52 protein-coding genes (1 of these 52 running past the window's edge) are annotated in these 56,435 nt (G+C 61.8%); 40 read left to right on the forward strand and 12 right to left on the reverse strand.

Annotated features, from left to right (window positions below):
• Positions 1–109: 109 nt before the first annotated feature.
• Together ACXJKE_RS22410 and ACXJKE_RS22415 are read right to left on the reverse strand one after the other, a co-directional pair.
• Positions 110–1,795 carry an AMP-binding protein gene (locus ACXJKE_RS22410; RefSeq protein ID WP_457282797.1) on the reverse strand — a complete coding sequence of 562 codons (1,686 nt, stop codon included), beginning with the start codon at positions 1,793–1,795 and terminating at the stop codon, positions 110–112.
• A 75-nt stretch (positions 1,796–1,870) separates the two neighbouring features.
• Complete coding sequence (locus tag ACXJKE_RS22415; protein ID WP_457282798.1) at positions 1,871–2,611, reverse strand: FFLEELY motif protein; 741 nt, start codon at positions 2,609–2,611, stop codon at positions 1,871–1,873.
• A gap of 67 nt (positions 2,612–2,678) precedes the next feature.
• Between ACXJKE_RS22415 and ACXJKE_RS22420 the strand changes: the two genes are divergently transcribed.
• The 5 genes from ACXJKE_RS22420 (at position 2,679) to ACXJKE_RS22440 (ending at position 7,306) form a co-directional block, all read left to right on the forward strand.
• Complete coding sequence (locus tag ACXJKE_RS22420; protein ID WP_457282799.1) at positions 2,679–3,185, forward strand: hypothetical protein; 507 nt, start codon at positions 2,679–2,681, stop codon at positions 3,183–3,185.
• 16 nt (positions 3,186–3,201) lie between these two features.
• Positions 3,202–4,827 carry a GMC family oxidoreductase N-terminal domain-containing protein gene (locus ACXJKE_RS22425; RefSeq protein WP_457282800.1) on the forward strand — a complete coding sequence of 542 codons (1,626 nt, stop codon included), beginning with the start codon at positions 3,202–3,204 and terminating at the stop codon, positions 4,825–4,827.
• Positions 4,828–4,861: 34 nt separating this feature from the next.
• Positions 4,862–5,770, forward strand: a complete 909-nt coding sequence (locus ACXJKE_RS22430) for an esterase/lipase family protein (protein WP_457282801.1) — start codon at positions 4,862–4,864, stop codon at positions 5,768–5,770.
• Between the two features lie 108 nt (positions 5,771–5,878).
• The gene (locus ACXJKE_RS22435; RefSeq protein ID WP_457282802.1) at positions 5,879–6,598 is read left to right on the forward strand and encodes a helix-turn-helix transcriptional regulator; all 720 of its coding nucleotides are present in this window, start codon (positions 5,879–5,881) and stop codon (positions 6,596–6,598) included.
• A gap of 45 nt (positions 6,599–6,643) precedes the next feature.
• On the forward strand, positions 6,644–7,306 hold the full coding sequence (locus tag ACXJKE_RS22440; RefSeq protein ID WP_457282803.1) for a Crp/Fnr family transcriptional regulator: 663 nt from the start codon (positions 6,644–6,646) through the stop codon (positions 7,304–7,306).
• A 15-nt stretch (positions 7,307–7,321) separates the two neighbouring features.
• On the opposite strand, the gene ACXJKE_RS22445 is transcribed toward ACXJKE_RS22440, so the two are convergent.
• The 6 genes from ACXJKE_RS22445 to hppD form a co-directional block, all read right to left on the reverse strand.
• A complete protein-coding gene (locus ACXJKE_RS22445; protein ID WP_457282804.1) occupies positions 7,322–9,292 on the reverse strand; it encodes a hypothetical protein in 1,971 nt (656 codons plus the stop codon).
• Positions 9,293–9,299: 7 nt separating this feature from the next.
• Positions 9,300–10,421, reverse strand: a complete 1,122-nt coding sequence (locus ACXJKE_RS22450; RefSeq protein WP_457282805.1) for a phosphatase PAP2 family protein — start codon at positions 10,419–10,421, stop codon at positions 9,300–9,302.
• Between the two features lie 24 nt (positions 10,422–10,445).
• Complete coding sequence (locus ACXJKE_RS22455; protein ID WP_457282806.1) at positions 10,446–12,215, reverse strand: tetratricopeptide repeat protein; 1,770 nt, start codon at positions 12,213–12,215, stop codon at positions 10,446–10,448.
• A 428-nt stretch (positions 12,216–12,643) separates the two neighbouring features.
• A complete protein-coding gene (gene phhA, locus ACXJKE_RS22460; protein WP_457282807.1) occupies positions 12,644–13,558 on the reverse strand; it encodes a phenylalanine 4-monooxygenase in 915 nt (304 codons plus the stop codon).
• On the reverse strand, positions 13,546–14,361 hold the full coding sequence (locus ACXJKE_RS22465) for a transporter substrate-binding domain-containing protein (RefSeq protein ID WP_457282808.1): 816 nt from the start codon (positions 14,359–14,361) through the stop codon (positions 13,546–13,548). Before ACXJKE_RS22465 ends, phhA begins: the two co-directional genes overlap by 13 nt.
• Positions 14,362–14,395: 34 nt before the next feature.
• On the reverse strand, positions 14,396–15,547 hold the full coding sequence (hppD, locus tag ACXJKE_RS22470) for a 4-hydroxyphenylpyruvate dioxygenase (protein ID WP_457282809.1): 1,152 nt from the start codon (positions 15,545–15,547) through the stop codon (positions 14,396–14,398).
• A 117-nt stretch (positions 15,548–15,664) separates the two neighbouring features.
• On the opposite strand from hppD, the gene ACXJKE_RS22475 reads away from it, so the two are divergent.
• From ACXJKE_RS22475 to lnt, 4 genes are all read left to right on the forward strand, one after another.
• Entirely contained in the window at positions 15,665–16,138 is a 474-nt protein-coding gene (locus ACXJKE_RS22475) for an Lrp/AsnC family transcriptional regulator (protein ID WP_457282810.1), read from the forward strand.
• A 262-nt stretch (positions 16,139–16,400) separates the two neighbouring features.
• A complete protein-coding gene (locus tag ACXJKE_RS22480) occupies positions 16,401–17,138 on the forward strand; it encodes a GNAT family N-acetyltransferase (RefSeq protein ID WP_457282811.1) in 738 nt (245 codons plus the stop codon).
• 335 nt (positions 17,139–17,473) lie between these two features.
• Positions 17,474–18,256: an HlyC/CorC family transporter gene (locus tag ACXJKE_RS22485; protein WP_254806495.1), complete on the forward strand. Its 783-nt coding sequence runs from the start codon at positions 17,474–17,476 to the stop codon at positions 18,254–18,256.
• A 55-nt stretch (positions 18,257–18,311) separates the two neighbouring features.
• Positions 18,312–19,922: an apolipoprotein N-acyltransferase gene (lnt, locus tag ACXJKE_RS22490; RefSeq protein WP_457282812.1), complete on the forward strand. Its 1,611-nt coding sequence runs from the start codon at positions 18,312–18,314 to the stop codon at positions 19,920–19,922.
• A 223-nt stretch (positions 19,923–20,145) separates the two neighbouring features.
• On the opposite strand, the gene ACXJKE_RS22495 is transcribed toward lnt, so the two are convergent.
• Positions 20,146–21,054 carry a LysR family transcriptional regulator gene (locus tag ACXJKE_RS22495; protein WP_457282813.1) on the reverse strand — a complete coding sequence of 303 codons (909 nt, stop codon included), beginning with the start codon at positions 21,052–21,054 and terminating at the stop codon, positions 20,146–20,148.
• 265 nt (positions 21,055–21,319) lie between these two features.
• Between ACXJKE_RS22495 and ACXJKE_RS22500 the strand changes: the two genes are divergently transcribed.
• Entirely contained in the window at positions 21,320–22,375 is a 1,056-nt protein-coding gene (locus tag ACXJKE_RS22500; protein ID WP_457282876.1) for an asparaginase, read from the forward strand.
• An 85-nt stretch (positions 22,376–22,460) separates the two neighbouring features.
• Here the strand turns inward: ACXJKE_RS22500 and ACXJKE_RS22505 are convergent, their stop codons facing one another.
• Complete coding sequence (locus tag ACXJKE_RS22505; RefSeq protein ID WP_457282814.1) at positions 22,461–23,234, reverse strand: SDR family oxidoreductase; 774 nt, start codon at positions 23,232–23,234, stop codon at positions 22,461–22,463.
• A 146-nt stretch (positions 23,235–23,380) separates the two neighbouring features.
• On the opposite strand from ACXJKE_RS22505, the gene ACXJKE_RS22510 reads away from it, so the two are divergent.
• The 12 genes from ACXJKE_RS22510 to ACXJKE_RS22565 all read left to right on the forward strand — a co-directional run bounded on the left by ACXJKE_RS22510 (position 23,381) and on the right by ACXJKE_RS22565 (position 37,069).
• Positions 23,381–24,361 (forward strand): LysR family transcriptional regulator, encoded by a 981-nt coding sequence (locus tag ACXJKE_RS22510; RefSeq protein ID WP_457282877.1) that lies wholly within the window; start codon positions 23,381–23,383, stop codon positions 24,359–24,361.
• Between the two features lie 82 nt (positions 24,362–24,443).
• Positions 24,444–25,364 (forward strand): glycine--tRNA ligase subunit alpha, encoded by a 921-nt coding sequence (gene glyQ / locus ACXJKE_RS22515; protein WP_457282815.1) that lies wholly within the window; start codon positions 24,444–24,446, stop codon positions 25,362–25,364.
• The gene (locus tag ACXJKE_RS22520; protein WP_457282816.1) at positions 25,364–25,663 is read left to right on the forward strand and encodes an antibiotic biosynthesis monooxygenase family protein; all 300 of its coding nucleotides are present in this window, start codon (positions 25,364–25,366) and stop codon (positions 25,661–25,663) included. Before glyQ ends, ACXJKE_RS22520 begins: the two co-directional genes overlap by 1 nt.
• 11 nt (positions 25,664–25,674) lie before the next feature.
• Entirely contained in the window at positions 25,675–26,208 is a 534-nt protein-coding gene (locus ACXJKE_RS22525; RefSeq protein ID WP_457282817.1) for a metal-dependent hydrolase, read from the forward strand.
• On the forward strand, positions 26,205–28,310 hold the full coding sequence (glyS, locus tag ACXJKE_RS22530; RefSeq protein ID WP_457282818.1) for a glycine--tRNA ligase subunit beta: 2,106 nt from the start codon (positions 26,205–26,207) through the stop codon (positions 28,308–28,310). The genes ACXJKE_RS22525 and glyS overlap by 4 nt, the downstream gene beginning before the upstream one ends.
• Before the next feature lie 5 nt (positions 28,311–28,315).
• A complete protein-coding gene (locus ACXJKE_RS22535; RefSeq protein ID WP_457282819.1) occupies positions 28,316–28,768 on the forward strand; it encodes a hypothetical protein in 453 nt (150 codons plus the stop codon).
• A gap of 53 nt (positions 28,769–28,821) precedes the next feature.
• Positions 28,822–29,394 (forward strand): D-glycero-beta-D-manno-heptose 1,7-bisphosphate 7-phosphatase, encoded by a 573-nt coding sequence (gmhB, locus tag ACXJKE_RS22540; protein WP_457282820.1) that lies wholly within the window; start codon positions 28,822–28,824, stop codon positions 29,392–29,394.
• A gap of 118 nt (positions 29,395–29,512) precedes the next feature.
• Complete coding sequence (locus ACXJKE_RS22545; protein WP_457282821.1) at positions 29,513–30,292, forward strand: lysophospholipid acyltransferase family protein; 780 nt, start codon at positions 29,513–29,515, stop codon at positions 30,290–30,292.
• A 36-nt stretch (positions 30,293–30,328) separates the two neighbouring features.
• Positions 30,329–31,354 carry a M48 family metallopeptidase gene (locus ACXJKE_RS22550; RefSeq protein ID WP_457282822.1) on the forward strand — a complete coding sequence of 342 codons (1,026 nt, stop codon included), beginning with the start codon at positions 30,329–30,331 and terminating at the stop codon, positions 31,352–31,354.
• Between the two features lie 148 nt (positions 31,355–31,502).
• Positions 31,503–31,943, forward strand: a complete 441-nt coding sequence (locus ACXJKE_RS22555) for a response regulator (RefSeq protein WP_348049366.1) — start codon at positions 31,503–31,505, stop codon at positions 31,941–31,943.
• Between the two features lie 61 nt (positions 31,944–32,004).
• A complete protein-coding gene (locus tag ACXJKE_RS22560) occupies positions 32,005–36,309 on the forward strand; it encodes a PAS domain S-box protein (RefSeq protein ID WP_457282823.1) in 4,305 nt (1,434 codons plus the stop codon).
• 115 nt (positions 36,310–36,424) lie between these two features.
• The gene (locus ACXJKE_RS22565) at positions 36,425–37,069 is read left to right on the forward strand and encodes a response regulator (RefSeq protein ID WP_457282824.1); all 645 of its coding nucleotides are present in this window, start codon (positions 36,425–36,427) and stop codon (positions 37,067–37,069) included.
• Between the two features lie 232 nt (positions 37,070–37,301).
• Here the strand turns inward: ACXJKE_RS22565 and ACXJKE_RS22570 are convergent, their stop codons facing one another.
• A complete protein-coding gene (locus ACXJKE_RS22570) occupies positions 37,302–38,399 on the reverse strand; it encodes an MBL fold metallo-hydrolase (protein ID WP_457282825.1) in 1,098 nt (365 codons plus the stop codon).
• Between the two features lie 126 nt (positions 38,400–38,525).
• Between ACXJKE_RS22570 and ACXJKE_RS22575 the strand changes: the two genes are divergently transcribed.
• From ACXJKE_RS22575 to ACXJKE_RS22660, 18 genes are all read left to right on the forward strand, one after another.
• Complete coding sequence (locus ACXJKE_RS22575) at positions 38,526–38,930, forward strand: MerR family transcriptional regulator (protein WP_457282826.1); 405 nt, start codon at positions 38,526–38,528, stop codon at positions 38,928–38,930.
• A 26-nt stretch (positions 38,931–38,956) separates the two neighbouring features.
• A complete protein-coding gene (locus tag ACXJKE_RS22580) occupies positions 38,957–40,150 on the forward strand; it encodes a serine hydrolase domain-containing protein (RefSeq protein WP_457282827.1) in 1,194 nt (397 codons plus the stop codon).
• A 59-nt stretch (positions 40,151–40,209) separates the two neighbouring features.
• Positions 40,210–40,653 carry a PaaI family thioesterase gene (locus ACXJKE_RS22585; RefSeq protein ID WP_457282828.1) on the forward strand — a complete coding sequence of 148 codons (444 nt, stop codon included), beginning with the start codon at positions 40,210–40,212 and terminating at the stop codon, positions 40,651–40,653.
• A gap of 34 nt (positions 40,654–40,687) precedes the next feature.
• Positions 40,688–41,869, forward strand: coding sequence for an isovaleryl-CoA dehydrogenase (locus ACXJKE_RS22590; RefSeq protein ID WP_457282829.1), 1,182 nt, complete (start codon positions 40,688–40,690; stop codon positions 41,867–41,869).
• 11 nt (positions 41,870–41,880) lie between these two features.
• Positions 41,881–42,693: a hypothetical protein gene (locus tag ACXJKE_RS22595; protein WP_457282830.1), complete on the forward strand. Its 813-nt coding sequence runs from the start codon at positions 41,881–41,883 to the stop codon at positions 42,691–42,693.
• A 51-nt stretch (positions 42,694–42,744) separates the two neighbouring features.
• Positions 42,745–43,437: a carbonate dehydratase gene (gene can, locus ACXJKE_RS22600; protein WP_457282831.1), complete on the forward strand. Its 693-nt coding sequence runs from the start codon at positions 42,745–42,747 to the stop codon at positions 43,435–43,437.
• Between the two features lie 17 nt (positions 43,438–43,454).
• Positions 43,455–45,332, forward strand: coding sequence for a bifunctional isocitrate dehydrogenase kinase/phosphatase (aceK, locus tag ACXJKE_RS22605; RefSeq protein WP_457282832.1), 1,878 nt, complete (start codon positions 43,455–43,457; stop codon positions 45,330–45,332).
• A 69-nt stretch (positions 45,333–45,401) separates the two neighbouring features.
• Positions 45,402–46,991 carry a serine hydrolase gene (locus ACXJKE_RS22610; protein ID WP_457282833.1) on the forward strand — a complete coding sequence of 530 codons (1,590 nt, stop codon included), beginning with the start codon at positions 45,402–45,404 and terminating at the stop codon, positions 46,989–46,991.
• A gap of 58 nt (positions 46,992–47,049) precedes the next feature.
• On the forward strand, positions 47,050–48,231 hold the full coding sequence (locus ACXJKE_RS22615; protein WP_457282834.1) for an acetyl-CoA C-acyltransferase: 1,182 nt from the start codon (positions 47,050–47,052) through the stop codon (positions 48,229–48,231).
• The gene (locus ACXJKE_RS22620; protein WP_457282835.1) at positions 48,228–49,313 is read left to right on the forward strand and encodes a DUF695 domain-containing protein; all 1,086 of its coding nucleotides are present in this window, start codon (positions 48,228–48,230) and stop codon (positions 49,311–49,313) included. The genes ACXJKE_RS22615 and ACXJKE_RS22620 overlap by 4 nt, the downstream gene beginning before the upstream one ends.
• A 34-nt stretch (positions 49,314–49,347) precedes the next feature.
• Positions 49,348–50,025, forward strand: a complete 678-nt coding sequence (locus ACXJKE_RS22625) for an SDR family oxidoreductase (protein ID WP_457282836.1) — start codon at positions 49,348–49,350, stop codon at positions 50,023–50,025.
• 26 nt (positions 50,026–50,051) lie between these two features.
• Positions 50,052–51,182: an acyl-CoA dehydrogenase family protein gene (locus ACXJKE_RS22630; protein WP_457282837.1), complete on the forward strand. Its 1,131-nt coding sequence runs from the start codon at positions 50,052–50,054 to the stop codon at positions 51,180–51,182.
• A gap of 10 nt (positions 51,183–51,192) precedes the next feature.
• The gene (locus ACXJKE_RS22635) at positions 51,193–51,621 is read left to right on the forward strand and encodes a rhodanese-like domain-containing protein (protein ID WP_457282838.1); all 429 of its coding nucleotides are present in this window, start codon (positions 51,193–51,195) and stop codon (positions 51,619–51,621) included.
• Positions 51,622–51,631: 10 nt separating this feature from the next.
• Positions 51,632–52,048, forward strand: coding sequence for a YchJ family protein (locus ACXJKE_RS22640; RefSeq protein ID WP_457282839.1), 417 nt, complete (start codon positions 51,632–51,634; stop codon positions 52,046–52,048).
• Positions 52,049–52,134: 86 nt separating this feature from the next.
• Complete coding sequence (locus ACXJKE_RS22645; RefSeq protein ID WP_457282840.1) at positions 52,135–53,916, forward strand: sensor domain-containing diguanylate cyclase; 1,782 nt, start codon at positions 52,135–52,137, stop codon at positions 53,914–53,916.
• Positions 53,917–54,002: 86 nt separating this feature from the next.
• Positions 54,003–54,299: a hypothetical protein gene (locus ACXJKE_RS22650; RefSeq protein WP_457282841.1), complete on the forward strand. Its 297-nt coding sequence runs from the start codon at positions 54,003–54,005 to the stop codon at positions 54,297–54,299.
• A gap of 49 nt (positions 54,300–54,348) precedes the next feature.
• Entirely contained in the window at positions 54,349–55,209 is an 861-nt protein-coding gene (locus ACXJKE_RS22655; protein ID WP_457282842.1) for a metallophosphoesterase, read from the forward strand.
• 16 nt (positions 55,210–55,225) lie between these two features.
• Positions 55,226–55,888 (forward strand): HAD family hydrolase, encoded by a 663-nt coding sequence (locus tag ACXJKE_RS22660; RefSeq protein ID WP_457282843.1) that lies wholly within the window; start codon positions 55,226–55,228, stop codon positions 55,886–55,888.
• Between the two features lie 43 nt (positions 55,889–55,931).
• On the opposite strand, the gene ACXJKE_RS22665 is transcribed toward ACXJKE_RS22660, so the two are convergent.
• Positions 55,932–56,435, reverse strand: partial view of a hypothetical protein gene (locus ACXJKE_RS22665; RefSeq protein WP_457282844.1) — the 3' portion only. 441 nt of this gene lie beyond the right edge of the window; the window shows 504 of its 945 coding nt (coding positions 442–945); its start codon lies off the right edge, out of view; the stop codon is at positions 55,932–55,934.

Here is a 56,435-nt window from a genome sequence, read left to right on the forward strand (position 1 = left end):
GGTGAGGTGAAAAGAATATTGTTTGCAGAGAGCCAGCCGCGCTCAAAAACCTGCATTCCCGGGGGTAAATCAGGCTTGGCCATCAGAAGCTACCGAGCCCTGCAGCGCTTCAGGTCGCGGTTCGCAGTTCACGCCTGAGGATTTTTCCAACGTTGGTTTTGGGCAAGTCATCGCGAAATTCAATATATTTGGGTCGTTTGTATCCGGTAAGGTGCTGTTTGCAATAGGCGCTCACATCGTCTTCGGTCAGTGTAGGGTCATTTTTCACCACAAAAACCTTGATAGCTTCGCCCTGTTTTTCGTCGGCAATGCCAATGGCTGCGCACTCAACAACGCCTGGGCACAGGGAAATGACGTTCTCAAGTTCATTGGGGAACACATTGAATCCCGAAACGATGATCATGTCCTTCTTGCGATCGATGATTTTGGTGTAGCCGCGCTCGTCCATGATGCCAATATCACCGGTGCGCATGAAGCCATCGGAGGTGAACGCCTTTTTGTTCTCTTCAGGCTGCTGGTAATAGCCCGTCATGACTTGCGGACCTTTGATACAGATCTCGCCGGATTCGCCAAGTGCGAGCGATAGGCCATCGTCATCCTTGATGGCGATTTCGATGCTGGGCAACGGCAGGCCGATGGTGCCGGTGAACTCCTTGTTCATCACCGGATTGTTGGTGCCGATGGCGCAAGTCTCGCTCATGCCCCAGCCTTCAATCATGGGGCAACCTGTGACCTGCAACCAGTGTTTCGCCGTACCTTCGGACGCGGCCATGCCACCCGCCTGCGAAACACAAAGGGCCGAGAAATCTACCGTCTTGAACTGAGGGTGCTGAAGCAGCGCATTAAAAAGCGTGTTGACGGCCGGCAACATGTGAAACGGACGCTTCTTGAGCACCTCGATGAATTTACCGAAGTCACGCGGATTCGGAATGAGTGTTAGATGAGCTCCCCAACGAATCGAAAGCAGGCATAGCGTCAACGCGAAGATGTGATACAGCGGCAACGCTGCGATATTGTTTGTCTTGCTGACATCGCCTATCCGCTCTAGAGCCGGCGTGAACCATTCTTCGGCCTGCAGAATGGCCGCAACGATATTGCGATGCGTGAGCACGGCGCCTTTTGACAATCCGGTTGTCCCGCCGGTGTATTGCAAAAAGGCGATTGAATCCAGTGTGGTCTGCGCAGGCCTGAGGGGCAGGCGGCTACCTTCTGCGATCGTGCGATTGAAGGCTGTCACGATGCGCCCGTTTGCAAGCGGCAATTTGTAGGCGGGCACCAGCTTGGCCAGGTGGCGGACTGCGAAGGTGATCCATTGGCCATACCAGAAGCCCAGCAAATCACCCATGGACGCCATGACGACGTTCTTCACTGGTGTGCGCTCAATCACTTCGGCCAGTGTCGCAGCGAAGTTCTCCAGAATGACGATGGTAGTGGCCCCGGAGTCGCATAACTGGTGCTCCAGTTCACGGGCGGTGTACAGCGGATTGACGTTGACGCAGGTATAGCCTGCCCGCAGGATGGCCGCCATGGTGACTGCAAACTGCGGAACATTTGGCAGCATAATCGCAACCCGCGCCCCGCTCTCAAGACCCAGGCTTTGCAGCCAGGCGCCTAAAGCCGACGACAGTTCATCGAGCTGTCCGTACGTCATCCAGCGATCCATGCAAACCGAAAAAGGTTTGGCCGCGTTTTTCTTGAACGAGTCTTCCAGCAGATGATTCAACGAGCGGAACTGCTCGGTGTCGATCTCGTGTGAAACGCCTGCGGGATAACTGTTGAGCCAATGCTTGTTCATACACACTCCTTGCGGCCCATTGTGAAAGCCGTGCTGTGGAATCCGTATGGGGCTTGTCCTAATGCCGACGTGACATTACGGCCCCGCGGCCAGCAAATGGCCCAATCTGGTCTCGCAGGTGACAGCTTCGTCAGTGAACAGGGTATGAATCCAGGCCGTCTCGCGGTCCTTGATCAAGCGCAGGAACTCGTCGGCTCCACGCATGTTGGCAAAGGCGTCAAAGCCGGTTTCCAGAAAGTGCTGCAGGGAGTTCAACCCCGCCGCGGCAGCCGGCCCTCTCATCATCTTGAGCAGCGTGCGAAGGCCGAATGTCCGCGTCAGGCGGTTGAGTTCGTCCCCAAGGTGCAGGACAACTTCAAGTTGCCGGGTGCGTGCGGCTACATCCCCGACCCGTCGCCAGCACCGGATGTATCTCCCGCAATCGCTGCTTTCCGGGATGGCTGCAGAGTCCGCCAGCCATTCCCGCGCCATCAGGTCGTCGAGTTTTTCCGTCAACGCGTGCACTTCCGCCAGCGCGGCAGCCGTGCTGACAACAGGTTGCGGGAAGAGTTTGGCGATGGTGCTTGCGATACGCGCAAACTGCTGGTCGCGTTCGGCGTAGTCTTTGTCGCTGTACAGCTCCTGCAGGAAGAAGGTGGCGGCAGTTTTATAGCGCGGGCTGTGCAGCAGGTCCGAGTAAGTGGCCTGAAAACGGCGCGCCTGAAACCGCTTGACCTCCGCGCTCGCCCTGGCCAGCGGTGGGTCTGCCGCGTGCTGCTGCCGAAGCTGCGCAACGGTTTGCAGTGCGTGATGAATTTGTTGTGCGGATGCGTCCATACAAACCCGGAGTTTATCTAGGTACGGCCCCCTATAGAAACCTAAATGCGCATGAGAAACTTCCCGGATGCAAAGAAGAACGCTTCTCAAGCTCGGTGCCGCGTCAGCGGCCGTGCTGGTTGTCGCTGGCGGCGCTGCTGCTTTGCTGCAGCCTGGCCTGACCAGTGGGGTCTTGACTCACTCGGGACGTGAAGTCTTTTCCGCTGTAGGCCGCGCTGTTCTGGATACCACTTTGCCCGCAGACGCCGGCCCGCGCGAGATTGCGCTGCAAGGCTTGCTCAGCCGGGTCGATATCCTGGTGCAATCCCTTCCGCCTCATGCGCAAGGCGAGTTGTCACAACTGCTGGCGTTGCTGGCTAGTGCTGCCGGTCGGCACGCGCTGGCCCGCTTGAGCCGGCCTTGGCCCGAAGCCTCTGTTGCGGAGATCCAGCAGGCGCTTCAGGATATGCGTCTGTCAAGCCTCGCGCTGCGCCAGCAGGCTTATGCCGCCCTACACGACATCACGGCCGGCGCGTATTTTTCCGAACCGTCCAGCTGGGCGATGTTGGGCTATCCCGGCCCCGTCAAAATCTGAAGACACCGAAAGCAGCATGAGTCAATTGAAAGACCCGATCCGCGAAGGCATTGCGCGCGGCTGGAAAGTCATGGGTGGCGCGCTCGGCCCGGTGCCTGAAAAAATCACCTGTGACGTCGCCATCATAGGCAGCGGCGCAGGCGCCGGAGTCACGGCCGAGCTGCTGGCCAAGGCCGGCTTGCAGGTGGTGATCATTGAAGAAGGCCCGCTTAGAAGCAGCTCGGATTTCAACCAGAAAGAGTCAGAGGCCTATCCTTCGCTCTACCAGGAAAGCGCCGCCCGCAAAACAGCAGACAAAGCCATCAACATCCTGCAGGGGCGCTGCGTGGGTGGCTCCACCACGGTGAACTGGACCAGCTCTTTCCGTACACCCGCTTCCACGCTTCAATTCTGGCAGGACAGGTTTGGCCTGGGTGGCTACACCGTGGGAGCGCTTGCACCGTATTTTGCGCAGGCCGAGCAGCGGCTGAACATCACCCCCTGGCTGGTCCCGCCGAATGAGAACAACGACCTGTTGCGCAGAGGCGCCGCCAAACTGGGCATTCCCGCTTCGGCCATCTCCCGCAACGTCAAGGGTTGCTGGAACCTGGGCTCGTGCGGGTTGGGTTGCCCCACCAATGCCAAGCAGTCCATGCTGGTCACCACCATTCCTGCCGCGCTCGACCGTGGAGCGCAACTGCTCACTGAAACCCGCGCAGAAAGCCTTGAGCTGGCCAATGGCCGGGTCACCGCGCTGATATGCCGGGGTGTAGGGCCAAATGGGGCTTCAGCCCAATCAGAACTTGCGCAATCAGCTATCAAAATAAGAGCAAAACACTATGTGCTGGCTGGCGGTGCCATCAACTCGCCGGCTGTCCTGTTGCGCTCTGGAGCGCCTGATCCGCATAGTGTGCTGGGTGCCCGGACATTCCTGCACCCGGTCGTGATGTCGTCCAGTGTGTTTGACCAGAAGGTGGAGGCCTGGAACGGTGCGCCGCAAACCATTTACTCCGATCATTTCCTGGAAACCCAGGCGATTGACGGGCCGATTGGCTACAAGCTGGAAGCGCCGCCCCTGCACCCGATCATCTTTGCGTCGACCGTCCCTGGCTTCGGCCAGGGTCAGCACGACCTGCTCAAGTCTTTTCCCTACAACCACACGCTGCTGGCCTTGCTCCGTGACGGCTTTCATGACGAGTCGCCAGGCGGCCAGGTGAAGCTGCGCAGCGACAACTCCGCCGTGCTGGACTATCCGCTGACGGACTACGTCATGGAGGGCGGGCGCAGGGCTCTGCTGTCGATGATGGAAATCCAGTTTGCAGCGGGTGCCAAACAGGTTTTGCCGCTGCACGAAATGGCCAGGCCTTATACCTCTTGGGCTGAGGCGCGAACTGCGGTCAGTGCCTTGCCCATGAAGCCGATGCTCACGCGGGTTGTGAGCGCCCATGTCATGGGCGGCTGCAGTCTTGCGGGCGCTGAACGACAGGGCGTTACCCGGCCCGACGGTGTGCACTGGCAACTCGAAAATCTTTCGATTCACGATGGGTCGCTTTTCCCCACCAGCATTGGCGCCAACCCGCAACTGTCCATCTACGGCGCCGTGAATCGCCTGGCGCAAGGCCTCGCCAAAAAACTGTCGGGCAAGGATGTCACACTGGCCTGAGATACTGCGGGTTTGATCTCGCGCCGACCCATTCATGCTGGCTCAACTGCAAAGATTCATCACCCTGACCTTGGTCGCCGCGGCTTTCGGCTGGCTGTTCTGGTTCCGCAGCAGCTCTCCCGCGCTGGCCGTCACCGGCTTCCTGCTGATTGCACTGGGGTACACCGGTTTCCTCGCGCTTGAGTTTTTACTCCTTCGGTACATCAACAAGGCAGATCCGGCGCCCCAGCCCACCTGGACAGAACTTCTGCGCGCATGGCTGGGTGAGACATTGACGGCTCCCCGCGTGTTCTGCTGGCGCCAGCCCTTTCGCTCCAATGCGGTCCCGGACAGGGTCCTGCCGGCCGAGACAGCCCGAGGTCGCCGCGGCGTGGTGTTTGTGCATGGGTTCTTCTGCAATCGTGGCCTGTGGACCCCCTGGCTCAAGCGGGTTCGAGGCAGTGGACGCGCCTTTGTCGCTGTCAATCTCGAACCCCTGTTCGGCTCCATAGACGGCTACGCCCCCCAAATTGACGACGCAGTGGTGCGGGTCACCCAAGCCACAGGCCTTGCCCCCTTGCTGGTATGCCACAGCATGGGTGGGTTGGCCGCCAGGGCCTGGCTCAAGCGTATGAAGGCCGAAGCCCGGGTACATCATGTCGTCACCATCGGCACACCGCACCGCGGAACCTGGCTGGCCCGGTTCGGGCATGGCCACAATGGGCGCCAGATGCGCCTCCTGTCCGACTGGCAGGCCCAGCTGGACCATGAGATGCCCGCCCATCGGCATACGCTGTTTACCTGCTGGTACTCCAACTGCGACAACATCGTGTTTCCGACCTCCACGGCCACCTTGCCTGGCGCCGACAATCGCCTGGTTCGCGGCGCGGCCCATGTGCAGATGGCATTTTTGCCGGGCGTCATGAACGCTACCCTGGCCATGCTGGACAGTGATCCGGCTTGAACCGGCGTAATCGACGCTTGCCGTCAGCCCTTAAGCCTTCCCAGTCCGCAATCGGCGTTATCGATGTGAATTTCTCACAAAAAAGACCCGGCATATTCACTATCTACATTGAGCTGGGCTTTTTATGCTCATCTATTTGTAGGATGGAGCAAGCCCTTGACACTCTATGCAATGCCCAATACCAGCCTGTTGGAGGCTGTCCGACCGCTGCCGCCCCTGCTGGAACCCGAGTCTGATTCCACGCCTGCGCTGCTGGCCCTGCTGGTTGATGAGCTGGCGCACGGGGTGTTCGTTGTCAGCGCCCAAGGGCGGATTTTGCACGCGAATCAAATCGCGCGGCGCGAACTTGAGCGCTCTGTTGTTTTGGGGGTGGACAGGGGAGAGTTGAAGGTCCTCATGCAGGCAGATGCCAAGGCCTTCCAGATTGCCATGGGCAAAGCAGTTGCCGGAAAACGCAGCCTGATCAGGCTGGTGGCCGACGGCGTGGACTTTACCCTGGCTGTGGTGCCACTGCATCGCAATGCGGGCAGTCCCTGTGAGCGCATTGCCCTCTTTTTGTCTCGAGTGGGCGTGAGCGAGTCGGGTGTTTTTGGCTCCTTTGCCCGCAGTCACGGTCTCACGCATACGGAGGAGCAGGTGCTGGTTTTCCTGTGCCGCTGCTTGAGCACGCCGGAAATCGCCCTCCAGATGAAAGTTGCGGTTTCCACTGTGCGCAGCCATGTGCGCAGCCTTTGCGCCAAGACCGCATCCAGCGGCGTTCGTGAACTGGTCAATCGCGTGGCGATCTTGCCGCCTATTGCCCCCCTGCCACTCGGACAAATCCACTGATAGATGCCCCGTACGTCCCGGCGACGTGCTAGATTACGGGTGATCATGAGTTCACCACCACCTTCCGATGAGGGGCTGTATGCCCATTTGATTCCCGAATTGCGCACGCTCGCCCTGCGAGGCGTGGTGCGAACTTACCCCAAAAAAGCCGTTGTCATCAACGAAGGGGAAATCGGCGACAACCTGTTTGTTCTGCTCAAGGGCAGTGTCAAGGTGTTCGCCATGGACGAAAGCGGCCGGGAAATCACCTACGGCAGGATTCATTCGGGCGACTATTTTGGGGAAATGTCGCTGGACGGCGGACCCCGTTCGGCTTCAGTTATTACCCTTGAGCCTTGCACCTGTGCGGTGCTCAGTCGTACCGATGTGAGCGAACACTTGGGTGATGAGCCAGGATTTGCCATCAATCTCGTGGTTCAGGTGATTCGCAGGGCGCGTGCTGCTACAGAAGCGGCGCGCAACATGGCGCTGCTCGATGTGTACGGACGGCTGATTGCCGTGCTTGAAGGACATAGCGATGCGGTGGAGCGCGACCCTACCAATGAGGCTGTCACTCTTGAATCAATCACCCATCAGGAGATTGCCAGCCGCGTCGGCGCCTCCCGCGAAATGGTCAGCCGCCTTTTAAAGGACCTGGAAAAAGGCGGTTACATCGAAATGGGCACCAAACGCATCACGCTGCTCAAAAAGCTGCCGAGCCGTTGGTGAGTCCTTGCCGAGAGCCTAGAGTTCGTTAAAAATCCTGCGAGCCTCTTGCGGCGACGCATCGCTCGTACCCTGCAAGCGCACCACGGCACTGCTACGCGTCCCTGCGGCGCTGACGCCCACCATGGCCGGGTTTTCGTCGCTGGAGGCGGCTGCATCCGGGATTTTGACGACGCCGGGTCGCTGCGGCCGCGCAGCATCGGGGTCTGGTTTTTGCGGGGAATAGTGCGCCCACTTCGACCCCGTGATACGTGTGCCGCCGACCGACACAGTTTTACTGCCCGTGGCAATGCTGTTGAAGCTGCCGCTGCGCCGGATCAGGCTTGGATTGTTGGGGTGATCGACAAAGGATCCGGGGTTGCCGCTGGTGTCGTACCACTCGTCCTCAAAGTACGATTGGCGCGCTCCGGTATGGGTGCCGATGACCACATCGTCTCGCTCCACGTAGGCATCCACCGTGACCGATTTTGTGGCGGTGTTCGTCAGCTTGATTTGCCATACTCCGCTGGGCGCGGTGACGTCTTTCTTCTCGAAGCTGAAGGTGGGTGACACCGCCAGCAGGGCGCAGGTGCCACGCCGGCCAGTGGCCACCGTCTTTGGATAAATCAGCGCGCAAAGGGGCTGCTTGTCGCTGTTGGCCCACATTCGGGACTGGCCAAACTTCAATGCCGGCAAGGCAGCTTGCCCTGGCGGCGTAATTTCAATCTCCAGGCCTTCGCGGTTCTCTTCAATCCAGAGCTCCACAAAGCTTTGCGTTGTATCGTCGGGCAGTGCGCACCAATGCAGCGTGGCGGACTTGTTTTTCGCCAGCGTTGTATTGGCATGCATGCGCAGTTGGTAGCTATTGCCAGCAGCCAGAACAATCTGCAGGCGGCCATGAAGGAGGGTGATCAGCTGGTCCATGGCTGCCTCAAGCAGCGACGTGCCGTCATGCGGCCCGGCCAGCGTGCCAAAACTCACGTTCACCGTCACCTTGGCCGTGGGGGTGCAGCGAGAGAGGATGTACATAAACCCGTCCAGCACATGCACATTCATTGAGCCGCCCGAGGTGTCTTGCACGGTGTCGTAGTCGAGTTGCACTGCAACCAGCGGCGCGCGGCTGGCATCGTCGTTGGCCAGCGCCCAGCTAGGCGGCGCGTCATACGCAGGCGGCAAGTTGGCCACCTGGGCCAGCAGCTTGCGCGGCCCCACTGCCAGATCCATGACATGTGAGCCGTGACTGATCGACGTGTCCAGCGCGTGAAAAAAGCGCTCGGTCTTGGGCTGTTTCTGGCCCAGGGTAGAAAGCCCCAGTGCGACATACACCGCGCTTTCATCCACCAAGCCGTTATAGACATTGGCCTGCATGGCTGCATTGATGTCGGCGGCGGTTAGTTCGTGCCCATAGCCCAACCCGGTGGGTGTGCGGCCTTTGCCCCGTGCGTCTTGCCGCCAGAAGTAGCGGGTACGGGCCTTGCCCTGATGGAGAAAATTCGCCTGAGCCAATGCCAGGCTATCGTCAATCAGTCCGAACACCTTGCCCGAAAGCAGGCGCTCAGCACTGGCTTCAGCTTGGTACGCCGCGCCGCGCGAATGTGGAGGTGGATTGGTGTGCGAGCTCCCCGCCGAATCGTCAGCGTATTCAGCTGCAGGCAGCCCCAGCTCAAGCCTTAGGACCAGCGGGTGAAGGCTGCCACCCGGCTGAATTGCCTTGAAAAACGCAGGCCTGACCCGCGCGGTGCAAAACCTCAGGCCAGCCGGCGCGACCGTGCCGACATACACAGGTGGCACATGGAGCCACTTGGGGGAGGCAGCGGCAATAAGCTGGGACACCGTGGTACCCCGCGTCAGCTCAATAGCAATGGGCAACCACTTGGGCTGTGTATCGCCATAGCCGGCAAAGCTATCGGTTTCGGCCCAAACCAGGTAAGGGTCAAAACCATTGGTGGCATTGGGCAACGCCCAGTCAATGCCGGTAAATTCGCCCTTGGGCAATTTGCTCCAGTTCATGGCCGACCTATTTGAGAGGCAGCCATTCGGCTGCAGCTTTGGCCCACATAAAAGCAAGTATTGGTGATTTTTGTATCGCTTGCCTGGTGGTCTTGTATCGATAGTAGCCACTGAGGTTGTCTGTCATGGAGACGCGCATGTCAAAGTCGACGGGCTCGCCCTTTTTCCCCTGGAATTTCCGTCCATCGAAGCCCCATACAGCCGAACTTTTGGCGCCTTGGCAACGTGCGATAAAAAATTCTGCGAGAGCAGTTCCGAGCAAACGGCCAGCGGCGCTGTCTACGGGATAGTGAACGCCTGCCACTGTTCGGTTGACCGCTATACGGGCTGCGAGCCGTTCCAATTGTTCTTTGTATTTGTGGCCTGACGGCAGTAGCGTGAGTAACACCGTGATAATTAGGAAGGCTTCAGTCGCATGCCCGCTTGGCCAACTAGCGTGCCCAGGCGTAGGAATCATGGGTTGTATTTGTGGCGAAAGCTCAATAGGGCGTGGACAAGCGAAAGCATGCTTGAGGCGCATTTCTACGTCAATTGCCAAGGCAAGCATTAGCGTCACGAGCTCCATCGTCCATTTGTGCCGGTGATCGGTTAGTCCTACGACTGAGCCCCAGAAGGGAGTTAAGCTGGACATTTGCGCCAGAATTTCCACCCCTCTGTCCTCCCGCAGTTGGGCGTAATTTTCAACCAATTGAAGTTGTTGCCGGAAGACTGCCACGTCGGGCCTGACGAAGGTGGCAAGCTTCATGTTGGATAGCGGCTTTTTCGTCAGGTCTACAAATTCGACGGCGATTTCTTTTGCAGACTGATTGACCTGAAAGTGCAAACCCGACAACAGTTCCAAGCCGCAAACCTGCAATCTGGGCATCACATCCCACTGGACGAGGCGCTCTGGTTTGTCCAGCGGCACTGGAAGGTCAATCGGGAATACGGCACCCTTGAATGGGCCGACCAGTGCTGCCCGACTCCTGATGAGGGCGTCCGAAAGCAGGGGGTTGGAGCCCGTGCCACCCGTACCACCGGTCCCGCCCGTACCTCCGGTCCCGCCAGTACCACCTGTGCCGCCTGTGCCTCCGGTTCCGCCAGTACCACCTGTGCCGCCGGTACCGCCAAGCAAACTAAAAATACTCATAAAAAACTCCCTGAAGTAGTGTTGTTAATATGGCAGGCCAGCTTTTTGAAGGGCTGCGGACCAAGTTTTCCCTATCTCATACTGACTGCTTGGGCTGCGTGCTAAATAGCTGCGCACTGTTAAAGCTGGTTCTAATCTCAGCAGCTCGGCCACGGTCTTTTCTGCTTGGTCAAGCTGCCCTAAGTTCACTTGGGCAACTGCCAAGGTTCGCAGGCTGGACGTATGCGTGCGGTTGGCTCGAAGCGATAGAGTGATTAGCTCTAGAGCCTTGGCGTACTGACCCGCTGAATTGGCGGCGGTGGCCGCCAGGGAGAAGTAAAAATACCGAAGTGGATCAAGCGGTGAAAGCTTTAGGGCTCTTTCGGTCCCCACTACGGCCATATCTCCTTCTCCTTTAAACGCGTGCATCGTCCCTTTGAGCAGCCACGCTAGCGAATCATTAGGATTGATGCCAAGCGCCTGTTCGTAGCGTTGGGAGCCTGCGTCTAGCTGTCGTAGAAGGTTCGTGTATATGAATCCTTCTACGGTGAGGGCGAAAGCACAATCCGGCTCACTATCCATTGCCTGCTTGGTGCAATCCAACGCGAGTTGAGCCTCTTTGGCAGAGTCTGTGGACCACCCCTGTTGCACGCGAAGTACATGCCACTTGGCTAACCACGCGTGCGGCATTGGATGCCGACGGCTACGGTCAATCAGATGCTCCAGCATCTGCCGGGCTCGCTCGAAATCTGAGGGGGAGTTTCTGTGCATGAGTGCGACAGCACCGAGTAACAGCGTATATCCTTCAAGATTGGGTAAAGATTGCCTTCGTGCCTTCTCAAGTTGTTGAGACATGACTGACGAGCTAATGGCAGAAACCAGTCGTGCGATCAGTTCATCGTCTGCCGCAAATAAGCCGTGTACTTGACCCTTCAGACTGTCCGCCCAGAGAATGTGGCCTGTCTTTGCTTCGATCAATTCAACGAACAACGCCAGCTGTGTTCCGGCGCTGCGGCACGTGCCAGACAAGATATACGTAGCGCCCAAGTGGGTCCGTATGTCTTCCATTGCCTCCGGACGTTCCCGGAACACAGTGGTCGAAAGACGCGAGATCACATGAAGTTCGGAGGTGCGGGACAAAGCGGCAATCACTTCGTCGGCCAAGGCCTCGCCAAGAAGTTCATGTCCCGGTTCGCTGCTGCGCATCGCGAAGGGGATCACCGCGATAGTTGGTCGCAAATTCAACTGGACTGCGGTACCAGATGATATTACCGGTGCATTGCCTGGCGGCCCGATCCGGTACGCCCTGATCGGCTCTTTGACGTGTTTGAGGTGGCATTCGCCCAAGTCTTCAACATCTGCGTCCAGCACGGACGAGACTTGATCACGCAGATCGGACGTCACGACTATCTCACCGGGACCCGCCAACGTACAGACGCGCGCTGTCAAATTCACGTCTGTGCCGTAAATGTCATGCTGGTCGGTCACAAAGCTCGCCAAATGGCCGCCCATGCGCAGATGCATCTGTTGCTCTGGGCGGAAGGCCGCATTGGCCCCTTGGCAGAAGTGCTGAATAGCGAAGGCTGCTTTGACAGACCCTTGGGCGCCGGCAAATTCCAGCATTAAACCGTCCCCCAGGCTTTTGACGATGCGCCCGCCATGCAGCGGCAGAATCTGCTGCTCAATCTGCTGTACCAGTTCTTGCCACCGCCGCACAAAACCATCTTGATCCTGCTCCATGATTCTGACGGACTCCACCACATCCATAACCAGCAGCACCTTCGTGCTTCGGTTCATGTGTGCTGGTAATTCCATCAGGGAGTGCATCGTAAGCGGTGTAACAATTTTTTACCTCCTCATTTTGTAGGAGGAAGTGCGTGTAATAAACACCTGATGTGCTACGGGCACCTCTGTTGCCTCGCAGTGTTGTATCAGTGTTGAATTGTCGCTCATTCAGAGGAGTGAGCATCAATCAATAGTTCACATAAACCTCGCGTTGTGCGATTAAGGGCCGGCAGGACGGATGCCGCAAGGCGGCGCGGCATTGTTGGTCCTTCGCGTGCGAAAACGCCTCGCAGCGACACGACAGGATGCAAGCTGCCGCTGCGCGCTCATGCCGGTCAGGTCTGATTTTCTCGGTAGCCGCACATCATGGAAACCACCAGTGATCATTTTTGATCAGGTGATCAGGGATTGTGTCAGGCGGCTTACTCAGAGAGAGGTGCGGATAGTACCGTGCCAGCTCAAGCAGGGCTAAGGGCCTTTTGCTGTGCTGCATGTTGCGCCAGCGTCTTGTAAAACGGCGTGAAATCCGGCTCCGTCAGCCGTAGCAGCGCATCAAAACTGTCGATCACAAAATACTGCTGCTGGAAGCTGTCGATCTTGTAGGTCGACGACATACAGCGCAGCAGGTCGGCATTGTCCCGCAGTGAAATGCGCCTGGGCTCTGCAGATTCCACGCTCCAGGCCAGTTCGCCGGGGCTGCTCAAAATGCCGGCGCCGTATGCGCGGACTTCATCGTTGCCTTCTTTGTCGCGCATCAGGCCAAACTCGATGGTGTACCAGTACAGGCGCGACAGCATCTCGACCGCGCCGGGAATCGGCTGCGCGCCATGCTCCAGCGTATGTGCTTTCAACGCGCCCTTGCCGTAGGCCTGGATGTGGTCGGCGTAGCTCGGGTCGAACAGCAGCGGCACGTGGCCGAACAAATCATGAAAGATGTCAGGCTCGACGATGTAGTCGAACTCCGCCGGCGTGCGTATCCAGTCCGTCACCGGAAACTTGCGATTGGCCAGCAGCGTGAAAAACGGCACCTCGGGGATCAGCCCCGGCACGCCCACCAGCTGCCAGCCGGTGGCCTTGAAGAGCCGCTCGTTCACGTCTTCAAAACGCGGGATGGCATCACTTGCGCCCAGGCTGGGCAGGGCCTTGATAAAGGCGCTGCAGGCCCGGCCAGGCAGCAATGCCGACTGCCGCGCGTAAAGGCGCCGGTAAGTCTCGTGATCTTCTGCGGTGTAGGCCGCGTAGTTTTGCGGGCAGGTGTAGTCCGCATTGACCTGGCCGCCACGTGCGTAGTCGCCCCGCGGCGGGCGGTCAGACTGGCCGTAGACCGCCGGGGGTGGCGTGTTGCTGTCCGTGTTGCTCTCTACTTCAGCCATTGGCTCTCCACGCGCTGGTAGTCACCGCTGGCTTTGGCCAGGTGCAGCCACTGGTCCACGTAGGCCTTGAACGTCACGTCACCGCGTGGCAGCAGGTAAGCCATTTCGCCGTACTGCAGCGGCTTGTCGGGGTTGATCGCGCACAGGCCCGGCTTCAGCCTCTGCTGGGTGATCGCCTCGGCCGATTCGGTGACGAAGACATCGGCGCGGTTGGCCAGGATTTCGTCAAAGATCGTCAAGTTCTCGGGGTTGAGCCGCATCTGCGCCTGCTTGAAGTTGGCGCGGGCAAAACGCTCATTGCTGCCGCCCGGATTGAAGATCACCCGCGTGGTGGGCTTGTCGATGTCGGCCACGCTTTGGTACCTGGCCACGTCGGCGCAGCGCGCAATTGGCGTCTTGCCGTTGACCATGTAGGGCGTGCTGAAGAAGGCGCGCTTTTGCCGCTCGGTAGTCACCGAGATGCCGCCAACAGCCATGTCGCATTTGCCGCCTACCATGTCGGGCATCAAATTGGACCAGCTGGTCTTGACCCACTCGGGCTTGACGCCCAGGCTGGCCGTGAGCGAAGCCATCAGGTCCACGTCGATACCTTCAAACGTGCCGTCGGGCTTCTGGAAGCTGAAGGGTTTGTAGTCGCCCGGCGTGCAGATGCGCAGCACGCCGGCTTTTTGCACGCTGTCCAGGCTGGAGGCCGGAACCACGCTGACCGCCGTCTGGGCAGATGCCCCCGTCACCGCAAACAATGCGGCGGTGGCGACACCCAATGCGGCCAGGCGATGGGGCAGTTGCGGGCAAAGTGACATGGCAATCTCCGTGAGGTTGGGGGATGGAAAAACTTTATTGTGCGCTTGCCTTGGCGCCCGACAAAACCCCGCGGCGCATCTGGTCCAGCTCGATGCTTTCAAACAGCGCCTTGAAATTGCCTTCGCCGAAACCGTCGTCGCCCTTGCGCTGGATGAACTCGAAGAAGATCGGGCCGAGCTGGTTTTCGCTGAAGATCTGCAGCAGCAGCGCGCCTTTCTTGCCGTCCACCAGGATCTTGCGCTTCTTCAAATCCGCCACGTTTTCACCGTGGCCGGGAATGCGCTTGTCGACCAGTTCGTAGTAGGTGTCGATGGTGTCCAGCAGCTTCACGCCGCTGGTGCGCAGCGCATCCACGGTTGCGAACAGGTCGTTGCTGCCCATGGCGATGTGCTGGATGCCTTCGCCCTGATAGCGGTCCAGGTACTCCTGGATCTGGCCGGCCTTTTCGTTGCCCTCTTCGTTGATCGGGATGCGGATCTTGCCGCAGGGACTGGTCATGGCCTTGCTCTTCACGCCGGTGACCTGGCCTTCGATGTCGAAGTAGCGGATTTCGCGGAAATTGAAGAGCCGCTCGTAAAAGCCGGCCCATTCGTCCATGCGGCCGCGGTGCACGTTGTGCGTCAGGTGGTCGATATACGTCAGGCCGTGGCCGGCGGGGTTCAGCGCGTCACCCTGCACGCCGGGCAAGGCTTCAAAGTCCACGTCGTAAAAGCCGATGTTGCCGATGTCGCCGGGTTGCGCGCCGTTCTTGCCGCGCCATTTGTCGATGAAGTAGATGATCGAATCGCCAATACCCTTGATGGCCGGAATGTTCAGCTCACCAGGCGCCGATGTGTGGGCATACCCCCAAGCGCCCAGTGAGATTGCGCGTTCATAGGCGGCCTTGGCGTCCTGCACGCGAAAAGCGATGGCGCAGACGCTGGGGCCGTGCTGGCGCGCAAAGCGCTGGGCAAACGAGTCGGGCTCAGCATTCAGGATGAAGTTGATGCCGCCCTGGCGGTACAGCGTGACATTCTTGTGGCGGTGTTTGGCAATCGGCGTGAAGCCCATGCGCTCGAACAATGCCCCCATGGCGACAGGGTCGGGTGCCGCATATTCAATGAACTCAAAACCGTCGGTGCCCATGGGGTTGTCCCAAGCCGCGCCCTGTTCAAAGTTCAGGGCGGTGTCGTCGCGTGCATTCATGCGTGTCTCCAGATAGGTGTGCGTATAAAGTAACTTTAGCGGCGCTGGCGGTCAGTTTTACTGCGAAATGGGGCGTTTGCATTGCTATTGGCGCAGTAAAGCTGCAAAATAATCCGAATGGAAGCACTTGACAAGCTTGATCGGCAAATTTTGCGCAGCCTGCAGGCCGATGGTCGCGCTACCTTCGACCTGCTCGCCGAGCAGGTGGGGCTTTCACCCAGTGCGGTTTTGCGGCGCGTGAAGCGGCTTGAAGAAAGCGGCGTGATCGACCGCTATGTGGCGCTCGTCAAACCTGAAGCTGTCGGGCTGGGGCTCACGGCTTACATCAACGTACGGCTGGAAAAGCACACCGAAAGCCACAAACGCAACCCCATGGACCTGTTCCGGGCCAGCGTGCAGACCTGGCCTGAAGTGGCCGAGTGCGCAGCGCTGACTGGTGAGATGGACTACCTGCTGCGCGTGCTGGTGCAGGACATGGCGCATTACAGCCGCTTCATCATGGACACCCTGCTCAAACATCCCAGCGTGCAGGATTGCAAAACGAGTTTTGTGCTGGACCGGGTCAAGGCGACGACGGCCGTTCCTTTGTGAGCTGAACCGGGGCGAAGCCGGGGAACCGGCATTTCCATGTGCGTGACTTGCCCGGATGCGCGTATAAAGTGTTGTTGTATCGCAACAATCCACGCGCCGGAGCGACTGGAAGTGTCAGTTTGCTATATTTTTAATAGCTGCCTGCGCCCGTATTTATTGGGAAAAATCCACATAAAGGTGTTTTTTTGAAGCGGCCCTCTATTGACGCTGGTTCAGAAGCCCCTAGACTGTTGATTCTAGGGAAAACCCTTATATTGAGATCATGGTTACACCCAGCACCCTTTTAAGAGCATCCTATAACGCAGGCAAGGAATTCTTCCGGCCTCCCGTGGAAGAGCGCGCCTCCGCGGCACCTCCAGCGCGTCACGTCCAGCCCGTCATGGTTCCCATCCGCTCGATCGGCCCCAGCCACGGGGAACGCATCGCCACCCATTTGCTGGCACTGAGCCCCCACGACCGTTACCTGCGCTTTGGCTATTCGGCCAACGATGAGCAGATTCACCGCTATGTAGACGGGCTCAACTTCGAGCGCGACGAGATTTTCGGCATCTACAACCGCAAGCTGGAACTGATCGCCATGGCCCACCTGGCGCATACCACCGACCCCAACCTCAAGAGCTGCGCCGAGTTCGGCGTGTCTGTATTGGCCCAGGCGCGTGGCCGCGGCTACGGCTCGCGCCTGTTTGACCGCGCGGTCATGCACGCCCGCAACAACGGTGTCGACATGATGTTCATCCACGCGCTGAGCGAAAACACCGCCATGCTCAACATCGCACGCAAGGCCGGCGCCACGATCGAACGCGACGGCTCTGAAAGCGAGGCCTACCTGAAGCTGCCGCCGGCCGACCTGGACTCGCGCATGACCGAAATGGTCGAAGAACAGATCGCCCAGACCGACTACCGCCTCAAGGTTCAGGCCAAGCAGTTCTGGGACCTGCTGGCGATGGTCCAGGAAGTGCGGCAGGGCGTGCGGGATGGTCGGGACCGCATGCCGATGTGATGGCTTCGGTTTGGGGGGGGGGCTCGTGAGGCCGGTGCAACAACCGGCTTCTTGCTATTAATTCGATAGCTGCTTGCGCTCATTCCCATTGGTTGTGCGCCAAAAATCATCCACGCCGCCGCCGCGTGGCCCTGAATGGACACAAACCCAAACAAGAAATACAAAAAGCCAACCGCTTCGGCACGCGACGGCAAATTACGCCTGCGCACCGTCAAGGATTTCAGCTATCCTTAGCCCCTTCACAACTACCGACCGCCCATCACGTGTCCGACGTTCCCCCCAGTCGGTCTTCCAGGCCAGAAGACAAACGCGGCTTTTTGCAGAAGCTCGCTGAAATGCTCCACCCAGGCCCCGACTCGAAGGACGAGTTGATCGAGACCCTGGTGGAAGCCCAGGACAATGACGTCATCGGAGCCCAGAGCCGCGAGATGCTCGAGGGGGTCATCCGCATGGCCGACATGACGGCGGGCGATGTCATGGTGGCAGCCCCGCGCATGGACGTGATCAACATCGACGCGCCGTTCGACGAACTGCTGCACCTGGTGATCGACACCGCCCACTCGCGCTTTCCCGTCTACGAAGGCGAAAAGGAAAACATCCTCGGCATCCTGATGGCCAAGGATCTGCTCAAGCTGCAGCGCGCGCCCGAACTCAACATCAAGGCCCTGCTCCGGCCCGCCGTCTTTGTGCCGGAAAGCAAGGGGCTGAACGACCTGCTGCGTGAATTCCGCGGCAACCGCAACCACCTGGCCATCGTCATTGACGAATTCGGCCGTGTGGCAGGTCTCATCACCATTGAAGACGTGCTCGAGCAGATCGTCGGCGAGATCGAGGACGAATTCGACATCGCCGAAGACGAGGGCGACATCTTCGGCCTCAGCGACCACACCTACCGCGTCAGCGGCGACACCTCCATCGAGCGTGTCAACGAAGCTTTTGGTGTGACGCTGCCCGAAACCGACTTCGATACGATCGGGGGGCTGGTGGCGCATGAGATGGGCCATGTTCCCAAGCGCGGCGAGCATTACGCGCTGGCAGGCCTGCAGTTCACCGTACTGCACACCAAAGGTGGGGCCGTGCGCTGGTTCAAGGTGTCGCCGGTCAGCGCCGGCGTCTGACAACGAATTCAAGAAAAAGGGCGGGCTGACTATGGGACGGGATTCGATTCAAAGCATGATGTCCCATCTCCCGACCTTGCCTGCGCTGCTTGAGCACGCACGCAACCCGCCGCCGCGCAAAGGCATTTCCCCGTTCCAGGTTGCTATTATTTTGATAGCTGGTTGCACCCATGCAGCAAGCATGGCCTGGCCTTTTGATTTTGGTTTTGCACAGGGCCAGCCGCTGTGGTGGCTGCAACTGCTGGCGCTTTTCCTGTTTGCCGCGCAACTTGACAGCTGCCGCTCCTGGAAACGTGCCGCGTGGATGGGCGGCCTTTTCGGCACGGCGATGTTGTGCAGCACCTTCTGGTGGCTGTTCATTTCCATGCACTACTACGGCGGGCTGGCCGCGTCACTGACCGTGCTGGCCATTGTGCTGCTTGCCGCCTTCCTGTCGCTTTACTACGCAGCGGCCAGCGCATTTTTCGTGAAGCTGGCGCCCAGACGCAGGCTGCCACGCGCCGCAGTGTTTGCAGCTCTCTGGCTGCTGGCGGAGCTGGCCCGGGTCGAGTTCTTTACCGGCTTTCCCTGGGGCGAGGGCGGCTATGCCCACGTCGACGGCTGGGCCAGGCCACTGGCCGCGTGGGTGGGCGTGCATGGGCTGACTTTCCTGGCAGCGCTGGTTGCAGCATGGCTGGCCATGACCCTGCGCTCATCCCATGTGCAATGGCTCAACGTGACCGGCATCCTGGTTGTCTGCATAGTGGCGGGTTACCTGCCGGTGCAAAGCGCCTGGCCCGGCGATGCCCCGGTCCAGCCCGCCGAGGCGCTGGGCGTTACGCTGCTGCAGGGGAACATTCCCCAGAACGAAAAATTCCAGCCCGGCACAGGCGTGGCCACAGCGCTGCGCTGGTACGGCCAGCAGCTGCGCGATGCGAAAGCGCCGCTGGTGGTGGCGCCTGAAACCGCCATCCCCGTGCTGCCCCAGCAATTGCCGGAAGGCTATTGGCAAGCGCTGCAGGCAAGGTTTGCCGCCGGCAACCAGGCGGCATTGATCGGCCTGCCGATTGGCAGCTCCCAGGCCGGGTACGCCAACTCTGTGCTGGGCTTCAAGCCCGGGCAAGCAGAGCCATACCGTTTCGACAAGCATCACCTGGTGCCGTTCGGCGAGTTCATACCGACGGGTTTCAGGTGGTTTATCGACATGATGCACATCCCGCTGGGCGACTTCAACCGGGGTGCGGTCGGGCAGGCTTCCTTCGAATGGAAAGGCCAGCGGCTGGCGCCCAACATCTGCTACGAAGACCTTTTTGGCGAAGAGCTGGGCGCACGCTTCATCGATCCTGCGCTCGCCCCGACGATTTTTGTCAATGTCAGCAACATCGCCTGGTTCGGCAACACCGTGGCGATTGACCAGCACCTGCAAATTTCGCGCATGCGCGCGCTGGAATTCAGCCGACCGATGATTCGTGCCACCAACACCGGCGCCACAGTCATCATCGACCACCAGGGCAAAGTCACGCATTCGCTGGAACGCCACACGCGCGGCGTGCTGAACGGCGACGTCCAGGGCCGCAACGGCATCACACCGTATGCCCAGTGGGTGTCCCGCTACGGCCTCTGGCCGCTGTGGGGCTTCGGGCTGGGCGTGGCCGGCCTGGCGCTCGCGTTCCGACGCCGTCGGTAGACTGGCCCACCCCGTCGGACGCTCACTGCGTGTAGCGCCTTCCCCCTTCCAGGGGCGGCGCCTGCGGCTTGGCAAAGCCAGTTCCGCGGAGAAATAGTTTCACCCCTGTCCAGGCTCACTTCGTGTAGCCCGTTCCCCCCTCAAGGGGGCGGTGCCAGCGGCCCGGCAAAGCCGGTTCCGCGGCTCCTGCTGGCTTGGAGGAGCCGCGGTGAGTCGGCTGTGTTCAGTGCGTTGCAGCCATCACGCCGTGCAGTAGCTCCGGCAGCATTTCTAACATCCGAATCGCATCCTGACCCGGCGGTGTGCTGCTCGCAAAATACATCTGGAGCGGCGCCTGGGCAAAATCATGCAGCGGCACCGCTGTCAATGATTGCGGGTCCAGGTTGCTGGCCGTCAGGAAGTCCACCACCGTCCAGCCCATGCCGCGCTTGACCAGCTCCAGCGCCAGCCGCGAGGTGTGCACCTGCAACCCTTCAGGGGCGGTCAGGCCCAGGTGGCGCGCCAGGTCGTCGATCGACTGGCACATCGGATCCTCACCCACCAGGCGGATCAGCGGCATGCTGGCCAGGAAAGACATCGGGTTCTGGCGCCTTGCCTTCACGGCCCGCTGCCAGATGTCGCGCGTGACGGCCAGGTAGAGCGGGCCGCTCACCAGCGTCGAGCTGGTCAGCAACGGGTGCGGGTGTTCATAAAAACCAAGGGCAAAGTCCACGCTGCGCGTCAGCAGTGCCTGCACCATCTGGTCCTGGTGCAGCGTGCGCACCTCGACGCGAACGCGCGGGTAGCGCGCCATGTGCCTTTCCAGCACCAGCGGCAAAAACTCATGGCTGACGGACGGAATGGCCGCAAGCCGCACCTGGCCGCCGGCCGACTGCCGCAGGTTGACGGCAATGCGCTTGAGCCCGTCCAGCTTCTGGTGGATTTGCGAAGACTCTTCAAACAGCACGCGCGCTTCGGGCGTGGGGGCCAGCGTGCCCTTGCCGCGGGTAAAAAGCTTGTAGCCCAGTTGCAATTCCGTGTGTGCAATCGTCTTGCTGACGGCCGAGGGCGTGATGCAGATCAGCCGCGCCGCGGCGCTCATGTTGCCGGTCTGCATCACCGCCTGGAAGACTTCAAGTTGCCTGAGGTTCATGTCGCTGCGGGTATGTCGCTGCCGGGTCGACGGAGATGCATGGGGCCATGCTGCTGAGGGGTGTGAGTTTTAGTCATACCCCTCGTTACATTATGCATCGCTGGGGGCTGCCAGCGTCGCTACGATGAGCCACCTTTGGCCGCAAGGCTGGGGAAATCGCCGCACAGGCTGGTGAAACCGCTTGTTTTGCTCGCTGTGCGCAAAAAATCAGACAAATTCCATTTCCTTGGAGACATACATGCAAATAGCCTCAACATTTCGTCACATGGGCGCCGCGCTTGGCCTGGTGGCATTTACCTCGCTCGGCGCGCCCGCACTGGCGCAAACCACCGCCAAACCCAACGTCGTGATCCTGGCCACCGGCGGCACCATTGCCGGCGCCGGCGCTTCGGCCCTGAACAGCGCGACTTATGCCGCCGCCAAGGTGCCGGTCGACAAGTTGCTGGCTGGCCTGCCCGAGCTGGCCAACGTGGCCAATGTCAAGGGCGAGCAGGTCTCGCAAATTGCTTCCGAAAGTTTCACCAACGACAACCTGATGAAATTGGGCAAGCGCATCTCGGCGCTGGTCAAGCAGTCCGACGTGGACGGCATCGTGGTCACCCACGGTACCGACACCCTGGAAGAAACCGCCTACTTCCTGAACCTCGTGATCCGCACCAGCAAGCCCATCGTGGTGGTCGGTTCCATGCGCCCAGGTACGGCGCTGTCGGCCGACGGTGCGCTCAACCTTTTCAACGCCGTGAGCGTGGCCGCCAGCAAGGACGCCGCCGGCAAAGGCGTGCTGGTCACCATGAATGACGAACTCCAGAGCGGCCGTGATGTCACCAAAACCATCAACATCAAGACTGAGGCCTTCAAGAGCCAGTGGGGCCCGCTGGGCATGGTGGTAGAAGGCCAGAATTACTGGTTCCGTGCCCCTGTGAAGCGCCACACCGCGCAGTCCGAATTCAACATTGATGATTTCGAAGCGCTGGCGCCGGTCGACATTGTCTATGGTTATGGCAACGTGCCGCGCTCCGCGGTGGACTCCGTCGGCAAGACCGGCATCAAGGCCCTGATCCACGGCGGTACCGGCAACGGTTCCGTGGCCGACCGTGTGGTTCCCGCGCTGCAGGAAGTTCGCGCCAAAGGCATCCAGGTGGTGCGCTCCTCGCGTGTGCCCGAAGGCTTTGTGCTGCGCAACGCCGAGCAGCCTGACGACAAGTACGACTGGGTGGTCGCGCATGACCTGAACCCGCAAAAGGCCCGCATCCTGGCCGCCGTGGCCTTGACGAAGAACATTGACAGCAAGGAACTGCAGCGCATCTTCTGGCAGTACTGAGTTCACGCAGTTACAACAGGAAGAAAAGGGCGATGCCGGCAGCGGCATCGCCCTTTTTCGTTCTCGCGGCGTACGCGGGAAGTGCTTACAGCTGGCTCATGCCGCCGTCGACGATCAGCTCGGTGCCGACAATAAAAGCCGCTTCGGGCGATGACAAATACACCACGGCGCTCGCCACTTCATCGGGCGTGCCGAAGCGCTTGATCGGGACTTGCGCCTGGATGCTGGCGGCCAGCGCACCGAGCTGGTCTGCGGGCACGCCAAGCTTGCCGTACAGCGGCGTCGTAACCGGGCCGGGGCTCACCACATTGACGCGGATGCCGCGCGCGACCAGTTCACCTGACAGCGTTTTTGCCAGCGAAATCAGCGCCGCCTTGCTGGCGGCATAGACGCTGGAGTTGGGCATGCCGATATGGGCATTGATCGAGCCGTTCAGGATGATGGCGGCGCCCGTGTTCAGCAGCGGCGACAGCGCCTGGATCGCAAAGAACGCGCCTTTCACGTTGACGTTGAAGGTGTCGTCCCAGAGTGCTTCGTCCACGCTTTCCAGCGGGGCGAATTTGGCCAGGCCGGCATTGATGAACACGGCGTCCAGCGTGATGCCTTCGGCGGCCAATGCGCTGGCCAGTGCCTTGGCCGAGCCGCTGGCGCCTGCGTCGTTGCGCAGGGCGATGGCGCCTGTGCCCAGTTGGGCTTTGGCTTGGTCCAGTGACACCTGGTCCCGGCCGGTGATGACGACCCGCGCGCCTTGCCCGGCGAATTGCAAGGCGGTGGCCAGGCCGATGCCGCTGTTGCCACCCGTGACCAGCACGGTCTTGTTGGCGAAGCGGGGTGTGAATGAAGTGGTTTGCGTGGTCATGTCGATTTCCTTTGTCTTGGGTAGGGGGTTCCTGGTTCGGTGGGCTTCCTGCCTGCCGATGAGTCCAATGTAAGTTTCATCTTCTATTGGAAGAAGGCCGTAAAACTGATTTAATCATTCATCTTTTATGAATGATTGGGATTGAAATGGACCGGCTGCGTGCGTTTGAGATGTTTGTCACCGTGGTGGGCCGCGGCAGTTTCACGCGTGCGGCCGATGCGCTGGACACCTCGCCGGCCAACGTCACCCGCTATATCAATGAGCTGGAAGCCCACCTCGGCACGCGCCTGCTCAACCGCAGCTCCCGCAAGCTCTCGCTCACCGAAAGCGGCGAAGCGCTGTATGAGCGCAGCAAGTCGATTCTTGAAGAGGTTGCCGACGCGGAGGCGCTGGCCTCGTCGGCAACCCTGCAGCCGCGCGGGCGCCTGCGCATCAATGCGCCTGTGAGCTTTGGCATCCGTCACCTGGCGCCGCTGTGGCCGCGCTTCATGCAAAGCTATCCCGAGGTGGAACTCGACATTGCCCTCAGCGACCGCGTGGTGGACATCGTGGAAGAAGGCTACGACCTCGCCATACGCATCTCGCGCACGGGGCCGGCCACCCATGCAGCCCGCAAGCTCGCGACTTCCTGCAACATCCTCTGTGCCGCGCCGGCCTATCTGAAAAAGCACGGCCGCCCGGCCGTGCCCGCCGACCTCGCGGGCCACAGCTGCCTGGGCTACACCTATGCCGCCACCGCCAACGAATGGCACTTCACCGACAACGAGGGCCGCCCGCACGCGGTCAAGGTCAACTACATCATGCACGCCAACAACGGCGATACCGCCCGCGAAGCAGCCGTGGCCGGGCTGGGCATCATCTGGCAGCCGGCCTTTCTGGTCGGGGAAGACCTGCGCGAAGGCCGGCTGGTGCCCCTGCTTCCCGGCTACCGCATGCCTGAAATCGATGTGCTGGCGGTGTACCCCAGCCGGCGGCACCTGAGCGCCAAGGTCCGTGTGATGGTGGATTTTCTGGTCGAGGCCTTCAAGACCGGCCCCGGCTGGTATGTGCCGCCCACCCAGATGCCGCCAGTGATGCCGACCGGTAAGGCGCTTACCAAGGCGCCCGCGCGCCGCCGCGTAAAATGACCGGCTTGGCGGCCGCCACCTGAGGCGCCGCTCCCCGGGCCTGCAATCCAGGTGCCCCCGCGTTTGGCAAAACTCCACTCTTATGCTTACTTTCCAGCAAATTATTTTGAAGCTGCAGTCCTATTGGGCCGACCAGAGTTGCGCGCTGCTGCAGCCCTACGACATGGAAGTCGGCGCAGGCACTTCGCACACCGCGACGTTTCTGCGCGCGCTGGGCCCCGAGCCCTGGAAAGCCGCCTATGTGCAGCCCAGCCGCCGCCCCAAGGACGGCCGCTACGGCGAGAACCCCAACCGCCTGCAGCACTACTACCAGTACCAGGTGGTCTTGAAGCCCGCACCCGCAAACATCCTTGAGCTCTACCTCGGCTCTCTGGAAGCGCTGGGCTTTGACCTGAAGAAAAACGACATCCGTTTTGTCGAAGACGATTGGGAAAATCCGACGCTGGGCGCCTGGGGCCTGGGCTGGGAAGTCTGGCTCAACGGCATGGAAGTCACGCAGTTCACCTACTTCCAGCAGGTCGGCGGCATTGACTGCAAACCCGCCACCGGCGAAATCACCTACGGCCTGGAACGCCTGGCCATGTATTTGCAAGGCGTGGACAACGTCTACAACCTGACCTGGACCGAAGGGCCTGATGGCTCAAAGCTCAGCTACGGCGACGTCTACAAACAGAACGAGGTTGAGCAGTCGACCTACAACTTCGAACACAGCGACGCCGATTTCCTCTTCACCGCCTTCACCGCGCACGAAAAGCAGGCCAAGCACCTGATCGATGTGCAATTGGCCCTGCCGGCCTATGAGCAGGTGCTGAAAGCTGCCCACAGCTTCAACCTGCTGGACGCCCGCGGCGCCATCAGCGTGACCGAGCGCGCCGCCTACATCGGCCGCATCCGCAACCTGGCCCGCGCCGTGGCGCAAAGCTATTACGAAAGCCGTGAGCGCCTGGGCTTCCCGATGGCACCGCGCGAATGGGTGGAGCAGATGGCGAAGAAGGCGGCCTGATGATTCTGGAACTCGCCCAGTTGCAGGTCAAGCCCGGCGAAGCGTCCGCTTTCGAGGCGGCTTTTGCCCAGGCGCAGGCCATCATCGCGTCAATGGGTGGCTACCAGGGCCACGAGTTGCAGCGCTGCCTGGAAAACGACCATCACTACATGCTGCTGGTGCGCTGGAACACCCTGGAAGACCACACCGTGGGTTTCCGCCAGTCAGAGCCCTACCAGGCATGGCGCAAGCTGCTTCACCATTTTTACGATCCGTTTCCCACGGTGTTGCACTACGCCGATGCCACGCCAAAACGGTGAGCTGATCTTCGATGCCCACCATCTTTTCCCACATCGCCGTTCCCGTTGCTGCTGCAGTGGCCCTCGGTAGCAAGCGGATACCGCCTTCCATGCTGGCGGCGGGCATGGTCGCGGCCATCCTCCCCGACTTTGACGGCATCGCCTTCAAGCTCGGCATCCATTACGGCGGGATCTGGGGGCATCGCGGCTTTACCCACACCCTGGGCTTTGCGCTCGTTGTGGGCCTCATCGGCTGGTGGCTGGCGCGGCACTGGAAACTGGCGCCATGGCAGGGCTATGCGTGGATAGCGCTTTGCGTGTTCTCGCATCCCTTGCTGGACACCCTGACCAATGGCGGCGTGGCCATTCCTCTCTACTGGCCGTTTTTCGACCAGCGGTTTTTCAGCCCATGGCGGCCCGTTGAGGTGTCGCCCGTCTCCTTTTCCCGGTTCTTCACGCAACGCGGCGCCGACGTGTTGCTCAATGAGATCCAAACCATCTGGCTGCCGCTGATGGTTGCAGCCCTGGCCATTTTTGCGCTCCGACATTCCCGAAAAAACCAATGAACGCCTCCCAAAACCTTCTTGTTGAACTGTTTGTCGAAGAGCTGCCGCCCAAGGCACTCAAAAAGCTGGGCGATGCCTTTGCCGGCGTGCTGTTCGAGCAGCTCAAGGCCCAGGGCCTGACGGCGGCAGATTCGGTCCTCACGGCATTTGCCTCTCCACGCCGTCTGGCCGCGCATGTTACGGCGGTGGCCGCACAGGCCGCCGACAAGGCCGTTTCGCAGAAACTCATGCCGGTGGCGGTGGGGCTGGATGCTTCGGGCAATGCCACACCCGCGCTGCTCAAAAAGCTGCAGGCGCTGGGCGCCGATGCGTCGGCGGTTGCAGGTCTCAAGCGCGCGCCCGATGGCAAGGCAGAGGCGCTGTTTTACGACAGCAACGTCAAGGGCGCGACGCTGGTTGAGGGGTTGCAGAAAGCCTTGCTCGAAGCCATTGCCAAATTGCCGATTCCCAAGGTCATGACCTACCAGCTGGCCGACGGCTGGAGCGATGTGAAATTTGTGCGCCCGGCGCACGGCCTGGTCGCGCTGCATGGCAGCTCGGTGGTCGCTATCGAGGCGTTGGGCCTCAAAGCCGGCAACGCCACGCATGGCCACCGCTTTGAAGCGGCCGTCGACCCGGTGGTGCTCAAGGATGCCGACAGCTACGCCGCTACCCTGCAAAAAGACGGCGCGGTGATCGCCAGTTTTGCCGCGCGCAAAGCCGAAATCGTCAAGCAGCTTGCTGCAGCCGCAGCCAAAGTTGGCGGTGGCGCCAGGGCGATTGAAGACGACGCGCTACTCGACGAAGTGACCGCGCTGGTCGAGCGCCCCAATGTGTTGATTTGCGAATTCGAAAAAGAATTCCTCGGGGTGCCGCAGGAATGCCTGATCCTCACGATGAAGGCCAACCAGAAGTACTTCCCGCTGCTCGATGCTTCGGGCAAGCTCACCAACAAGTTTCTGGTCGTGAGCAATATCAGTCCAACAGATGCCAGCGCCGTGATTGGCGGCAACGAGCGCGTGGTGCGGCCGCGCCTGGCCGATGCCAAGTTTTTCTTCGACCAGGACCGCAAGAAGACGCTGGCTTCGCGCGTTGAAGGTCTGGGCAAGGTGGTGTATCACAACAAGCTGGGCACGCAGGGTGAGCGTACGCAGCGCGTACGCGCCATTGCCGAGGCCATTGCCAATCGCCTGAATGCCAATGTGGCCGATGTACAGCGCGCCGCCGAGCTGGCCAAGACCGACCTGGTGACTGACATGGTCGGCGAGTTCCCCGAGCTGCAGGGCACCATGGGCCGCTACTACGCGCTCAACGACGGTCTCAGTGCCGATGTGGCCGACGCGATTGAGGACCACTACAAGCCGCGTTTTGCCGGCGACGAACTGCCGCGCAACACCGTCGGCGTCATCGTCGCGCTGGCCGACAAGCTGGAAACGCTGGTCGGCATGTTCGGCATCGGCAATCTGCCGACCGGCGACAAGGACCCGTTCGCGCTGCGCCGCCATGCGCTGGGCGTGATCCGCATGCTGGTCGAGAAAGACCTGCCTTTGGACCTGCTTGAGCTGGTTCAGGGCGCCCAGCCGGTGTTCGGTGACAAGATCCAGGACGCGTCCATCGCGTTGGTCGATTTCATCTACGACCGCCTCGCCGGTTCCCTGCGCGAGCAGGGCTACAGCGCGCAAGAAGTCGATGCCGTGCTGGCCCTCAAACCCCAGCGCCTGGGCGATGTGGCCAAACGCCTGTCGGCTGTGCGCGCCTTTGCCGCGCTGCCCGAAGCACCGGCTCTCGCTGCGGCCAACAAGCGCGTCGGCAATATCCTGAAGAAGGCTGAAGGCACGGTTGAAGCAGCCGTCAAACCCGAGCTGCTGCAGGAAGCTGCCGAGAAATCCCTCGCGGATGCATTGAAAACAGTGGCGCCCAAAGCCGAAGCCGCTTTTGCCGCCGGTGACTACGCAGCATCGCTGCAGGCATTGGCCGCCCTGAAGGCGCCGGTGGATGCCTTCTTCGACGGCGTGATGGTCAATGCCGAAGACCCGGCGCTGCGCGCCAACCGCCTCGGGCTGCTGGCGACGCTGCACCAGGCCATGAATAAAGTGGCCGACCTGTCGCGCCTGGCGGTGTAACAGCGATGACGACGCCAGAATCGCCAAATAACCCTGAGATGGCGCAAGTGCGTCCGGCTCTGCGGTTTGAGCTTGTGCTTGGCACGTTCGCCGGCGTAGTGGTCCTCGCTTATGTGCTGGCGTATCTGGCGCTGATGTTGTTTGGTTTCGATTATGGGAGTGCCATTTTTGACGTTGCGCCCTTGTTTGGCGCATTGATGGCCAGTTGGCAGTGCGCCAAGTCCTATCGTTTCACGCTGACGAACATGGACTATTGGATACTTATTGTTGGCTGTCTGGTCATCGAAACCGGTATTTCGGCTCTGGTGATTTCCCAGTTCAATCCGCGCATACTGGCGATGCACCTTACCTTACTGCCTATGCGCCTGGGCTTTCATTTGCTGGCCCTGATGTACTTGTATTCGGATAAGCGGATGGCCCGGCAAATAACGTCGCTTGCGTCGGGGCAAAAAAAGTGAAGTGATGCATCACAAATGAAGTACTGTTTATCTAGCTACCAGCCTTATTCACCATGAAACTCGTCATCCTCGACCGCGACGGCACCATCAACAGCGACAGCGACGACTTCGTCAAGGCACCGGACGAATGGTTGCCGCTGCCGGGTTCGCTGGAGGCCATTGCGCGCCTGAACCACGCCGGCTGGCACGTCGTGATCGCGTCCAACCAGTCGGGGCTGGGGCGCGGCCTTTTCGACGTGGCGGCGCTCAACGCCATGCACGCCAAGATGCACAAGCTGCTGGCCGCTGTCGGCGGGCGCATCGATGCGGTGTTTTACTGCCCGCATGCCCCTGAGGAAAGCTGCACCTGCCGCAAGCCGTTGCCTGGCCTTTTTGAGCAGATCGGTGCGCGTTTCGGCGTGCCGCTCAAAGGCGTGCCCACCGCAGGGGATTCTTTGCGCGACCTGCAGGCCGGTGCGGCTGCCGGGTGCGAACCGCACCTGGTGCTGACGGGCAAGTCGGCGCGCTACCGCAGCGGCGGGCGGCCCGAGGGCCTGCCCGAAGGCACCCAGCTGCACACCGATTTATCGGCATTTGCCGATTTCATCCTGGAACGCAGCGCCCGGCCCCTGCAAGTGGCCTTGTAGGTGACGCTATAAAAATGCTAGCTGCCCGCGCTGACCAGATAAGGGTTAGAGCCTTAAAACATCGTGAAAACTGCTGTACACCAGCATCCAAAACCTGCCTGATACCGGAAACCTTGACATGCGCCTGATTCGATCAATTCTTCACCTGCTGTGGATGGCCATCACAGTGATCCCCTGGGCTACTTTCGTGGTGATTGCCTCGGTGTTCGTCAGCAGCAATACCATGTACTGGATGTGCGCGGGCTGGCTGCGCGTGGCGGTCAGCGGCGGTACGTTCATCCTGGGCATCAAGAACCGGGTGACCGGCATGGAAAACCTCCCCACGGGCCAGACCAGCGCAGCCGTGCTGCTGCTCAAGCACCAGAGCACCTGGGAGACCCTGTGCATGCCCACGCTGATGCCGCACCCGCTGGCCTATGTGTTCAAGAAAGAGCTGCTCTACGTGCCGTTCTTCGGCTGGGCCATGGCGCGCATGGACATGATCCACATCGACCGGAGCCAGCGGTCGCAGGCTTTCAACAAGGTCGTGGTGCAGGGCAAGCGCCTGATGGCGCAGGGAACCTGGGTCATCATGTTCCCCGAAGGCACGCGCATCCCGCGCGGCCAGAAGGGCACTTACAAATCCGGCGGTACGCGCCTGGCCATTGAAACCGGCGCTCCCGTGATCCCGATTGCCGTGACCTCGGCCAAATGCTGGCCGCGCAAGGCCTTCATCAAAACCCCGGGCATCGTTGACATCTCCATCGGCAAGCCGATCGACAGCACCGGCCGGCAGCCCGACGAGTTGATGCGCGAGGTGGAAACCTGGATCGAAGCGGAAATGCGGCGCCTTGACCCCGAGGCTTATGCCGGTGAAGTGGTCGCCGCGCCCGCCACACCCGTCGCACCCAATACCTGAGCGGCCAGCCTGCCCATGCTGTCAAGCTAAACTGCCATGATGCAACGGCTTCTTCAGTTCACGCTCGACCTGTTTGATTCCGCGCCGGCGCCGCTTGCTGGCGTTCCCAGCGGCTCAAAAGCCAGAAAAAACAGGCCAAAAAGGCCTGTAGCCCCTATAAATACTGCGCCGACAGCTATCGAAAACATAGCGAATGGTGAGTTCGTGGGGCCGCAACTACCCGCCCAAACCTTGCAGCAGGCGCTGGCACCCGCCACCTTCCGCCATCCGCGCGCCACCCGTGAGACCGTGCTGGACGGCATTTTGGTGGCTTATGAGTTCCGCCGCAGCAAACGCAAGACCATCGGCTTTTCTGCCGGCGCCGACGGCCTCACGGTGAGCGCGCCCAAATGGGTGCCGTTGTATGAAATCGACAAGGCGGTGCTGGAAAAATCCGGCTGGATCCTGGCCAAGCTGCAGGAAACCCGCGTGCGCCATGAGCGCCTGGAGTCCGCACGCATTGACTGGAAGGACGGTACCACGCTGCCTTTCCTGGGTGACCAGGTCATTGTGGTGATCGATCCGCGGCACGCTTTCGGCGGTGTCGGCGCCGAACTCAAAACCAGTACCGCCGCCGAAGTGCTGCTGCAGGGCAACGACGATGCGGCCAACGGCACCTTGCCCGGTGTGGCGCAGCTCACGCTGCACGTGGGCCTGCCCCACCATGCCACGCCCGAGCAGATCCGCGACGCCGTGCAGGCCTGGCTGATGCGCCAGGCCAAGCGCATCTTTACCGAGCGGCTCAACCATTTCGCGCCGCACCTGGGCGTGCAGTGGCACAAGCTCAGCCTTTCCAGCGCCGGCACCCGCTGGGGCAGCGCCAGCGCCGATGGCTCCATCCGGCTGAACTGGCGCTTGATCCATTTCAAGCAGTCGGTGATCGACTACGTGGTGGTTCATGAGTTGAGCCATCTGCGTGTCATGGACCACAGCCCGCGCTTTTGGGACACCGTGCGCGCGGTGGTGCCCGACTACGCCGAGCTGCGCGGCCAGCTCAAGGACGAAGCGATCCCTCGCTGGTAAGCCTGCGCTGCAGCCCCGGGCAAGCCCCGTTAAGAGACGTGAAAGGGGTACAAATCACAGTACTGCGGCGTTTCTTTACTTGGTAATATGAGAAAAAACCAAAAAACCAGAAAACGACAGGGATTGACTCCGCGCACCTGAAGTCCACATGAACGACAAACTCATACTCGTAGTTGAAGACAATCCGGACCACCTGGAACTGACCGTGCTGACGCTGGAGGAGCAGGGCGTCACAGCCGAGATTGCCGTCGCCCGGGACGGTGTGCAGGCGCTGGACTTTCTGTTCGGCCAGGGTGCCCATGCGGGGCGCGACACGCAAAGGCAGCCGGCTTTCATCCTGCTCGACATGAAGCTGCCCAAGCTGTCCGGCCTGGACGTACTGCGCAGCGTGCGGGCCAATCCCCTGACCGCGCTGGTGCCGGTTGTCATGCTGACATCTTCCAGCGAGCGGTCCGACATCGTGGCGTGTTACCAGAGCGGGGCCAACGGGTTTGTCCGTAAACCCGTCGATTTTGGGGGGCTGACCGAAAAGCTCAACCGCCTGCAGGCGTACTGGCTGGGCGTCAATGAATCCATCGCGGCCGGCTGACATCCCGTGACGCACCGGTGGCCCAGAAACACCCGGTGCCGGTACCTGCGGCGCTGATGCCATGAAGCTTCAAATCACGCTGCGGACCCGCCTTGTCATGCTCGTGCTGGTGGCGATCGTGCCGATGTTTGGCCTGTCCATTTTCAAGGCCGTCTACAACGCCGACACCGCCGTCGAGCGCGCCCAGACCGACCTGCAATTCGCCGCATCGCTGGCCGCATCCAGCCAGCAGCGCCTGGCGGAATCGGCCCGGCAGATACTGACGGCGATTGTTCATGTGCCCAGCCTGCGGGACGGCAACGCCGACCGCTGCAACCGCTACCTTGTAGAGCTCAACAAGCTGTTTCCGCTTTACGCCAATTTCGGCATTGTGGGAACGGACGGCTATGCGCTGTGCAACGGGCAGGAAGGCGTGCGGCTCGGCTACCTGGGCGACCGTGCCTATTTCCGCAATGCCGTTGAGCAGCGCAGCTTTGTGGTGGGTGAATACATTGTGGGGCGTGCCACGGGCCGGCCTTCCATCACATTTGCGTTGCCGCTGCTGGACAAGGACGGGCGCGTTGACATTGTGGCTTTTGCGTCGGTAGACCTGGCCGAGATGGCGAAGTCCACCATCGACGTCCAGCTGCCGCCCGGCGGCGCGCTGGGCATACACGACCGTGGTGGCGTGCTGCTGGCTGGCAAGCCCGACCTCCCCATACGAATCGGGCAGGTGGCCAGAAGCCCCGTGCTGAAGGCGGCCGTGCAGCAGATGCGTACCGGAACCAGCGATGGGCCGGACGGCACCGGGCAGCGCCGCCTGTGGGCTTTCATGCCCAGCAGCCCCGACGTACACGCCGCTTTTTTTGTGGCGGTCAGCCTGGACCGCGAACTGGTCGTGGGCGCCAGCCGGGAACAGCTGTGGCTGGAACTGGTGGTGTTGTTGCTGGTGGCATTTGTGGGCGGCGGCGTCGCCTGGGTCATTGGCGGGCGTGCCATCGTGGAGCCCACCCGAAGCATCCTTGAGGCCATCCGGCAGCTCCAGAACGGCCGGCTGGATGTGCGGATACCGCCAGGCCGGCCTGACGACTTCGGGGAGTTTGCGAGGATATCCACAGGTTTTAACCGCATGGCCGAGTCGCTTGAGCAACATCGGAGTGTCCTGGAGGCTGAACTGGCAAACAGCGAAGCCATCCAGCAGAAACTGCGGGACGCCCAGCGCCTGGGCCGCATCGGCTACTGGCAGCTGGACACCGGCACCGATGAAAGCTGGTGGTCCGATGAGGTTTACGAGGTGCTCGGTGTTGACCGCGCGACCTTCGACAGGAGTCATGGCAGATTCATGCAGCTGGTCCATCCCGGGGACCGCCAGGCCTTCAAGGAACGGCGCGATCTGTCCGTTCGGACCAACCAGCCGCTGGACATTGAGTTCCGCATCGTCACGTCCGCCGGCGAGATTCGATGGGTCCACCTGTTTGGCCGCGCTGACGAAGCACAGCCCGGGGACACCGGGCAGGAGGGGCAAGGCGCGAGCCGCGGCCCGTCGGGGCGCCGCCGCTCCGGCGTGATCCAGGAAATTACCGACCGCAAGCGCGCGGAACTGGTGGTGGCCCGAAGCACGGAGCTGCTGAACCGCACCGGCGCGTTGGGGAAAGTCGGTGGATGGGAGGTCGCTGTCGACACCATGACGCCTTACTGGTCTGAAGAAATTTACCGCATCCACGAACTCGATCCGGCGGCCGGCCTGGGGGTTGAGGAGGCGCTCGACTTTTACGCACCCGAAGCGCGGCGCACCATCCGCTCGGTCGCCCTGGCTGCCCTGAAGCAGGGTACGCCATGGGACCTGGAGCTGCCCCTCATCACGGCAAAGGGCCGGCGCATCTGGGTGCGCACGCAGGGCCGGGCTTTGCAGCGGGACGGCAAGGTTGTGAGCCTGGTCGGCGTGCTGCAGGACATCACGGAACAGCACGAAGCGCAGGCGCACCTGCGCCTTCTGGAAACCGCCGTATCCCGGCTCAACGACATTGTGCTCATCACCGAGGCCGCACCCATCGATGGCGCCGGCCCGCGCATCATCTTTGTCAACGACGCTTTTGAGCGCCGTACCGGTTACACGCGCGAAGAGGTGCTGGGAAAAACGCCACGCCTGATGCAGGGCCCCAAAACGCAGCGGGACGAGCTCGACCGCATCAAGGCTGCACTGGAAAAATGGCAGCCCGTACGCGCCGAGCTGATCAATTACACCAAGAGCGGCGAGGAGGTCTGGCTGGAGCTCGACATTGTTCCGATCACCGACACCAAAGGTCACTACACCCACTGGGTCGCGGTGCAGCGCGACATCACCCAGCGCAAGCTGGCAGAGCAGGCGCTGGTAGAAAGCGAGCACCGCTACTCGGCTCTCTTTGAAATGGCACCGATCCCGATGTGGGTTTTTGACGCCGAGACCTATCGCTTCCTCATGGTCAACGAAGCCGCCGTCAAGAGCTATGGCTATACGATGGAAGAGTTTCTGTCGATGACGATCTACGACATTCGCAGCGAAGCAGAAGCTCAAAACCTCCGGACCCAGCACGCCGCCTCGCCTTTGATCGTCAAGGAGCGCTGGGAGCATCGCCGCAAGGACGGGTCGTTTTTCACCGCCCGCCCTTTTTCAACCTCGGTGCGGTATGCCGGCCGGCCGGCGCGTTTTGTCCTGGCGCTGGATATCTCGGCCCAGGTCAAGGTTGAAAATGAGGTCCAGGAACACCTGTACACCTTGCAGCGCGCCGCTGACGCGGCCCAGGCCATCACCTGGCACCAGACGCTTGAAAGCACCATGCACGAGGTGGCCGAACAGGCCCGGGGGGTGATAGGCGCGCACCAGGCGATCGTCAGCCTCACCGTGAACAGCGACTGGGGGCAGGCCATCAACGCCCTGTCGCTTTCCGAAAAGTATGCGAAATACCGGGACATGATCGAGGCGCCCGACGGCACCGGCATTTACGCCCTGGTCTGCCAGACCAACCGGTCCATGCGCATGACACAGGCAGAGCTGGAGGCGCATCCGCGCTGGCGCGGCTTCGGCAGCTACGCCGACAAGCATCCGGCCATGCGCGGCTGGCTGGCCGTACCGCTGACGGGCCGCGACGGCAAAAACATCGGGCTGCTCCAGCTGTCCGACAAATACCAGGGCGAGTTCACGCAGGAGGACGAATATGTGGCGCTCGAACTGGCCCAGCTCGCGTCCATCGCCATCCAGAACTCCCGCCTGATCGAGGAGGTCAGCCAGCTCAACACCGGGCTGGAGCAGAAAGTGGCGGACCGCACGCTGGCGCTGGAACGCCAGCAGGCCCTCTTCAAGGCGCTGGCCGAACAGGCGCCCCAGGTGGTATGGACCAGCGATCCGGACGGCGCGGCCACCTACTTCAACCGCGCCTGGTTTGACCTGGCGGGCGGCAAGATGGAGGACTGGACCGGCACGCAATGGTTTGCCGCCATTCATCCGGACGACCTCCCCGATATCAGGGCCCGCTGGCAGGTCGCCCGGGAGACGCGGTCGCAATATTCGGGCATACGCCGCGTGCTGGCCAGGGACGGCGTGCACACCATGTCCTACCGCGCATCGCCCGTGCTGGACGAACGCGGTGAAGTGGCCTTTTGGGTGGGCATCGACGCGGACATCACCGAGATCAAGGCCATTGAAGCCGCCCTGCGCCTGTCCAACCAGGAACTCGAAGCGTTTTCATACTCCGTGTCGCACGACCTTCGCTCGCCGCTGAACACCGTTGACGGCTTCAGCCGCCTGCTGGGCAAACACCTGGGGGCCGATGCCGGCGAGAAGGTGACGCACTACCTGGCACGTATCCAGGCCGGCGTAGCGCAGATGGGGCAACTGATTGAAGACCTGCTGTCGCTGGCGCAGGTGTCGCGCACCCCCCTGAATAACAAGGTGGTGGACCTGTCGGAGCTTGCCCGCATCATCCTGGACGAATGGCGGGTGCGCGACCCCGAGCGCAAGGTTGCGGTGAACATCGAAAAAGGCCTGAAGGCGCACGGCGACAGCCGGCTGGTCCGGGTGGTGATGGAAAACCTGATCGGCAATGCCTGGAAGTTCAGCGCCCAGCAACCCCTCAGCGAAATCACGGTAGGCTGCCAGCTTGATGCCGCGGGGCTGCCGGAGTTTTTCGTCAGGGACAACGGTGCCGGCTTCGACATGGCTTATGCCGACAAGCTCTTCAAGCCGTTTCAGCGCCTGCATGCTGTCGCGGAGTTTCCGGGCACGGGCATCGGGCTGGCCACCGTCAGCCGCGTGATCAAGCGGCACGGCGGCAGGTTGTGGGCCGAGGCGGCGCCCGGCAAGGGGGCAACGTTCTTCTTCACCCTGCCCACCGCACCGCTGTCTCCCTGACGCTGGCAGTGCCCGCTGGTGTTAGTTGATGCTTACTATCATTTTCTGTGAAGCGATTGAGTCGAATTGATTAAAATGCCCAAAATGAAACACTCCAATCCCCGTTCGGTCTGCCATGGCGCGTGAACCCAAGTCCTTCGAGGCCGCGATCACGGCTGCGGATTTCTCCAGCGAGGATTACTGCGGCACCAGCTATGCAGCCAAGCTTCTGGGGCTCTCCGTTGCGACGGTGCAGTCCCTGGTTGAAAAAGGGGAAATCGAGGCGTGGAAGACGCTGGGTGGGCACCGCCGCATTGCGCTGCAGTCCATCAACGCCTACCTGGCCAAAAACAGCCCACAGCTGTCCCGCGTCGACACCGACCCCAAAAGCCGCCTGCGGGTGCTGATGGTGGAAGACGACGAAGACACCCGCGAGCTGTACCGCTGCCAGTTTGAAGACTGGGACCTGCCGGTTGACTGCACCTGGATGCCATCTGCCCTGGAGGCCATGATGGATATCGCCAGCATGCGGCCCGACCTGCTGATCACGGACCTGTCCATGCCCGGCGTGGACGGCATTGAGATGCTTAAGGCGCTCAAACGCAACGTGCAGCTGGCCGATATGCAAATCGTGGTGATCAGCGGCCTGCCGCCCGACGCCATTGAGGCCCGCGGGGGCCTGCCGCAGCACGCCCACCTGCTGAAAAAACCTGTCAACTTTGAATGGCTGCACGGTTACCTCACCGCTTTGGTGACGGCTAACCGGAAGTGGCGTAGTTAAGCCCCCACGCTTTTCACTTCGCCTTCGGCTTCGTGTAATGCGCTGCCCCCCGAGGGGGCGCTGCGCCTGCGGCCCGGCAAAGCCGGTTCCGCGGCCCCGGCTGGTAAAGAAGGGGTCCCACGATCACTCATTCCTATGTGCCGAATCGGGCTGCAGGCCAATAGGGACGAGCGCGAGCAGCTACTAAAAACATAGCGGCCATGCTTGTGAGTGCAGCTGCGCCTGGCCCCGCTTACGGACTAACGCTGCTGAAACGGTAAATCCCATCGGCATCCAGCCGGCGCGTGAGCTTTTCGCCAAACCACAACGCATGCAGGTGCGCCACGGCTTCGCCCATGGCGAAGGTGGTCTGGTGCAGGTCCAGCTTGCGGGGGAACATGATGGGCAGTATGTCGGCCGCGCTGCAGGGCGCGGCGGTGCAGGCCTGCATGACTTCGGCCAGCCGGTCGCGATGGTGGTCGTGCAGCTGGCCTATGCGTGTGTGCAGGCCGCGAAAGGGTTTGCCGTGTGACGGCAGCACCAGCGTGTCTTCAGGCAGCGGCAGGAATTTGTCGATGGATTCCAGAAACAGCGTGAGCGCGTTCGACTCCGGCTCCATGTCGTACACGCTGACATTGGTCGAAATGCGCGGCAACACCATGTCGCCGCTGATGAGGGTGTTCAACTCTTCGCAGTGCAGCGCGATGTGTTCGGGTGCATGGCCGTAGCCGCTGATGCTGCGCCAGTCGCGCCCACCGATCCGAACCGTCATGCCGTCCATGATGCGGACGTAGCTGGCCGGCACGGCCGGCACCATGCCGGGGTAGTAGCTGGCCCGGCCGCGTATTTTCTCGACGGATTCCGGGTCAACCAGTCCGTGCGCGGCAAAAAAGCGCGCGGCGCTCTCGCCGCCGAAGCCGGTGGTGCTTTGCGAGCCAATGCGGGCTGACAGGTAGTCGGTGGCGCTGATCCACAACATGCAAACGTGTTTGGGCGTGGTCCAGCGTTCGCAGAGCCAGTGCGCCAGCCCGATATGGTCTGGGTGCATGTGCGTCACGATGACACGCAGCACCGGCAGGCCCTCAAGCTGGGTGGCAAAAACCGCTTCCCACTGCGCTTTCGACTCTTCCCGGCTGATGCAGCAGTCCACGATGGTCCAGCCCTGGATCTTCGCGCCCGCCCGGTCCGGGTCGTCCATCTCGTCGCGCAGCAGCCACAGGTTGATGTGGTTCAGCGCAAAAGGCAGGGCCATGCGTATCCACTTGACGCCCGGCGCCACCTCCATGGTCATGCCCGACTCGGGCAGGGTGTCTCCAAAGGGGTAATCCAGTTGCTGCTCAAGGAGGTTCATGTCATCATTCGCGGTATATTTGACGTTTACGTAAACGTCATACACAACCATTGTAGGGACCGCGCCTGTTTCGCGCTGCCTCAATAGCCACGAGCCCTTAGCGTTTGCAAAGAAGACTTCACCACCATGGCCACCACCTACACCATCAGCGACCTGGCAAAAGAGTTTGACCTGACGACGCGCGCCATGCGTTTTTACGAAGACATGGGCTTGCTGCAGCCCCAGCGCGAAGGCGCGGGCGGGCGCAACCGCGTGTACACCGCGCGTGACCGCACCCGGCTCAAACTCACCCTGCGCGCCAAGCGCCTGGGCCTGTCGCTGACCGAGGCCAAGGACATCATCGACATGTACGACAGCCCGCGCGACACCGGGCCGCAGCTGCGCAAGTTCCTCGCCATCCTGGCGCAGCACCGCGCGCAGCTGGAGGAGCAGATGACCGAACTGCAGGGCAACCTCGAAGAGGTGAAAACGCACGAGCGCGAGGCCAAGGCGCTGCTGGCGAAACTTGAGAAAGCGAAGCAGGCGGCGTAGCGGTGACCTGCTTTGCGACTAGCCCCATGACGATCGATTCCCTGCGCCGCGCGGCCCTGGTCCTGCTCGCGGTGGGCCTGCCCGCCCTCGCGGCGGCCCAACAGGGATGCACCGGCTCATTCCTCAACCCTCAGCAGCGATTTCCGTTCAACGAAGCGCGGGCGGCTGCTGCGCCGGCGGTGTTTGGCCATGGCCTGCCATTGGAGAACGTGACGTATCGCGTTGCCGGGGATCCCGAAGCTCATTCGCTCGAGGAGTACCTGACCCGTTTCTGCACGACGGGACTTCTCGTCCTGCATGAGGACCGGATCGTCTATGAGCGATACCTGCAGGGAACCGGCGCCCAGGGCGCGCTGCTCTCGGCGTCCATGTCGAAGACGATCCTGTCGCTGCTGGTCGGCGTGGCGGTCGCGGAAGGCAAGCTGGCGCTGGGCACCACCGTCAGGCAGGTCTTGCCAGGCTTCGAAGCCAGCGCATTTGCCGACGACACGGTGGAGGATCTGCTGCGGATGGCCACTTCGGCCAGGCTTCATGCCGCCTACGAGGCGGGCGCGATATCGGACAACCGCGCGACCGACCCCACCGTCTCGCCGCGCCAGAGCATGCGGCGCTACCTGAAGGAGAAGACGGATCGATCGCCCGCCGGCAAGACCTTCAGCTACAACGGCGCGGTGACCGCGTTGCTCGGCCTCATGCTGAGCGAACGTACCGGCATGAGCAACACCGCGTATCTGGAAGACAGGATATGGTCGCGCCTCGGGGCCGAGGGCAGCGGCTTCTGGATCAAGAATTTCCACGGTGAGGAGGGCGTTCAAGGCCAGTTCGCCGCGCGCCTGCGCGACTACGGCCGGCTGGGGGCGCTGGTGCTGAACCGGGGGCAGGCGGCAGGCGGGCAGGTCGTGCCCGCCGCATGGATCGACGAGATGGTCATGCTGCGGCCGGACAAGCCGCAGCCCAAAGGGGCCCCGTTCTATGGGTTGCACGTCTGGATTCCGCAGGCGGCCGGCGGCCGGTCCTTTTTCTGGGGTGTCGGCGGCCAGAATATCTTTGTCGATCCCGTCGCCCGCATGGTGATTGTCCATACGGGCAATTCGCGGGAAGCGCAATTTGCCGGCGATGCACATCTCTTTCCCCTTCGTGACGCGATCGCACGGACTCTCAGGTCGCGCGCGAAGCTTTCACCGCCCTTGGACAGTGCTTCCGCCAGCAGGCATAATTGACGTTTACGTAAACGTCAACTAAAACAAGAGCCGCCTTTTATCCGTTCAAAGGGTCTTCCATGGATGCAACCGCCGCACCGTCCACACTGTTTCGCCGCATTGAAGCCAGTTTTTTGCGCCAGGGCCTGATGCAGCACCTGGGCGCGCGCCTGCTGCGCGTGGAGCCCGGTCTGTGCGAGGTGGTCTTGCCCTATTCGGAGCGCGTGACGCAGCAGCAGGGCAGCTTTCACGGCGGCGCGATGGGCGCGCTGGCCGATATCGCCGGGGGTTACGCCGCGCTGACCATGGCTGCGGAAGATTCCGAGGTCACCACGGTTGAATACAAGATCAACTTCATGGCCGGTTTCAGGGACGGCGAGCTGCGCGCCCTGGGCCGCGTCGTCAAGGCCGGCAAGCGCATCATCGTCACGACCGCTGAAGTCACGCACGTCGGCGCAGCGGGCAAGGAAAGCGCCTGCGCGCTGATGCAGCAGACGCTGGTGCCCGTGCCCAAGACCTACTAATCCAATCCCGTCATACGACTTCAGAAAGCCCACCATGACCAACATGCCCGGACTCAACTTCATGCTCGGTGAAGACATCGACGCACTGCGCGACGCAGTGCGCGAATTCGCACAGGCCGAGATCGCCCCGCGCGCCGCCGAGATCGACCGCAACGACCAGTTCCCGATGGACCTGTGGCAAAAAATGGGCTCGCTCGGCGTGCTCGGCATCACCGTGGGTGAGGAATACGGCGGCGCCAACATGGGCTACCTGGCCCACATGATCGCCATGGAAGAAATCAGCCGTGCCAGCGCCTCGGTGGGGCTGTCCTACGGCGCGCACAGCAACCTCTGCGTCAACCAGATCAAGCGCAACGGCACCGACGAGCAGCGCAAAAAATACCTGCCCAAGCTCATCACCGGCGAGCACGTGGGCGCGCTGGCCATGAGCGAGCCCGGCGCCGGCAGCGACGTCATCAGCATGAAACTGAAAGCCGAAGACAAGGGCGGCTACTACCTGCTCAACGGCAGCAAGATGTGGATCACCAACGGCCCCGACGCCGACACCCTGGTGGTCTATGCCAAGACCGAACCCGAACTCGGCGCGCGCGGCGTGACCGCCTTCCTGATTGAAAAAGGCATGAAGGGTTTTTCCGTTGCGCAAAAGCTCGACAAGCTCGGCATGCGCGGCAGCCATACCGGCGAGCTCGTCTTCAACAACGTCGAAGTCCCGGCCAGCCAGATTCTCGGCGGCCTCAACAGCGGCGCGAAAGTGTTGATGAGCGGCCTTGACTACGAACGCGCCGTGCTCACCGGCGGCCCGCTCGGCATCATGCAGTCCGTCATGGACAACGTCGTGCCCTACATCCACGACCGCAAGCAGTTCGGCCAGAGCATCGGTGAGTTCCAGCTCATCCAGGGCAAGGTCGCCGACATGTACACCGTGCTGCAGGCCGGCCGCTCGTTTGCCTACACCGTGGCCAAAAACCTCGACATGCTCGGCACCGACCACGTACGCCAGGTCCGCAAGGACTGCGCCTCCGTCATCCTCTGGTGCGCCGAAAAAGCCACCTGGATGGCCGGCGAAGGCGTGCAGATCTACGGCGGCAACGGTTACATCAACGAATACCCGCTGGGTCGCCTCTGGCGCGACGCCAAACTCTATGAAATCGGCGCCGGCACCAGCGAAATCCGCCGCATGCTGATCGGGCGCGAATTGTTCGCCGAGACCATGTAAGGCCAGTACCCATGCCAGTGACACATCAGACGGCGAGATGGCTCCTTGTGCTCGTGCTTGCCGCGCTTCTCGGTGCGTGCGAAAAAGATGAGCCCCCGCCCTACGCGGCAGTGCCGCAAGCCGACGCGACGTTCGAATGCGGCGTCCCCGAATCGCTGCGGGGAAAGGCCGTGAACGTCTTTCTTGATGCCTCAAGGGTGGGGGAGGTCTCCGAGGAGGCTGTGCTCGCCCTGAAGGGCCGTTTCGCGACGTACGCCGTCGGTCTCACCCTGCGGGACGGCACAACCGTCAGCATCGACCTTGACGAGCCCATGGCTTTCACCGCCAAGGGCCAGACGCTTCATACAGGATGTGAGCAGTTCAAGTGGGCCAGCATGGGAAACCTCACGCTGTTTGAATACGCCCATGGCGCCGGAAATCCTTATCCCGCCCAGCAGTTGATGTATTCGCACGGCCCAACGCCTGACTTCAAGAACCTGCGCCCACTCCTTGCGGGAGGCAAGGGCGTATTCTATGAACGCGAAGGAGACCGCTGCCTGACCGGACTGGTCCAGGGTGACGGTGAGGTGGACAGGTGGTGCTACCAGAGCGGCAAGCTGCACCAGACCCGGAAGATGCTGACCGCGTCGCTCACTGACGGCAAATACCGTTTTGTCTGTGATTTTTCCGGAGAAGGCCCTTTGCTGGTCGATGCATCCATCGTGAAGTCCGGGCCGAACCCCACACCCTCGGCCCCGTTCAGCGACAAAGAGCTCGCCACCCTGACCGATAAATGCCTGGAAGAAAAAGCGCTGTTGAAGGCGAGGGCGATCGATGAAACGTGACTTTCAGCCGCTTGCCGGACGGCATCCCCGCGGGCAGGCGAAAATACGCCCATGACCACTTCGCTCCAAGACCTCTTCGCCCATAACCGCGCCTGGGCCGCGCAGATGGAAGCCGAGCGCCCAGGCTTCTTCACCAGCCTTGTCAAGCAGCAGACGCCCAGGTATATGTGGATAGGCTGCTCTGACAGCCGCGTGCCCGCCAACCAGATCACCGGCCTTGAGCCCGGCGAGGTGTTCGTTCACCGCAACGTCGCCAACATCGTCGTGCACTCCGACCTCAACGCGCTCTCGGCCATCCAGTTCGCCGTCGAGCGCCTCAAGGTCAAGGACATCATGGTGGTCGGTCACTACGGCTGCTCGGGCGTGCAGGCCGCGCTCGAAGGCGCGCGCATCGGCCTGGCCGACAACTGGCTTCGTCACATCCAGGACGTGCGCCACCGCCACCGCCAGCTCCTCGACAGCCTGCCCGAGGAAGTGCGTGCCAAAGCCCTGTGCGATATCAACGTCATCGAGCAGGTGGTCAATGTTTCCGTCAGTACGGTCATGGTTGATGCCTGGGCGCGCGGCCAGGAGGTCACCGTGCACGGCTGGGCCTTCGGCGTACATGACGGCCTGCTGCAGGACCTGCAGATGAGCGTGTCGGCGCCCGAGGAGCTCAACAAGTTCTACGGCAAGGCCATCGACCGTGTGTGGGACACCTGGAACGCCCGCGTCGGCGGCGGTGAACAGCAGCAGCTGGTCTGAACGGCGCAAAGCAAGCCATGTTCCCCCAGCGCCTGGACTCGAGCATTGCCTACGACATCGCCAAGGCGATGATGGACGGCTTCAACCGCCACTACCAACTGTTCCGAACCGAGTCCGCGCGCGCCAAGCACCGCTTTGAAACGGCAGACTGGCACGGCCAGCAGCGTGCCCAGCGCGAACGCATCGAGTTTTACGACTTGCGCGTGCGCGAGGCGTCCATGCGCCTGGAGCGCGAGTTCAAGGCCGGCGAGCAGCCCATGGACGTCTGGCAGCAGGTCAAACTCCATTACATCGGCCTGCTGGTCAACCACCACCAGCCCGAGCTGGCCGAAACGTTTTTCAATTCGGTCACCACCAAGATCCTGCACCGCAGCTACTTCCAGAACGACTTCATCTTCGTGCGGCCCGCCGTCAGCACCGAATACATCGAGAACGACGAGCTGGCTTCGCAGCCGACCTACCGCGCTTACTACCCCACGCGCGACAACATGCGCGAGGTGCTGCTGCAGCTGGTGCGCGACTTCGACCTGCGCCTGCCGTTTGACAACCTCGAGCGCGACGCGGGTTATGTGCTTGAAGCCATCAGCGGGCGGCTCACCGACGTCAAGCTGCGCGCCAACTTCCAGATCCAGGTGCTCACCAGCCTGTTTTTCCGCAACAAGGGCGCGTACGTCGTCGGCAAGATCATCAACGGCTTCAACGAAGTGCCGTTTGCGCTGCCGGTGCTGCACAACAAGGCCGGTAAATTGGTCATCGACGCCGCGCTGTTTGGTGAAGACGACCTGCTCATCCTGTTCAGCTTTGCTCGCGCCTACTTTATGGTCGACATGGGCATCCCATCGGCCTACGTGCAGTTTTTGCGCAGCATGATGCCGCACATGCCGCGCGCTGAAATCTACAACGCGCTGGGCCTGGCCAAGCAGGGCAAGACGCTTTTTTACCGCGACTTTCTGTACCACCTGCGGCATTCCACCGACAAGTTCCGCATCGCGCCCGGCATCAAGGGCATGGTCATGCTGGTGTTCGACTTGCCCTCGTTCCCCTACGTGTTCAAGGTCATCAAGGACTACTACCCGCCGCAAAAAGACACCACGCGCGAACAGATCAAGGGCAAGTACCTGCTGGTCAAGCAGCACGACCGTGTAGGCCGCATGGCCGACACACAGGAATACAGCGAAGTGGCCTTCCCGCGCGAGCGCTTTGATGATGAGCTGATCGCCGAGATCGAGAAATTCGCGCCCAGCCAGCTTGAAATCAGCGACCGCGACGGCGACGGTGCCACCGAAGTCATCATCAAGCACGTCTACATCGAGCGGCGCATGATCCCGCTCAACATCTATTTGCAGGAAGCCTTTGACGCCGGCGTGAAAGAGCCGGCAGCCCAGGATCAGATCGAGCGCGCCGTCGTCGAATACGGCAACGCCATCAAGGACCTGGTGGCCGCCAACATCTTCCCCGGCGACATGCTCTGGAAGAACTTCGGCATCACGCGCCACGGCAAGGTCGTGTTCTACGACTACGACGAAATCGAATACATCACCGACTGCAACTTCCGCAAGGTGCCCGCCGCGCGCAACGAGGAAGAAGAGATGAGCGGCGAGGTCTGGTATACCGTCGGCCCCAAGGACGTGTTCCCCGAGACTTTCGGCCCCTTCCTGCTCGGCAATGACGCGGTGCGCGAAGTCTTCATGAAGCACCATGGCGACCTGCTCGACGCCCATTTCTGGCAAAGCCACCAGGCACGCATCCAGGCCGGCCACGTGCACGACGTATTTCCTTATGAGCGCGAGAAACGCTTTGTCGCGCTGCACAGCCCCGGTGCTCCCCACGATGAAGTCCTCATGCAACTGCCGCCCGAGCCCGTGCTCACTGGCCTCAGCGGCCTGACGCCTTGAGGCGGCGGTGCACGGACAAGCGAATGGCGATGGATGCCTTTCAGACCCTGTGACCTGAAGGAGACGTTGATGATGTCCGGCCTCTTTTCCCCGCGCTTGTTGCCTCTGGCATGGCTCATGACTGTCGTTGCCGGCTCCCTGGTTGCACCCACCTACGCCCAGAGCCCGCCCGCGTCTGAGCAGATTTCCTACGCCATTGGCCAAATTGACGGCATGGCTGAGCAGTTGATGCGGCGCTCGGGGATTCCGGGTATGGCCGTGGCCGTGGTGGAGGGCGATCGCATCGTTTACGCCAAGGGTTTTGGTGTGCGTGCGGCCGGCTCCCCGGAGCCTGTCGATGCCGACACCGTTTTCCAGCTCGCTTCCATGTCCAAGCCGATTGGCGCCACGGTTGTCGCGCAGCAGGTCGGCGCCGAGAAGGTGAAGTGGGAAACACCCATGCGCAAGCACCTGCCCGGCTTTGCCCTGGGCAATGCCTACGTCAGCGAAAACATCACCATCGGCGACCTGTACGCGCACCGCTCCGGCTTGCCCGGCCATGCCGGCGACATGCTCGAAGAGCTCGGTTACCCGCAGCAGGACATCCTGCGCAGCTTCAGCCAGTTGCCGCTGACACCGTTTCGCGCTTCTTACGCCTATACCAACTACGGCATGACCGGCGCCGCGATGGCGGTCGCCGCGGCGGCCGGCACGGACTGGGCCAGCCTTTCGGAACAGGTGCTCTACAAGCCGCTGGGCATGGCATCAACCAGCTCGCGGTTTTCGGATTTCCTGGCCAGGTCGAACCGCGCGCCAGGCCATGTCAAGGAAAACGGCGTGTTTGTCATCGGTCCCGAGCGTGGCTACATCCCCGGCCGCCAGAACTGGTCCACGGGTTTCAACACCGACCGCCAGCAACCCTCCGGCGGCGTCAGTTCTTCGGCCAGGGATGTCGCGCGCTGGATGTCTTTTGTGCTGTCAGGGGGCATCGGCCCTGGCGGGCAACTGGTGCCGGCTGCTGCGTTGATGCCGGCCCTCACACCCAAGAACCTCACCCAGGAAGCCTCCGCGCCGGGCAAGCGTCCCGTGTTTTACGGCTATGGCTTCGCAATAAGCACCACCGAAGCCGGCCGCCCCGTGCTGAGCCACAACGGCGCATTTTCCTGGGGCGCGTCCACCAACTTCGCCGTCATGCCGTCGGCCAATCTGGGCATCGTGGTGCTCACCAATGCCTGGCCCACCGGTGTGGCCGAGGGGCTGGTGGCGCAGTTCTACGACCTGGTAGAGTTCCGCGCCGTGAAGAAGGATTGGTACGCCATTGCCGCCGCACAGATGGCCGAGGTCTTCACGCCGCAGGGCGAACTCGCGGGCAAGCCCCGCCCGGCGCAGCCCGCACCACCGTTGCAGGCCAACACGGGCACCTGGCGCAACGACTACCTCGGCCCGCTGCAGGTCGTGCGCACGGCGCAGGGTGCGCTTGAGCTGCGCATAGGTGCTGCGCCCCAGCTGGTCTTTCCCCTGCAGCATTGGGACGGCGACACCTATACCTTTGTGCCGCTCAACGACAGCGCGCCGCCGGGCTCGCTTTCCAAGGCCACGTTCAGCGGCAACCAGATCACCCTCGAGCACTACAACCAGCAAGGCCTGGGCACTTTCACACGCGTTGCGGCGCAGCCGTAAAGCCCGCCGCATTCCTTTAACTTTTTTTATCCCCCCCGTTTTTTTCAAGGAGAACCTCATGTCTGATTCCATCGCCATCCTCGGCGCAGCCCGCACCCCCATGGGCGGCTTCCAGGGCGACTTCGCCAGCCTGTCGGCCCACGACCTGGGCGGCTACGCCATCAAGGCCGCCATCGAGCGTTCCGGCATCGCGCCTGAAAAGGTCGACGAAGTGCTGTTCGGCAACTGTCTGATGGCCGGCCAGGGCCAGGCGCCTGCACGCCAGGCCGGTTTCAAGGGCGGGCTGCCTGCCAGCGTGGGTGCCGTCACGCTGTCCAAGATGTGCGGCTCCGGCATGGAAGCCACCATGCTCGCGCACGACCAGCTCATCGCAGGCAGCCGCGACGTGATGGTTTCCGGCGGCATGGAAAGCATGACCAACGCACCCCACCTGCTGCTCAAGGGCCGCAGCGGCATCCGCATCGGGCACGACCGCATTTATGACCACATGATGCTCGACGGCCTGGAAGACGCTTATGAACCCGGCCGCGCCATGGGCACCTTCGGCGAGCAGTGCGCCGACAAGTACAAGTTCACCCGCGAAGCGCAGGACGCTTTTGCCACCGCCAGCGTCAACCGCGCCAAGGCCGCCACCGAATCCGGTGCCTTCAAGGCCGAAATCACTCCCATCACCGTCAAGGGCCGCAGCGGCGAAACGGTGATCTCCATCGACGAAGGCCCGGGCAAGGTCAAGCTCGACAAGATACCCACGCTCAAACCGGCCTTCAAGAAAGACGGCACCATCACCGCCGCCTCCAGCTCGTCCATCAACGACGGCGCCGCCGCCCTGGTGCTGGCGCGCGAATCGACCGCCAAAGAACTGGGCGCCACGCCCATCGCGCGCATCCTCGGCCACGCCACGTTTGCGCAAGACCCTGAATGGTTCACCACCGCCCCTGTCGGCGCCGTCAACAAGCTGCTCAAGAAAATCGGCTGGAGCGCCAAAGACGTGGACCTGTGGGAAGTCAATGAAGCCTTCGCCGTGGTGCCCATGGCGGCCATGAAAGAGCTCGGCATCAGCCACGACATCGTCAACGTCAACGGTGGTGCCTGTGCGCTGGGCCATCCCATCGGCGCGTCCGGTGCCCGTATCCTGGTGACGCTGATCCACGCGCTCAAGGCCCGCGGCCTGAAGAAAGGCGTTGCCACCTTGTGCATCGGCGGCGGTGAGGGCACAGCCATGGCGATCGAGCTGGTATGACGCAAGAAGCACCACAAACGCTTTCACCCGCTGAGCTCGCCCAGCGCATTGATGCCTTCTGGCTGAAATTCCAGGAGGGCGAGGCGGAGCTTGTCCGCCAGCCGGTACGCGACCAGGTCGAGAACATCAATGAAGTTCTCGAGGAGTACCTGGAGGGGCTGGCGCTGGAAATGTCGGCTGACGACGGCGACCAGCAGGTCGAACTGATCGCCACCGCGCACGGCAGTACCGAAACCTTTCCGCTGCTGCTGGATTTCGTCAAGCGCGCGCCGCCGCTGAAGCACTACAGCCTCACCGCCTTTCGCGCCCGCACGGAGAGCCCCGACTTTCCCATGCGGATGGATAACTTTGAACTGGCAACCTCCGACGTGCTGATCGGCCACGTCGCCGATGAAGGGCAGGTGGGCATCGAAATCATGTTTGCGCGTGAACTGCCCAGCGACATGCAGGACCATGCGCGCAACATGACCTTCATCATGCTCGACCATGTGCTGGGCGAGTACGACTTCGCGGTCAAGGTGGGTTTTGTGGACTTCGTCGATGCGTTCTCGGACGAAGTGGCCGGCTCCACGACGCTCGACAAGTTCGGCGCTGTGCTCGACGCGTTCTGGACGAACGAACTGGGGCACACAGGCTTGTTCCCGAGCGGCGAACACCGGTGGTCTGTCATGACAGTCGTCTTTGGCAACGACGGGGACGGTGACGAAGAGGGTGACGAAGAAGACGACCAGGAGGGTGACAAGGCGATCGTGGCGGTCAACCAGAGCGCCAATGCGATTGCAGCGCGGCCTGACCTTGGTCACGCAATCGAGCTGCGCCTGCCCGTGGATGACCATGCGGCACTGGAGCGTGCCCGCGAAGTCCAGGAGCAGATTGCCACCCGCCTGGAGCTTCAGCATGCCGGCATCCTGTCCCACACCGTGGTCAGGAACGGCCGGCGCCTGGCCAACTATTACGTGGGCGACCTGCCTGCCGCACTCGGCGTGATTGACACCAGCTTGCGCGGCGCATCGTTCGCCGACGTTGAGCTGAGCAATGCGTTCGATCCGTCCTGGTCGAAGTATTTCAATTTTGCGGGCTAGGGCCTGCAAACACAGTGTTAACAGGCCCTAATCCATGAAAGTCCTCGTCATCGGTGCATCACGCGGCATAGGCCTTGAATTCGTCAGCCAGTACCTGGCCGACGGTGCCAACGTCATAGCCACCGCGCGCAACGACGAAGGCCTGCAGCGCCTCAAGGCCCTGGGTGCCAAGGCCTTGCGGCTGGACGTGACCCAGCCCGCCAGCATCAGCGGCCTGGCCTGGCTGCTGGACGGCGAAGAGATCGACATCGCCCTCTACGTGGCCGGCGTCTTTCCGCAGGGCGATGCACTCTCGCCGCCGACGCGTGAGGCGTTTGACCACACCCTGCACACCAATGTGCTGGGCGCCATGCAGGCCATTCCGCAGGTCGCGCCCATGGTCGAAGCCGCACGCGGAGGCAAGGGAGGCTGCTTTGCCTTCATCACCAGCGGCATGGGTTGCATTGGCGAGGTACCGTCCAGCAGCAGCTGGACCTACCGCGTCAGCAAGGCTGCGCTGAACATGGCCGTGGCGTCTGCCCAGCATGACTACCCGCGCGCCATCATGGTGGCCTTGTCGCCCGGCTGGGTTCAAACCGACATGGGCGGCCTGGACGCGCCGCTCACCACGGTTCAAAGTGTCTCGGCCATGCGCGCCACGCTGGCCGGGCTCAAGCCCGAGCACAAGGGCGCCTTTCTTGACTACGACGGCCGCCGCTTCAGCACATGGTGAGCCCTGCACTCCACTGAAAGATTTCGATGATTCTGACCCAAGACCAAACCATGATCCGCGACGCGGTGCGCGACTTTGCGCAGGCCGAGATCTGGCCCCACGCCGCGCGATGGGACAAAGAGCACCACTTCCCGGTCGAGGCGCACAAGGGCCTGGCCGCACTTGGCGCTTACGGCATCTGCGTGCCCGAAGAGTTCGGCGGCGCCAATCTGGACTACCTCACGCTCGCGCTGGTGCTCGAAGAAATCGCCGCCGGCGACGGCGGCACCAGCACCGCCATCAGCGTCACCAACTGCCCGGTCAATGCCATCCTCATGCGCTACGGCAATGCACAACAGAAAAAGCAGTGGCTGACAAAACTCGCGCAGGGCGAAATGCTCGGCGTCTTTTGCCTGACCGAGCCGCATGTGGGCAGCGATGCTTCCTCGCTGCGAACCACGGCAGTCAAAGACGGCGACGAATACGTGATCAATGGCGTCAAGCAGTTCATCACCAGCGGCAAGAACGGCCATGCGGCTATCGTGATTGCGGTCACCGACAAGGGCGCCGGCAAAAAGGGCATGAGCGCCTTCGTCGTGCCCACCAGCGCGCCGGGCTATGTCGTCGCGCGGCTTGAAGACAAACTGGGCCAGCACTCCAGCGACACCGCGCAAATCAATTTTGACAACTGCCGCATCCCGGCCGAGAACCTGATCGGCAACGAAGGCGAAGGCTACAAGATCGCGCTGGGTGCGCTCGAAGGCGGGCGCATCGGCATCGCCGCGCAAAGCGTGGGCATGGCGCGCAGCGCGTTTGAGTTCGCGCTCAGCTATGCCAAGGAGCGCCAGAGCTTCGGCACCGCCATATTCAACCACCAGGCAGTAGGCTTTCGCCTGGCCGACTGCGCCACGAAGATCGAAGCGGCCCGCCAGCTGATCTGGCACGCCGCCAGCCTGCGCGACGCCGGCCTGCCCTGCCTGAAAGAAGCCGCCATGGCCAAGCTCTTTGCCAGCGAAATGGCCGAAGAGGTTTGCAGCGCCGCCATCCAGACGCTGGGCGGCTACGGCTATGTGAGCGATTTCCCGATGGAGCGCATCTACCGCGATGTGCGGGTGTGCCAGATTTATGAAGGTACCTCAGACGTGCAAAAGATCATCATTAATCGGGCTCTGGCCTGAGGAGACTCTCATGCCGATTACCAAAGGATTCCGCGCACTGGTCGACGAGGCCATGGCGCAGGTCAAAACCTATTCCGTTGCAGAGGCCAGGTCAAAACTCGGCGACCCCAAGGTACAGATCGTCGACATCCGCGATGTGCGCGAGCTGGCAGCCGGCACTGTGGTGGACAGCTTTCACGCGCCGCGCGGCATGCTTGAATTCTGGGTAGACCCCGAGTCGCCATACCACAAGCCCCTGTTTGCCGACGAAGGCAAGGAGTTCATCCTCTTTTGCGGGGCAGGCTGGCGCAGCGCCCTGGCCACCAAGACCCTGCAGGACATGGGCATGCGCAATGTGGCCCACATCGACGGCGGTTATGCCGAATGGGTGAAGCAGGGCGCGCCCACCGAAACGCTGGAAGAGCGCAAGGCGCTCGCCAACAACAACGCCTGCGGCTGATGCGCGGGTGATGCCGAGCCCGTCACCCTCTCAGCCGTGCCCCTGCGGCCGCACCGGTCCGGCCAAAAAGCCGTTGCCGTTCGCAAATTGCTGTGGCCGCTACCTTGGTCACTTCGACACCGTGCCCGCGCCCGACGCCGAGTCCCTCATGCGTTCGCGCTACACCGCCTTTGTGGCCGGGCGTGCCGACTACCTGCTCGCTACCTGGCATACCAGCCAGCGCCCTGCATCGATTGAATTCGATCCCGGTGCGAAATGGCTGGGCCTCGAAGTGCGCAGCCATCGCCAGATTGATGACACCCGCGCCGAGGTCGAATTCGTCGCCCGCCAGAAAACCCCCGGCAGCCCGGCCGTGCGCCTGCACGAACGCAGCCGCTTTGTTCTCGAGTTAGGTCGTTGGTACTACGTCGACGGCGACCACCTGTGATGAGCTATAAAAGGTGCTTTAAGCCCTTAATTGACGGGTTCTGGTTGCTCCTGTATTAATAGCGTCTCGGGTGAAGAATGGATTTCATGAAAGAACAGCGCGCAACCCGTTCGGCTTCGTGGCGGCAGTGCAATCCGCTGCTCTGGACCGGTGTGTTGGGGCTGGTGTTTCTGCTCGGGCTGAATTCCCCGCCTGCCGCTGCCGGCAGTCCGGCGTCCTACCCCGCCCCGCTGCAGGTGCTTGAAGGCTTGCCCGCAAGCGCCACCGTTGCGCAGGTTGCGGCCATGGATGCCGCGCTCTTCAAGCCCCTGGTGAGCGGCAAGCGTTATGCGGTGAGTGCGGCCTCGCCGCTTTGGCTGCGCATGACGCTGGCGCCGGGGGGCGTGGTGAATGGCGCCGATTGGCTGCTGGAATTTCCCACCGTGATCGTGGATCGGTATGAGTTCTTCCAGCGCGATGCGGGCGGTGCATGGCGCATGGCTGTGGCCGGCGATTTTGTGGCGCATGTGCGGTGGCCTGTCGATTCGCTGCGGCCGCGTTTTCCGTTGCCGCAGCCCGGCGCGGACGCGCAGGACATTTTTGTCCGCGTGGTACACCGCTTGCCCGTCAATCTGAGTCCCGTGCTGGTAGGTACGGCAGAGGCGTCCCGGCGAGATGTGGTGCAGATGTTGTGGGTGGGCCTGCAGCTGGGGGTGATCATCACGCTGGTTCTCTTCTGCGCCCAGATGGCGCTGGCCTATCGCGACCGCACCTATGCCTGGTATGCCGGCTACCTTGTGTTTACCGTCATGGCCACCCTCTGCTACACCGGCGCGGCCCAGCGTTACCTGTGGCCCCACGCCACAACCTTTGCCAGCCACGCGATTGTGTTGTCTGTGATGGGCGCCCTGGCCTTCAACCTCCAGTTCACCCGGTCCATCTTCGGCGGGCTGCAGGGACGGAACTTTCACCGCATGGCGCGCGTGCTGGTTGCGCTGTGCCTCATGTACATGACGGCCAGCCCCTTCGTTGAGCAGTACGACCGCATGGTGCCGATGTTTCACGCCATCACACTCAGCGTTTTTGCCTTCACCATCACCTGCGCCTGGCGTGCCTGGCGGCGTGGTGTGGCCTTCGGCGGCTACTGGCTGCTGGTGTACCTGCCCTACCTTGTTTGCGTGGCCCTCGCCCTTGCCGAAAGCTCGGGGCTTATCAACGCGCCCTGGTTGCCCGGCGAAACTCCGGTCGCCGCTGCCCTGGTGGAGGTGGTGGTCATGATGCTGTGCATCAACGCCTGGAGCCGTCTGCGCCACGCCGATACAGTGCGCGAGCAGGCGGCCAAAGAGCACGATCCGCTCACCGGTTTCCTTAACAGGAAAACCTTTCGCGACCGCGCGGCCCGCATCTGGAACGCCGCGCCAGAGCTGAAGCGTGACCTGGCCATCATCTATGTTTCTGTGGAGCCGGCCGACCCGGACGGGCTGAACATCATTGAGGCCGAAGAACTGCTGGCCCGCAGCGTGCGGCTGGTACGCACCATCACGCGCGACTTCGACACCGTGGGGCGGCTTGGCCGCAACATGCTGGGCATTGTGATGGAGGGTGTGATGCCGGGTGAAGCGTTCAGGGCCCGCCTGTCCCGGCTGGTGGCCCTGGGGCTGATGCGTGATGCCGACGACCCCACCTCCATGGCGCTGCGGTTCACCGTGGCGGTGGGTAGCCGCCGTAGCGAGGTCGGAGACTTTGCGGCGCTCGACGCAGCGTTGCAGGGCCTGATGGTGGAGGATGACCAGGCCCAGCGCGCGATCCGTTTCCTGAGTCCGCCCGAAGCCGATGGCGACTCCATTCCCGTGCGCCGTTTCGGCTCCACCCCTGGCCAGTTGCAATGAACCGCCCGCCAGGAGCTCCGGCCCCGTTCGCACGGCAGGCCGTTGGTACCATGTGAGCGGTAGCCTTAACTGGGCGGGGAGCACCAATGTTCAATCAAACCGTGCGCGGCATGTATTGCCTGCGCTGCAGCAGCCGCAAGGTGGTACGCGGAAATTTCGAAGCGGAGCGGTTCTATCCCTTGCGTGGCTTGCTGCGCTCGCTTGTCGGCAAGCCGGTGCTTTTGCAAAACCAGCATTCACATGCCTGCATGGACTGCGGCCTGGCCTGGAACGAAGTCGATGCCACCGAGCTGCGCAAAAACCTCCGCGCTTACGGCCTGGCGCCACACAGCACCGGCGTGATGGAGGCCGTGAACGAAGCGGGTGTTGATGTCCGTTTATGAGCGCCGGGTAAAACTGCAAAGATCTTGCTGGGCCTGCGTTCTGATTCCGGTGGTTTTGCTGCTGGGCACATGGGTCGTCATCATCGAACCACGCTGGATCGCCCACCGCGAGATCAGCGAGACCGTTCCGGACTGGAAAGGGCCACCCGGCCTGAAAGTGGCCATTGCTTCAGACTGGCACTTCACCAAACGCCCGCTTTGGCGCGTCATGACGGTGGAGCGTGCGCGTGACATCGTGGCGCAGATCAATGCCGCCCAACCCGACGTGGTGCTGTTGCCCGGCGACTTCATTGCCGACCGCGACTACAAGCCCGACACCGCCGCCACACCCGAGGACGAGATCGCCCAGGTACTGGGCGGGCTGAAAGCCCGGCTGGGTGTCTATGCGGTCATGGGTAATCACGACTGGTGGCACGACGGCGAAAAATTCACCGCGGCATTCACCCGCGCGGGCATCACGGTGCTCGAGAACGACGCCGTGCCTTTACCCCTGCCCTTACCCGTGCCACCTGGGGCATCCGGAACGCCCGTCTGGGTGGTCGGCGTGGGCGACGACTACACCGGCCACTCCCAGCCGGTCAAGGCGATGAGCAAGGTGCCCAAGGGCGCGCAGGCGCTGGTCTTCATGCACGAGCCGGCCAGCCTGTTTGACTTGCCGCCGGTGCGCGGCCTGATCGTGGCCGCCCACACCCACGGCGGCCAGGTCAGCATTCCCTTCTACGGCCCGCCCGTGGTGCCCGGCGCCGGCCCGCGCGACTGGGCCTACGGCTGGGTCGGGCACGAAGACAATCGCATGTACATCACCAGCGGCCTGGGCGTCAGCATTTTGCCGGTGCGATTTAACATGAGGCCTGAGTGGGTGATGTTCACCCTCAACGCCGCCAACGGCAAGCCCAAGGCGACCCCCTGAAAAAGAAAGCTGACAGATGAAGTTCGATGCCGTGTTATTTGACTGTGATGGCGTGCTGGTCGACAGCGAGCCGCTGACCAACGGCGTGCTCCGCGACATGCTGGAAGAGCTCGGCTGGAAGCTCGGCTCGGCCGAATGCATGGCCATGTTTGTCGGCAAGGCCGTCAAGGACGAAGCCGCCACCATCGAAGCCCACACCGGCAAGCCGCTGACCGAAGCGTGGATGCTGGAGTTTCGCGCCCGCCGCAACGAGGCACTGGTCGAGTCTCTGCTGGCTGTGCATGGCGCGGTGGAGGCCGTCAGCCAGATCCACACGGCCTATCAGGGCCGCATCGCCTGCGCGTCCGGCGCCGACCGCTTCAAGGTCGAGCTGCAGCTGGAAAAGTGCGGCCTGATGCCTTTCTTTGAGGGCAACATCTTCAGCGGGCACGAGCTGCCGCGCTCCAAGCCCTTCCCCGATGTGTACCTGGCCGCCGCCGCCGCGCTGGGGGTAGACCCGAAGCGCTGCGCCGTGGTCGAAGACACTGTCACCGGCGTCACGGCCGGCGTGGCGGCCGGCTGCACGGTGTTTGGCTACAGCCCGCCCGAGCTGGGCCACGACGCGCCCGCAGCCCTGCGCGCCGCCGGTGCGGTGCATGTGTTCACCGCTATGGCCGACCTGCCGGCGTTGCTGAGCTGAAGCGACCGGGTGATGTCAGATCTTTGATGGGCTGATCTGCCAGTCAGGGCGGTTTGATGAGATCGTCAATGGCCTGCCGGTACTCGGCGATCATCGGTGTTTTCATGGCCTCGCTTCTCGTGATTCTGAGCGGATCTGGACTCGGCGGCGTGTTGACGTACCGGTACATCAAGGTCTGCTTTTCACCCAAGGTCATGACGTGCTTTTCTGTCGCCTTGACCTTGGCCAGATCAAAAATAGTTGTCGACAGCAGGTTGTGAAAAACGATGGATCTGGGGGCTTTCTCCCATGAGATGGGTTTGAATTCTCGACCATCCAATGTCGCAAGCCGATGTCCCATTGTGTTGTAACTGCTGCCCCAATTTTCTTTAGGCAGTGCTTGGTTCAAGCTGTCATCCAGTCCGGCCAGGACGAGATACCAGATTCCATCAAACCGGTTCAGGTAGATCGGCTGAAACTGAGTGATAACGGACACCTTGGGTTCACCCGCCGCCGGTTCAAAACTGAGTTCGGTACTCTGCAGGCGTGCATCCTTGAATTCGTGCAG

The organism is Polaromonas sp. P5_D5, assembly GCF_054049435.1.

Bases quoted from the DNA above. Each gene is read 5' to 3' on its own strand.
- ACXJKE_RS22410 (WP_457282797.1), bottom strand. From the start codon at position 1,795: ATGAACAAGCATTGGCTCAACAGTTATCCCGCAGGCGTTTCACACGAG.
- ACXJKE_RS22415 (WP_457282798.1), bottom strand. From the start codon at position 2,611: ATGGACGCATCCGCACAACAAATTCATCACGCACTGCAAACCGTTGCG.
- ACXJKE_RS22420 (WP_457282799.1), top strand. From the start codon at position 2,679: ATGCAAAGAAGAACGCTTCTCAAGCTCGGTGCCGCGTCAGCGGCCGTG.
- ACXJKE_RS22425 (WP_457282800.1), top strand. From the start codon at position 3,202: ATGAGTCAATTGAAAGACCCGATCCGCGAAGGCATTGCGCGCGGCTGG.
- ACXJKE_RS22430 (WP_457282801.1), top strand. From the start codon at position 4,862: ATGCTGGCTCAACTGCAAAGATTCATCACCCTGACCTTGGTCGCCGCG.
- ACXJKE_RS22440 (WP_457282803.1), top strand. From the start codon at position 6,644: ATGAGTTCACCACCACCTTCCGATGAGGGGCTGTATGCCCATTTGATT.
- ACXJKE_RS22445 (WP_457282804.1), bottom strand. From the start codon at position 9,292: ATGAACTGGAGCAAATTGCCCAAGGGCGAATTTACCGGCATTGACTGG.
- ACXJKE_RS22450 (WP_457282805.1), bottom strand. From the start codon at position 10,421: ATGAGTATTTTTAGTTTGCTTGGCGGTACCGGCGGCACAGGTGGTACT.
- ACXJKE_RS22455 (WP_457282806.1), bottom strand. From the start codon at position 12,215: ATGGAATTACCAGCACACATGAACCGAAGCACGAAGGTGCTGCTGGTT.
- phhA (WP_457282807.1), bottom strand. From the start codon at position 13,558: ATGGCTGAAGTAGAGAGCAACACGGACAGCAACACGCCACCCCCGGCG.
- ACXJKE_RS22465 (WP_457282808.1), bottom strand. From the start codon at position 14,361: ATGTCACTTTGCCCGCAACTGCCCCATCGCCTGGCCGCATTGGGTGTC.
- hppD (WP_457282809.1), bottom strand. From the start codon at position 15,547: ATGAATGCACGCGACGACACCGCCCTGAACTTTGAACAGGGCGCGGCT.
- ACXJKE_RS22475 (WP_457282810.1), top strand. From the start codon at position 15,665: ATGGAAGCACTTGACAAGCTTGATCGGCAAATTTTGCGCAGCCTGCAG.
- ACXJKE_RS22480 (WP_457282811.1), top strand. From the start codon at position 16,401: ATGGTTACACCCAGCACCCTTTTAAGAGCATCCTATAACGCAGGCAAG.
- ACXJKE_RS22485 (WP_254806495.1), top strand. From the start codon at position 17,474: ATGCTCCACCCAGGCCCCGACTCGAAGGACGAGTTGATCGAGACCCTG.
- lnt (WP_457282812.1), top strand. From the start codon at position 18,312: ATGATGTCCCATCTCCCGACCTTGCCTGCGCTGCTTGAGCACGCACGC.
- ACXJKE_RS22495 (WP_457282813.1), bottom strand. From the start codon at position 21,054: ATGAACCTCAGGCAACTTGAAGTCTTCCAGGCGGTGATGCAGACCGGC.
- ACXJKE_RS22500 (WP_457282876.1), top strand. From the start codon at position 21,320: ATGGGCGCCGCGCTTGGCCTGGTGGCATTTACCTCGCTCGGCGCGCCC.
- ACXJKE_RS22505 (WP_457282814.1), bottom strand. From the start codon at position 23,234: ATGACCACGCAAACCACTTCATTCACACCCCGCTTCGCCAACAAGACC.
- ACXJKE_RS22510 (WP_457282877.1), top strand. From the start codon at position 23,381: ATGGACCGGCTGCGTGCGTTTGAGATGTTTGTCACCGTGGTGGGCCGC.
- glyQ (WP_457282815.1), top strand. From the start codon at position 24,444: ATGCTTACTTTCCAGCAAATTATTTTGAAGCTGCAGTCCTATTGGGCC.
- ACXJKE_RS22520 (WP_457282816.1), top strand. From the start codon at position 25,364: ATGATTCTGGAACTCGCCCAGTTGCAGGTCAAGCCCGGCGAAGCGTCC.
- ACXJKE_RS22525 (WP_457282817.1), top strand. From the start codon at position 25,675: ATGCCCACCATCTTTTCCCACATCGCCGTTCCCGTTGCTGCTGCAGTG.
- glyS (WP_457282818.1), top strand. From the start codon at position 26,205: ATGAACGCCTCCCAAAACCTTCTTGTTGAACTGTTTGTCGAAGAGCTG.
- ACXJKE_RS22535 (WP_457282819.1), top strand. From the start codon at position 28,316: ATGACGACGCCAGAATCGCCAAATAACCCTGAGATGGCGCAAGTGCGT.
- gmhB (WP_457282820.1), top strand. From the start codon at position 28,822: ATGAAACTCGTCATCCTCGACCGCGACGGCACCATCAACAGCGACAGC.
- ACXJKE_RS22545 (WP_457282821.1), top strand. From the start codon at position 29,513: ATGCGCCTGATTCGATCAATTCTTCACCTGCTGTGGATGGCCATCACA.
- ACXJKE_RS22550 (WP_457282822.1), top strand. From the start codon at position 30,329: ATGATGCAACGGCTTCTTCAGTTCACGCTCGACCTGTTTGATTCCGCG.
- ACXJKE_RS22555 (WP_348049366.1), top strand. From the start codon at position 31,503: ATGAACGACAAACTCATACTCGTAGTTGAAGACAATCCGGACCACCTG.
- ACXJKE_RS22560 (WP_457282823.1), top strand. From the start codon at position 32,005: ATGAAGCTTCAAATCACGCTGCGGACCCGCCTTGTCATGCTCGTGCTG.
- ACXJKE_RS22565 (WP_457282824.1), top strand. From the start codon at position 36,425: ATGGCGCGTGAACCCAAGTCCTTCGAGGCCGCGATCACGGCTGCGGAT.
- ACXJKE_RS22570 (WP_457282825.1), bottom strand. From the start codon at position 38,399: ATGAACCTCCTTGAGCAGCAACTGGATTACCCCTTTGGAGACACCCTG.
- ACXJKE_RS22575 (WP_457282826.1), top strand. From the start codon at position 38,526: ATGGCCACCACCTACACCATCAGCGACCTGGCAAAAGAGTTTGACCTG.
- ACXJKE_RS22580 (WP_457282827.1), top strand. From the start codon at position 38,957: ATGACGATCGATTCCCTGCGCCGCGCGGCCCTGGTCCTGCTCGCGGTG.
- ACXJKE_RS22585 (WP_457282828.1), top strand. From the start codon at position 40,210: ATGGATGCAACCGCCGCACCGTCCACACTGTTTCGCCGCATTGAAGCC.
- ACXJKE_RS22590 (WP_457282829.1), top strand. From the start codon at position 40,688: ATGACCAACATGCCCGGACTCAACTTCATGCTCGGTGAAGACATCGAC.
- ACXJKE_RS22595 (WP_457282830.1), top strand. From the start codon at position 41,881: ATGCCAGTGACACATCAGACGGCGAGATGGCTCCTTGTGCTCGTGCTT.
- can (WP_457282831.1), top strand. From the start codon at position 42,745: ATGACCACTTCGCTCCAAGACCTCTTCGCCCATAACCGCGCCTGGGCC.
- aceK (WP_457282832.1), top strand. From the start codon at position 43,455: ATGTTCCCCCAGCGCCTGGACTCGAGCATTGCCTACGACATCGCCAAG.
- ACXJKE_RS22610 (WP_457282833.1), top strand. From the start codon at position 45,402: ATGATGTCCGGCCTCTTTTCCCCGCGCTTGTTGCCTCTGGCATGGCTC.
- ACXJKE_RS22615 (WP_457282834.1), top strand. From the start codon at position 47,050: ATGTCTGATTCCATCGCCATCCTCGGCGCAGCCCGCACCCCCATGGGC.
- ACXJKE_RS22620 (WP_457282835.1), top strand. From the start codon at position 48,228: ATGACGCAAGAAGCACCACAAACGCTTTCACCCGCTGAGCTCGCCCAG.
- ACXJKE_RS22625 (WP_457282836.1), top strand. From the start codon at position 49,348: ATGAAAGTCCTCGTCATCGGTGCATCACGCGGCATAGGCCTTGAATTC.
- ACXJKE_RS22630 (WP_457282837.1), top strand. From the start codon at position 50,052: ATGATTCTGACCCAAGACCAAACCATGATCCGCGACGCGGTGCGCGAC.
- ACXJKE_RS22635 (WP_457282838.1), top strand. From the start codon at position 51,193: ATGCCGATTACCAAAGGATTCCGCGCACTGGTCGACGAGGCCATGGCG.
- ACXJKE_RS22640 (WP_457282839.1), top strand. From the start codon at position 51,632: ATGCCGAGCCCGTCACCCTCTCAGCCGTGCCCCTGCGGCCGCACCGGT.
- ACXJKE_RS22645 (WP_457282840.1), top strand. From the start codon at position 52,135: ATGAAAGAACAGCGCGCAACCCGTTCGGCTTCGTGGCGGCAGTGCAAT.
- ACXJKE_RS22650 (WP_457282841.1), top strand. From the start codon at position 54,003: ATGTTCAATCAAACCGTGCGCGGCATGTATTGCCTGCGCTGCAGCAGC.
- ACXJKE_RS22660 (WP_457282843.1), top strand. From the start codon at position 55,226: ATGAAGTTCGATGCCGTGTTATTTGACTGTGATGGCGTGCTGGTCGAC.